The 57,671-nt window shown below is 58.3% G+C and carries 50 protein-coding genes and 2 pseudogenes (2 of these 52 cut by a window edge); 35 read left to right on the top strand and 17 right to left on the bottom strand.

Going from position 1 to position 57,671, the window contains the following annotated elements; genetic code table 11:
- The 11 genes from ACA051_RS12255 to ACA051_RS12205 all read left to right on the top strand — a co-directional run.
- Positions 1-4,424, top strand: partial view of an RHS repeat-associated core domain-containing protein gene (locus ACA051_RS12255; RefSeq protein WP_497374944.1) — the 3' portion only. Its footprint begins 376 nt before the window's first position; only the last 4,424 of its 4,800 coding nucleotides appear in the window; its start codon lies beyond the left edge, outside the window; it ends in the stop codon at positions 4,422-4,424.
- Positions 4,425-4,439: 15 nt separating this feature from the next.
- Complete coding sequence (locus ACA051_RS12250; RefSeq protein WP_497374942.1) at positions 4,440-4,862, top strand: HEAT repeat domain-containing protein; 423 nt, start codon at positions 4,440-4,442, stop codon at positions 4,860-4,862.
- A 201-nt stretch (positions 4,863-5,063) separates the two neighbouring features.
- Positions 5,064-5,411: an Imm50 family immunity protein gene (locus ACA051_RS12245; protein WP_497374940.1), complete on the top strand. Its 348-nt coding sequence runs from the start codon at positions 5,064-5,066 to the stop codon at positions 5,409-5,411.
- A 97-nt stretch (positions 5,412-5,508) separates the two neighbouring features.
- Complete coding sequence (locus tag ACA051_RS12240) at positions 5,509-5,895, top strand: hypothetical protein (protein ID WP_497374938.1); 387 nt, start codon at positions 5,509-5,511, stop codon at positions 5,893-5,895.
- A complete protein-coding gene (locus ACA051_RS12235; RefSeq protein ID WP_497310031.1) occupies positions 5,865-7,022 on the top strand; it encodes a DUF6708 domain-containing protein in 1,158 nt (385 codons plus the stop codon). The genes ACA051_RS12240 and ACA051_RS12235 overlap by 31 nt, the downstream gene beginning before the upstream one ends.
- Before the next feature lie 81 nt (positions 7,023-7,103).
- Entirely contained in the window at positions 7,104-7,952 is an 849-nt protein-coding gene (locus ACA051_RS12230) for a hypothetical protein (RefSeq protein ID WP_497310030.1), read from the top strand.
- The gene (locus ACA051_RS12225) at positions 7,949-8,278 is read left to right on the top strand and encodes a hypothetical protein (protein ID WP_403101520.1); all 330 of its coding nucleotides are present in this window, start codon (positions 7,949-7,951) and stop codon (positions 8,276-8,278) included. The genes ACA051_RS12230 and ACA051_RS12225 overlap by 4 nt, the downstream gene beginning before the upstream one ends.
- 666 nt (positions 8,279-8,944) lie before the next feature.
- Positions 8,945-9,415, top strand: coding sequence for a hypothetical protein (locus ACA051_RS12220; protein WP_497374935.1), 471 nt, complete (start codon positions 8,945-8,947; stop codon positions 9,413-9,415).
- Between the two features lie 7 nt (positions 9,416-9,422).
- Entirely contained in the window at positions 9,423-9,686 is a 264-nt protein-coding gene (locus tag ACA051_RS12215; protein WP_497310026.1) for a hypothetical protein, read from the top strand.
- Between the two features lie 70 nt (positions 9,687-9,756).
- Positions 9,757-10,032 carry a hypothetical protein gene (locus ACA051_RS12210; RefSeq protein ID WP_497310025.1) on the top strand — a complete coding sequence of 92 codons (276 nt, stop codon included), beginning with the start codon at positions 9,757-9,759 and terminating at the stop codon, positions 10,030-10,032.
- A 95-nt stretch (positions 10,033-10,127) separates the two neighbouring features.
- Positions 10,128-10,625, top strand: coding sequence for a hypothetical protein (locus ACA051_RS12205; protein WP_497310024.1), 498 nt, complete (start codon positions 10,128-10,130; stop codon positions 10,623-10,625).
- A gap of 103 nt (positions 10,626-10,728) precedes the next feature.
- Here the strand turns inward: ACA051_RS12205 and ACA051_RS12200 are convergent, their stop codons facing one another.
- From ACA051_RS12200 to ACA051_RS12160, 9 genes are all read right to left on the bottom strand, one after another.
- On the bottom strand, positions 10,729-11,550 hold the full coding sequence (locus tag ACA051_RS12200) for a VanW family protein (RefSeq protein ID WP_497375540.1): 822 nt from the start codon (positions 11,548-11,550) through the stop codon (positions 10,729-10,731).
- A 342-nt stretch (positions 11,551-11,892) separates the two neighbouring features.
- Complete coding sequence (locus ACA051_RS12195) at positions 11,893-12,471, bottom strand: hypothetical protein (protein ID WP_497310023.1); 579 nt, start codon at positions 12,469-12,471, stop codon at positions 11,893-11,895.
- Positions 12,472-12,557: 86 nt separating this feature from the next.
- A complete protein-coding gene (locus ACA051_RS12190) occupies positions 12,558-12,731 on the bottom strand; it encodes a hypothetical protein (RefSeq protein ID WP_497310022.1) in 174 nt (57 codons plus the stop codon).
- Positions 12,732-12,743: 12 nt separating this feature from the next.
- Positions 12,744-12,986, bottom strand: a complete 243-nt coding sequence (locus ACA051_RS12185) for a hypothetical protein (RefSeq protein ID WP_497374933.1) — start codon at positions 12,984-12,986, stop codon at positions 12,744-12,746.
- Positions 12,987-13,112: 126 nt separating this feature from the next.
- Entirely contained in the window at positions 13,113-14,168 is a 1,056-nt protein-coding gene (locus ACA051_RS12180) for a lipocalin-like domain-containing protein (protein ID WP_497374931.1), read from the bottom strand.
- Complete coding sequence (locus ACA051_RS12175) at positions 14,158-16,629, bottom strand: ABC transporter permease (RefSeq protein WP_497374929.1); 2,472 nt, start codon at positions 16,627-16,629, stop codon at positions 14,158-14,160. Before ACA051_RS12175 ends, ACA051_RS12180 begins: the two co-directional genes overlap by 11 nt.
- A gap of 1 nt (position 16,630) precedes the next feature.
- Entirely contained in the window at positions 16,631-17,299 is a 669-nt protein-coding gene (locus ACA051_RS12170) for an ABC transporter ATP-binding protein (protein WP_497310019.1), read from the bottom strand.
- Between the two features lie 87 nt (positions 17,300-17,386).
- Positions 17,387-18,088 (bottom strand): hypothetical protein, encoded by a 702-nt coding sequence (locus tag ACA051_RS12165; protein ID WP_497374927.1) that lies wholly within the window; start codon positions 18,086-18,088, stop codon positions 17,387-17,389.
- Positions 18,089-18,299: 211 nt separating this feature from the next.
- Positions 18,300-19,997 (bottom strand): sulfatase-like hydrolase/transferase, encoded by a 1,698-nt coding sequence (locus ACA051_RS12160; RefSeq protein WP_497374925.1) that lies wholly within the window; start codon positions 19,995-19,997, stop codon positions 18,300-18,302.
- Positions 19,998-20,385: 388 nt separating this feature from the next.
- On the opposite strand from ACA051_RS12160, the gene ACA051_RS12155 reads away from it, so the two are divergent.
- From ACA051_RS12155 to ACA051_RS12065, 19 genes and pseudogenes are all read left to right on the top strand, one after another.
- Positions 20,386-21,738: a UDP-glucose dehydrogenase family protein gene (locus ACA051_RS12155; protein WP_497310016.1), complete on the top strand. Its 1,353-nt coding sequence runs from the start codon at positions 20,386-20,388 to the stop codon at positions 21,736-21,738.
- Positions 21,735-22,793, top strand: a complete 1,059-nt coding sequence (locus ACA051_RS12150) for an NAD-dependent epimerase (RefSeq protein ID WP_497310015.1) — start codon at positions 21,735-21,737, stop codon at positions 22,791-22,793. The genes ACA051_RS12155 and ACA051_RS12150 overlap by 4 nt, the downstream gene beginning before the upstream one ends.
- Entirely contained in the window at positions 22,790-23,536 is a 747-nt protein-coding gene (locus ACA051_RS12145) for a sugar transferase (RefSeq protein WP_497374923.1), read from the top strand. The genes ACA051_RS12150 and ACA051_RS12145 overlap by 4 nt, the downstream gene beginning before the upstream one ends.
- Complete coding sequence (locus tag ACA051_RS12140) at positions 23,537-24,184, top strand: CpsD/CapB family tyrosine-protein kinase (RefSeq protein ID WP_497310013.1); 648 nt, start codon at positions 23,537-23,539, stop codon at positions 24,182-24,184.
- Between the two features lie 22 nt (positions 24,185-24,206).
- Positions 24,207-25,232, top strand: a complete 1,026-nt coding sequence (locus tag ACA051_RS12135; RefSeq protein WP_497310012.1) for a polysaccharide biosynthesis/export family protein — start codon at positions 24,207-24,209, stop codon at positions 25,230-25,232.
- Between the two features lie 17 nt (positions 25,233-25,249).
- Positions 25,250-26,842 carry a GumC family protein gene (locus ACA051_RS12130; protein WP_497374921.1) on the top strand — a complete coding sequence of 531 codons (1,593 nt, stop codon included), beginning with the start codon at positions 25,250-25,252 and terminating at the stop codon, positions 26,840-26,842.
- Positions 26,839-27,927, top strand: coding sequence for a glycosyltransferase family 4 protein (locus tag ACA051_RS12125; protein ID WP_497310010.1), 1,089 nt, complete (start codon positions 26,839-26,841; stop codon positions 27,925-27,927). Before ACA051_RS12130 ends, ACA051_RS12125 begins: the two co-directional genes overlap by 4 nt.
- Complete coding sequence (locus tag ACA051_RS12120) at positions 27,924-29,291, top strand: O-antigen ligase family protein (protein WP_497310009.1); 1,368 nt, start codon at positions 27,924-27,926, stop codon at positions 29,289-29,291. The genes ACA051_RS12125 and ACA051_RS12120 overlap by 4 nt, the downstream gene beginning before the upstream one ends.
- Positions 29,288-30,256 (top strand): glycosyltransferase family 2 protein, encoded by a 969-nt coding sequence (locus ACA051_RS12115; protein ID WP_497374919.1) that lies wholly within the window; start codon positions 29,288-29,290, stop codon positions 30,254-30,256. The genes ACA051_RS12120 and ACA051_RS12115 overlap by 4 nt, the downstream gene beginning before the upstream one ends.
- The gene (locus ACA051_RS12110) at positions 30,249-31,385 is read left to right on the top strand and encodes a glycosyltransferase (RefSeq protein WP_497374917.1); all 1,137 of its coding nucleotides are present in this window, start codon (positions 30,249-30,251) and stop codon (positions 31,383-31,385) included. Before ACA051_RS12115 ends, ACA051_RS12110 begins: the two co-directional genes overlap by 8 nt.
- Positions 31,386-31,397: 12 nt before the next feature.
- Positions 31,398-32,399, top strand: a complete 1,002-nt coding sequence (locus tag ACA051_RS12105) for a polysaccharide deacetylase family protein (protein ID WP_497310006.1) — start codon at positions 31,398-31,400, stop codon at positions 32,397-32,399.
- The gene (locus ACA051_RS12100) at positions 32,396-33,700 is read left to right on the top strand and encodes a lipopolysaccharide biosynthesis protein (RefSeq protein WP_497374915.1); all 1,305 of its coding nucleotides are present in this window, start codon (positions 32,396-32,398) and stop codon (positions 33,698-33,700) included. Before ACA051_RS12105 ends, ACA051_RS12100 begins: the two co-directional genes overlap by 4 nt.
- Positions 33,697-35,616: a hypothetical protein gene (locus ACA051_RS12095; RefSeq protein ID WP_497374913.1), complete on the top strand. Its 1,920-nt coding sequence runs from the start codon at positions 33,697-33,699 to the stop codon at positions 35,614-35,616. The genes ACA051_RS12100 and ACA051_RS12095 overlap by 4 nt, the downstream gene beginning before the upstream one ends.
- Positions 35,617-35,702: 86 nt before the next feature.
- Complete coding sequence (locus ACA051_RS12090) at positions 35,703-36,392, top strand: N-acetyltransferase (RefSeq protein WP_497310003.1); 690 nt, start codon at positions 35,703-35,705, stop codon at positions 36,390-36,392.
- 4 nt (positions 36,393-36,396) lie between these two features.
- Positions 36,397-37,614, top strand: a complete 1,218-nt coding sequence (locus tag ACA051_RS12085; RefSeq protein WP_497310002.1) for a GNAT family N-acetyltransferase — start codon at positions 36,397-36,399, stop codon at positions 37,612-37,614.
- Positions 37,586-38,377, top strand: coding sequence for a ChbG/HpnK family deacetylase (locus tag ACA051_RS12080; RefSeq protein ID WP_497310000.1), 792 nt, complete (start codon positions 37,586-37,588; stop codon positions 38,375-38,377). The genes ACA051_RS12085 and ACA051_RS12080 overlap by 29 nt, the downstream gene beginning before the upstream one ends.
- Positions 38,378-38,492: 115 nt before the next feature.
- Positions 38,493-39,185 carry an N-acetyltransferase gene (locus tag ACA051_RS12075; protein WP_497374911.1) on the top strand — a complete coding sequence of 231 codons (693 nt, stop codon included), beginning with the start codon at positions 38,493-38,495 and terminating at the stop codon, positions 39,183-39,185.
- 626 nt (positions 39,186-39,811) lie between these two features.
- Positions 39,812-40,059 (top strand): annotated as a pseudogene (locus tag ACA051_RS12070) (type II toxin-antitoxin system RelE/ParE family toxin).
- A 47-nt stretch (positions 40,060-40,106) separates the two neighbouring features.
- On the top strand, positions 40,107-40,415 hold the full coding sequence (locus ACA051_RS12065; protein WP_497309997.1) for an addiction module antidote protein: 309 nt from the start codon (positions 40,107-40,109) through the stop codon (positions 40,413-40,415).
- Between the two features lie 13 nt (positions 40,416-40,428).
- Here the strand turns inward: ACA051_RS12065 and ACA051_RS12060 are convergent, their stop codons facing one another.
- Positions 40,429-41,241, bottom strand: coding sequence for a class I SAM-dependent methyltransferase (locus ACA051_RS12060; protein ID WP_497374909.1), 813 nt, complete (start codon positions 41,239-41,241; stop codon positions 40,429-40,431).
- Between the two features lie 179 nt (positions 41,242-41,420).
- Here ACA051_RS12060 and ACA051_RS12055 point away from each other — a divergent pair, with 179 nt between their 5' ends.
- Positions 41,421-41,807: a hypothetical protein gene (locus ACA051_RS12055; protein WP_497309993.1), complete on the top strand. Its 387-nt coding sequence runs from the start codon at positions 41,421-41,423 to the stop codon at positions 41,805-41,807.
- 15 nt (positions 41,808-41,822) lie between these two features.
- Here ACA051_RS12055 and ACA051_RS12050 read toward each other — a convergent pair whose 3' ends face one another.
- The 5 genes and pseudogenes from ACA051_RS12050 to ACA051_RS12030 form a co-directional block, all read right to left on the bottom strand.
- Complete coding sequence (locus ACA051_RS12050) at positions 41,823-43,253, bottom strand: sigma-54-dependent transcriptional regulator (RefSeq protein ID WP_497309991.1); 1,431 nt, start codon at positions 43,251-43,253, stop codon at positions 41,823-41,825.
- On the bottom strand, positions 43,222-44,715 hold the full coding sequence (locus tag ACA051_RS12045) for a sensor histidine kinase (protein ID WP_497309989.1): 1,494 nt from the start codon (positions 44,713-44,715) through the stop codon (positions 43,222-43,224). Before ACA051_RS12045 ends, ACA051_RS12050 begins: the two co-directional genes overlap by 32 nt.
- Before the next feature lie 206 nt (positions 44,716-44,921).
- Positions 44,922-45,317 (bottom strand): annotated as a pseudogene (locus ACA051_RS12040) (SCO family protein); the annotation flags it as partial.
- On the bottom strand, positions 45,314-48,121 hold the full coding sequence (locus tag ACA051_RS12035) for a multicopper oxidase domain-containing protein (protein WP_497374907.1): 2,808 nt from the start codon (positions 48,119-48,121) through the stop codon (positions 45,314-45,316). The pseudogene ACA051_RS12040 and the gene ACA051_RS12035, both read right to left, overlap by 4 nt.
- Before the next feature lie 186 nt (positions 48,122-48,307).
- On the bottom strand, positions 48,308-49,756 hold the full coding sequence (locus ACA051_RS12030) for a sensor histidine kinase (RefSeq protein ID WP_497309985.1): 1,449 nt from the start codon (positions 49,754-49,756) through the stop codon (positions 48,308-48,310).
- A gap of 291 nt (positions 49,757-50,047) precedes the next feature.
- On the opposite strand from ACA051_RS12030, the gene ACA051_RS12025 reads away from it, so the two are divergent.
- From ACA051_RS12025 to ACA051_RS12010, 4 genes are read left to right on the top strand one after another with little or no spacing between them, the layout of a single operon-like run.
- Positions 50,048-51,394, top strand: a complete 1,347-nt coding sequence (locus ACA051_RS12025) for a hypothetical protein (RefSeq protein ID WP_497374905.1) — start codon at positions 50,048-50,050, stop codon at positions 51,392-51,394.
- Positions 51,395-51,429: 35 nt separating this feature from the next.
- Complete coding sequence (locus tag ACA051_RS12020) at positions 51,430-53,676, top strand: Ig-like domain-containing protein (protein WP_497374903.1); 2,247 nt, start codon at positions 51,430-51,432, stop codon at positions 53,674-53,676.
- Between the two features lie 60 nt (positions 53,677-53,736).
- The gene (locus ACA051_RS12015) at positions 53,737-54,198 is read left to right on the top strand and encodes a curlin (RefSeq protein WP_497374901.1); all 462 of its coding nucleotides are present in this window, start codon (positions 53,737-53,739) and stop codon (positions 54,196-54,198) included.
- 27 nt (positions 54,199-54,225) lie between these two features.
- Positions 54,226-55,674, top strand: a complete 1,449-nt coding sequence (locus ACA051_RS12010; RefSeq protein ID WP_497374900.1) for a curlin — start codon at positions 54,226-54,228, stop codon at positions 55,672-55,674.
- 286 nt (positions 55,675-55,960) lie between these two features.
- Here ACA051_RS12010 and ACA051_RS12005 read toward each other — a convergent pair whose 3' ends face one another.
- Both ACA051_RS12005 and ACA051_RS12000 read right to left on the bottom strand, forming a co-directional pair.
- Positions 55,961-56,320, bottom strand: a complete 360-nt coding sequence (locus ACA051_RS12005) for a DUF6124 family protein (RefSeq protein WP_497374899.1) — start codon at positions 56,318-56,320, stop codon at positions 55,961-55,963.
- A 988-nt stretch (positions 56,321-57,308) separates the two neighbouring features.
- On the bottom strand, positions 57,309-57,671 hold the 3' portion of the coding sequence (locus ACA051_RS12000; RefSeq protein WP_497309971.1) for a CsgG/HfaB family protein. Its footprint extends 504 nt past the window's final position; 363 of the gene's 867 nt are visible here — the last part of the coding sequence; its start codon lies off the right edge, out of view; it ends in the stop codon at positions 57,309-57,311.

Genomic DNA, 57,671 nt, shown 5'->3' with positions numbered 1-57,671 from the left:
GTGTTCCGGGCAAGTTCTACAAGATCCGCGTTCACAATGAAGTGACACCGGCACAGATAGATACGCTGTTCAGCTCCTATAGCGGCCTCACCGCCGACCTCGAAGGTTTCCTGCGCAAAGAGTGGGCAGGTTTCAAACCTCAATGGTCCAACGTGTCCGCCTCCGGCACCGCCATGGCCGTCGGCAACGGCATCCTTGAAGGCGGTTGGGAAGCGATAAAAGGCGTCTGGGACGGCATCAGTCTGGTGCTGGATATCCTGCAAGACCCTGGCAAGTTTGCGAAGGACCTCGGTGCTGGCACCCAGAAACTGATCGATCTGGCCAAACAAGCGCCCGACGTCATGAAAAAGGCCATGTTGCTGGCCAGCGACGAGGCCGCACTGTTCCTGATGGTACGCAGCGCCGTTATCTGGCTCGCGGGCCTGCCACCGATGAAGATGGCCGGCGATGTTGCGAAAATGACCACGGCGGCGGTCGTCGGAATCGCCATCGACATCGTCATTTCAATCGTCCTGACCATCGCAGCGGAAGGTACCGGCGTCATTTACCTCGCGGCACGGTTGAAGAAGTACGGTGAAATCATCATCAAGGCGGTCACCGGCTTTGTGGAGTCGGTGTTCAAGATCATCAAAGGCTTCATGGAATACGTCACGAAATACACGGCAGTTGCGGCACGTGGTGTGACGGCGCAAATGAAGAAGGGCTTGGCTCAGTTGCGTTTTGACGGAAAGAAAAACGCCAAACTGGGCAAAGGGAAAACCGGCGACGACGCTTCCAGGCAAGCAAAGACCCCCGCCGACCAAAGTGCCGAGCCCGCCGCCAAAACCTGCACCGACAAGTGCCCCGTTTCGATGGTCACCGGCGAAGAGTTGTTGACGCTAAGCGATGGCCAGCTCGACGGTCTGCTGCCCTTTGAGTGGACGCGCCTGTACCGAACCAGCGCGGTGGAAATCGATTGTGGTCTGGGTTACGGCTGGAGCCACGCGCTGGCACACCGTGTTGAAATCAACGGCGACGAAGTCATCTGGACTGACCACGAAAACCGTGCCACGCCATTTCCGCTGCCAAGCCAACAACGCCCCGCCATTACCAACAGCCTGTCTCGGGCTGCGATCTTCATTGGCGACGATCCATCGGAGCTGGTTCTGGCGCAGGCTGGAAACCGTCCCTCGTTCTACCACTTCCGCTTCAACAGCAAAGGCGCGACCCTGATTGCCATCAGCGACAGCTATGGCAACCGGTTGCACATCACCCGTGACATTCACGGACGGATCAAACGCCTCGATAACGGTGCCGGTCGCGCCCTCCTCCTGCGTTATGACCGCAAGCACATCGTCGCCGTCGACTATCAGCAGTTCCTTCCGGCAGACAATCTGGAAGACGCCTGGAACACCGTCCAGACGCTGGTCACCTACAGCTATGACGCACAGCATCGATTGATCGAAGCGAAGAACGCCGCCGGTGAAGCCGAGCGATATCGCTACGATGATCAACACGTGATTCTTGAGCGGCAGTTGGCGGGTGGCGCGAGTTTCTTTTGGGAGTGGGAGAGCGAAGGCAAGCTGGCTCGTTGCGTCCATCACTGGGCGAGTTTCTCGCAGATGGAAGCGCATTACGCCTGGGATGATAAAGGTAGCGTGACCGTTACCAACGCCGATGGCAGCGAAGAGGTCTACACCCACGACGATAAAGCGCGATTGATCAGCAAGGTCGATCCCGACGGAGCTGAACACCTCAAGGCCTATGACGAAAAAGGCCAATTGATCGCGGAAAAAGATCCACTGGGCGCCGTGACCGAATACCGGTATGACGAAGACGGCTTGATGACCGCCGTCATTCCTCCGGAAGACGAACCCGTTTCGTATGAATACAGCAATGGCTTCGTGAGCGATGTTCATCGCGGCAAAGCCACCTGGAAGTATCAACGCAACAACCAGGGCGACATCACTCAACAGATCGACCCGGACGGCAACGCTACTCTCTACAGCTACGATCGCCAGGGCCGTCTGCTGGAAATCCGCCACCCCGATGGCAGCCGCCATCAACTGGGCTGGAACAACCTCGGTCAACTGCTGGAAGAAAGCCTGCCTGACGGCGGCCAGCGTAAATACCGTTATGACGCCTTGGGCCGGCAGATCACCCGTCAGGAAGAAACCGGCGCGATCACCCAGTACCAATGGGACGCCGCCAATCGCCTCGCGCAAATCACTCTACCCGGTGGCGCAACCCGGGCGTTCACCTACAACGCCTACGGTAAAGTCACCGCCGAGCGCGACGAACTCGGCCGCATCACCCGATACGAATATGCCGATGGCCTGCACCTGGTCAGCCGCCGCATCAACCCGGACGGCAGCCAGTTGCGCTATCGCTACGACAACGCGCGTCTGCTGCTTAGCGAGATCGAAAACGAACGTGGCGAGCACTACCACCTCGATTACTACCCGAACGGCCTGATCCAGCAGGAAACCGGCTTTGATGGTCGCCGTACTGCCTACGAGTACGACCTCAACGGCCAATTGCTCAAGAAAACCGAATTCGGTGACGACGGCAGCGAACTGATTACCGAGTACCAACGCGATGCCGCCGGCCGCTTGCTGGTAAAAAGCCTGGCCGATGGCGAGGAAATTCACTACAGCTACGACGCCTTCGGGCGCCTCGTAAACGTCGATGACGGCCACTGGCCGCTCGCCTACGAATACGACCTGCAAGATCGCCTGATCACCGAGCACCAAGGTTGGGGCACGCTGCGCTACGAGTACGACCAGCTCGGTCAACTCAGCCACTGCCGCCTGCCCGACGGCAGCAAACTCGATTACCGCCACCAATCGGGCGGTCGATTGAACAGCATCGACCTCAACGGCTCGCGCCTGACCACGCACCAATTCAGCGCCGGTCGCGAACTGCAGCGCCAACAAGGCCTGTTGCTGAGCCAATACCAATACGACGAACAAGGCCGGTTGCAGGCGCACACCGTCAGCCAGCAGGAACGCAACCTGTTCCGCCGTCGCTACGCCTATGACGCCAATGGCAACCTCGCCGGCATCGACGACAGCCACAAGGGCAATCGCAGCTACCACTACGACCCGCTCGACCGCCTGATCAACGTCCGTGGCACCACCCCGGAAAGCTTCGCCCACGACCCTGCCGGCAACTTGCTGGGCCAAGGCGACCAAGTCAGTGCAAACCTGGCCAACGTCAAAGGCAACCGCCTGCTGATGCAGGGCGACCGCCACTACGACTACGACGCCTACGGCAACCTGACCCGCGAACGTCGCGGCACCGGGCAGAAACTCGTCACCGAATATCATTACGACTGCCAGCACCGCTTGATCGGCGCGAGCCTGCCGGGTGGCAGCATTGCAACCTACAAGTACGACGCCTTCGGTCGTCGTATCGAAAAAACCGTCGATGGCAGCACCACAGAATTCCTGTGGCAAGGCGAACGCCTGATCGCCGAAAGTGCCGATGACCGTTATCGCACTTACATTTATGAACCGGGCAGCTTCCGGCCGCTGGCGATGCTCGACGGTGAAGGGCCGCTGAGAGCCACGCCGTTTTACTATCAACTCGACCACCTAGGTACGCCGCAGGAACTGACCGATTACAGCGGCGAGATCATGTGGTCGGCCAAGTACCGTGCCTACGGGAACCTCGCCGCCCTCGACGTGGCTGAAATCGACAACCCGCTGCGCTTTCAGGGGCAGTATTTCGATGCCGAGACGGGCTTACATTACAACCGGCATCGCTACTACAATCCGGGGACCGGGCGGTTTCTGACACCGGATCCGATCAAGCTTGCGGGAGGGTTGAACAACTACCAGTACGTGCCTAACCCTACGGGGTGGGTGGATCCGTTGGGGTTGAGCGGAGAATGTCCTGGTGCGAAGAATGAACCTACGGATACAAAGCCGGATAATGCGTCTAGTGCCAAAGTGGATGAAGGCCAGCCTCCACCACCGTCTCCATACGGTCCATATACTGGGCCTCTGCCAAAACAGATGCAGAACAAAATTCTCTTTGGTACACGTAGCCCTGGCACTAACAAACCAATCGGTGGGCATTCGTCGGAAGTGTTGACATCTCCGGATCATCAGATGACCGTGCTTCAAACAAATCCAGATGGGACAATAAAAGTTGAAGACTTTAAAATGATTCTCGAACGGAAAGACGGAACTATCGGTATGTCAGCCAAAAAAGGTGGGAAGCACACCTTGGCGCCGAAAAGCTGGAGCAATGATAAAATATTGGCAGTCACCGACGAGGTGGCGGCGACACCAGGAACTGTTATGCGAGATGTAAACGGTGTTACTACTACCTTACATACAAAAACAGTTGACGGCGTTCAGTGGCAAGTCCTGAAAGACAACGGCACCGTAACATCCTCATTCCCTGCGGGTGACGCCCCAATGTCACCCCCGATTTAATTTCGAGCAAGCATTATGAATAGTAAAGAATTTGAAGAATTAAATTACTGGATAGGTCCTGATGAAGACTCTAACTGGAATGAATATATCGCAGAGCAGGTAGCGAAAGGTGTGCTTGAAAAATTCAGCACTGAGGATTGGAAAGAACTCAATAGTTCCATCCTCTCAAAAGCTGAGTATTGGCAGGAGCGCAGTGCAGCCGCGTTAGGCGAGCAACGCTCACCCACTGCTATTGAAGTTCTTAAAACGCTTCTCGACTCACAATACACAGAAGTACTGATAGCTGCCGCGTCAGAACTAGACTGGACAGAAACCCCAATAGAGCAAGCATATGCCGAGAATATAAAACGAATTATAAGCAGCATTTCTGCAGAGGAACTTGAATCCCACCCCGAATTAACGAGTTTATTATTAAAATCAGAAAACTCAAAAATATGACAAAAAAAATAACAAAAAATGGGCGGATTAATTTTTATAGAGATCATATATCCGCACCCTTTTTTGCATGAAAAATGTCACTCTAATTAATCAACAGTGTAGTAAAAAGGGGATAGATTTATTTTCACCAAAGAAAATAAATCTATCCCCTTTCGCAGGGAAAGTTTCAGGCACAAAAGATCAATACTTTAAGGATTGATAATGAAAATCTGGAACGACCTCGACGGAAGCACATTTTTTAACCAGGTTTTTACAACCCCCATAGCCATTAATATGATCGAGCTTTTCACAATAAGTATCGACAATAGTAGACCTACTATAATAATTGAGTTCGATATTCTCGAACTTCCTGATGCGCCTCTTACAAATTGGAAAAAATCCGAATTTAATACATGCCGGATCGGCTTGAATTGCGGTGGCATCAGCGACTTAAAAATAAACAATATGCCCACGAAAGAAAAATTAAATATAACAATAACAAAAAAACAAAAAGGGGACAGATTTATTTCACTAGAGAGAATAAATCTGTCCCCTTTTTCATTGGGGTAAGCAGAGCGCCAACCGCAGTCTGATTGAGGAGCGCCTACTGCTTGCCGACATAACGGCAGCACCGCAGGTAGCGTTGCAGACGATAAACAACAAGCCTATGGCGGTACTGCGCATACCGGGAATTACGGCTCGTGAACTAAATGATGTAGAGTTTGGCGTGAGCGCTTACTGGCTGACAAACCACCAACGTAATGATTGGGAGGCATGGAGCGAGCCGCTGCTTTATCAATTCAACTTGCTCAGTGCTCCGGATGAACCGCTTAGATTAGGCATGGACATTTTCCAACACGAAGCCAATGCCCAACATGGTTTGGCTATCGCCCTACGCTATCACCCCGTTGCTGGCGATAAATCCTTCCGAGAGAAACGCTTCGAAACTACGACGTTGAACGCGCAAAATGGCAAACTATTTTCGGCTGTCTCTGTTTTGAAGTCGCGCACAACCGATGCCCCATGGCTATTGGTCAACAGCGACTTCCTGTAGCTGCCCGACTCACCACTTTCCGGTTGAATAACATGCCATCCAAATCAATGAATAACGATGAATTTAATCTCAAGCACCAGCGCCCCGTCGCTGGTGAATCTCGACGTTTTATTACTGGCGAAGCAGTGTTTTTCTCGCCACTCCCCGTCCCTACCGGCCAAATGCCAATGGATTTGGGGGGAAGCTTCCTTGATGTCAACGACACTTACCTGGACGTAGGTAGCAGTAACGTCAATAAGGCATTCCAAACCAGGGTTATGATCGCAAGCAGCATGCTCATACTGATTGTGGGTTTAATAATCGGCCCCTTCATCGCCGGGCTAATGAGTTTCGGTGATCCCTATGGCAGATCATTTACACATATTTTCATAGAATTTTTTCCTACCGGCGCTGCAATCGGCGCTTGGGGAGCAGCAGGAGCCACAGTTCTGGGGCTCTACGTTGTCATCAGCACTACCCTAGCCAAAGTCCATACCCGTCCGATACGCTTCAATAGACAACGCCGCGAAGTCTGTTTTTTTGCTAATGGTTCTGACGAGCCGGTCATCCAACCTTGGGAAGAAATGGTGTCCTGGCTTTCTGTCAGTACTGGTGTGACTGGGGTCGGCGTCATGAGTACTTATACTTTTGGCATGGCATTTGACGACCCTAAAACAGATACCGTCCATTTTGTGAACCAGGGAGTAATGACTCCAGTTCATGGTTTGGGTAAATGGGAGGCGATACGTGTTTACATGGAAAGAGGGCCACAACACTGTCCCGGTAAAGCACCGTACGAAGGCCGGCATACGTTTGATAAAGAGCGCGGAGATATGATTGAGGAGTACCAACATAATGAGCGCTCCGCGTTAGGTGTTGGCTGGTGGTATTTCACTCATGTAATCACCTTATGGCGCTTTCCGTATTGGGTTGCTGAATGGGATCATCGTTTCAGTATGAAATCTCTGCCGGACTCCATTGCTGAGTGGTCAAAGTCTATACCGACTGAGCAATGGGCCAAGCCGAGCCATGCATTGAAAGAGCAAAGTGCCATGATCGAAAAGGCTTTTGCTCAGGGACAAGATTTCATGACGTACTTCAAAGCGAACCTAAATGAAATCAAGACAGAAGAATCGATAAATAATTGAATGGTATCGATGAGTCGCGTCCTTGATGCTTAAATATAATCGACTACCTCATGCCGGACATGCATTTTATGGTTATCCGGCATGACACCTACTTCTCCACAGTACGACAAGTTCGATATTCGACAGCAGCGCCCCATCGCTGGTGAATCTCGACGCTTTACTAATGGCGATGCGGTGTTTTTCTCGCCACTACCCGTTCCGACCGGACAAATCCCAATGGATCTCGGCGGAAGTTTTGTTGAAGTCAACGACACCTATCTGGACTTGGGTAGCAGCAATCTCACCAAGTCTTTCCAAGCACGATTGGCGGTGTCACTCCCTACAGTCGTAGTTATTGTTTGTCTATTTGTTCTCCCAACTTTGATGGGCTTCGCTGCATTCATAAATCCCTTCGGCAGAAGCTTTTGGTTTTACTTCAATGATTTTTTTGAGTTCGGAATATCACTAGCGCTCTGGTGTGGAGGGGGAGCAGCGCTGATCGGCCTGTACGCGATTATCAGCACCACAAGAAACAAAGCCCGCGCCCGCCCCATCCGATTTAACCGTCAACGCCGAGAAGTCTGTTTCTTCCCGAATGGCTCCGACGACCCCGTGATCCAGCCTTGGGAAGACACCGTTGCATGGATCTCTGTCAGCACCGGATTCACTGGAGCAGGCGTAATCAATAGCTACACCTTTGGAATGGCCATAGATGATCCCAAGGCCGATACGGTGCACTTTCTCACACAGGAGGTCATGACTCCTGTTCATGGAATAGGCAAATGGGAAGCCATACGTGCTTACACGCCTAGAAGCCCACTTGCAGGTAATGAAAAATTTGAAGGCCCAGGAAATCATCTACCGGGAGGGGCGCCAGAGATGGTGATCGATTCTATCCCTACTACCGATGCGCCTGGTGTGTCTACCATGACAGAGATTTTACTGAAATGATTACAATCCATGCTTATGTCACAAAATCCGACAGCGATTTTGTTAGAGTTAAGATTCTAGACGCAAAAACCAAAGAAAAACTTATCGATATTGGCTTCACAAACGATATCGATCTTAACGAATATAAAATCAACACACCAACCGATGAAAAAAAATCCGACGTATTTAACAAACTTAGAGAACTTGATTTTTATTTTTCTGATGGTAGAGAGTGGTGTCCTGCAGAAGTATTTGAGTATTTAAGAGACAAGGGACTTTTAAAAGGAACTTTTAAAATGATTAGCTGGACTAGCCCTGACAAATACATTATCACAGTCGACAAATGAACCGCAAAAATGCAAACAAAAACAAACAGACGGGAAGCCCAAGATAAAAGCAAAAAAATTTATTTTCGTGAAAGAAAATAAATTCTTCCACTTTTGAGAGGATGACTGGGGAAAAACCCAATGAAAACCATGTTCGAGACTGCCCTAGATCAACATGAAATCTCCGAATTCTTCAAAGGAAATGGTATCTATTTTGCTAGAGGATCCGACTGGGGTGATCATCTACATGTAAGCAACTGGGCAGAAATATGCAATGTACTTAAACCCAGAAAGCTACACGAAACTTACTGACGACTATATTTGAAGAGCACGCAAGATACCTCAATGAAAATTACGAAGATGCTGAAGGTCTACTTTCGAATATAACAGCCTATTACATAATAAAAACAAGGCATCCATTTCTATCCGACGACAACTACGACCTGATCAAAAGCATCGACAACAAAAGCAAAGAACAAATAGGCCGCCTATTTAGACTCCTAAGAAAAGAGCACGATATAAAAACCAAAGAGTTACAAATGCTTTCATTCGAACAACGGCTTCAAAAACTAAAAATAAACGGCTGCCCCATTGATCTTGAAAGTCTTTGAATGGCAGAAATCCGCCATTTTTTTAGATTAGCCCACTTTTAAGTTGGAACCAATCTTATGACTGGAAACATCCTCAGTGATCAGCAATTTTGAAAAAGCATTAGACAGAGATGAATTCCCAGACTACTTCAGAGGATCCGGCATCTATTTCACAAGAGATCCTGACTGGGGTAATCAACTACACATCATCAACTGGCAGGGGCTTTGCGGCTTTCTCAAGACACAAAAAAATCCCGTCTCTATTCTAAAAACCGCGTTTGAAAAATACGTAACTACCGTAACAAACAGTCTAGAGGACGCAAACGACCTTCTCGAAAATATAGGGTGCTATTACTATATGCGAAAAAAGGCCCCAGTCTTATCTGAAAATGGTTTTGACCTAATTCTGAATATGCCTAGCAATGAAAAACAAATAATATCTAAACCCATGAAATTCCTGCATCAAGAAGTAAGTAAAACGACGGACATACAGGACATCGAACTCTACAACAGTCGACTATCAAAGCTTATTCATGATGGCGGCCCTTGCGATATAGAAAGTCTTTAGAGATAAAATGAAACTCTATGACACGCTAACAAACATTTCCGAACGTTTCTCTATCGGTATAGAACTGGAAACTGAAAGGCTCTATGTCTCGATACCCGTCAGTAATCGCCTGGTGGATTACGAAGAGTATTATCAGATAGATAGAGTTGCTTATGATCTCTATATGTCTAATCCAACTGCAGCTTTAGATTTTGTTAAGCTCTGCAGGAACCGGGAAGTCGATAACCTGCTCATCTTTGCGCCTGGCACAGATCGTGGAGAGACTACATAAGTTCTGAATAACTCAAAAAAGCCCCATAACCCACGTCTAAAATGGTTTCACACATGACAGGAGCCTTCCGATGCCTTTTGCGGATCTGCAAAATGCGGTTAAGTTTGCCGGGTTCACCGTAATCGGGTTCTCGGACCAGCGCGCATTTTTCGGCTGCTGGTCGTTGACTGTCGAAGGCCATGGAACAACCTACCTGATCGTCAATGAAGGACGCGATGGTTGGATGATTTGTTATCGCGCTAGTGCGGTGGGAACACTTACAGAGCTGGACAAGAAAGAATCGGCTTGGATGGACGATACCGATAAGGCAGCCCAATGTCTGACTTGGCTCTCTGGCCTTCCGTAACCCACAAAACGCCAAGATCCCGAAAAATCAGAAAAAGTTAGACAGTCGCCACTCGCAGAACATCTACCCTATAAATCAAACAAGCAGGATCTCTCGTGAATAAACACCAGATCAGTCTTTCAAACGGTTGGATTGCCGAATTCGAGAATCAGGGTGAATTTCGAATGTCAGCTGAAGGCTGGAATTTGGTTCTGCAGGGACCGGATCAGCGAAGCATCCAGTACTTCAGAGACAAGATCATTGTCGTGAATGATGACGATGGTACTCAGGCAAAATCATGTATTCGCCTCTCTGACGATGGCGTTTACGGTTATTTGAGCACTGGGCTGGATCAAGGTTGGGTGATTGATTTTGCACGAGGCATGATCGCTCCGCACAGGGTAAGCATCTCCCACAGCCATGACGGATATGATGAAAGCATCTCAATGTTCGAACAACCTGCCTTCAAACGTGCACGCGAGTATATAAGTGTGACCGGCAAGTATATTTATCTGACCTTCCCCCTCACTAAAGATGAAGATTTCCCTAAGGTATGGGAGGAATATCTGCGGATTCGGCGACGTCAACTGGACGAGCTTTACTTCAGGAATTGATCCGAAAGTACTGACTCAACCCTTATAGACCCGTGCTTTGGAAATCCCCCGAAAACTCTATCGACTTTCGAAAAAAATCGCGATCTTATGGTCTCCCGTATTTTTATCCATTCACGGTCAGCAAACTTTCCTCAACCTCATACTTAACAATCACCCGATTCTTATAAAGCCGCTCATTCTCCAACACCTCACTCCCCTGCCCCTTACTCCTGACCTCCCGCCAAATCTCGCTCTCCCGAAACACCCGCCCACCCTCGCGCAAAAATCGATGCCCAACCTGATAAACGTGATACCGAAACTCCCGCACCCGATCACACAACAACTCCCCTTCCAACTGCTGCTCGCCAACCTTCAACTTCAACTGAAAATGCCGATCCGTCGGGTTATGCAGCACCAGATCAACGTAGTTATAAAAAATCGCCGCCCCTGAACCGAACGGCAACACCCGCCCTTCATCAGGAAACGGATCGAAGCTGTGGTTCGAGCGTTCAACCACCACCAGCGGCGAGTGAATGGCCATCCAGTGGATCAGGTTGCTCAGTTGGCAGATGCCGCCGCCGATGCCGCTGCGTGCTTCACCAAATGACAGTTCCATGCCTTCGACGTAACCGCGTTTACGGGTCGGTCGGCCCACTAGGCGGCAGAAGGAAAAGTATTCACCCGGCGCGATGACTATGCCGTTTATCGATGACACGGCCAGTTTGAGGTTGATGACTTTGTTGTGTTGCAGCGCAATATCGGAGTTGCCGAGTTTACGAATCAGCTTGGAGGTGTGTTTGAGGTAGCGAAACGGCAAGCGGGATTCGGCGTTGATCGATACGGCGTATTGCCGGCTGGAGAAGCGCCAGGCTATTTGCCGAAAAAGTCTTTTTTGCCACACGCGCAGCCAGTAGAGGGCTGGGTGATAGAGGGAGAGTGGTTTCATCCGTGTCAGAACGGCGGCAGCCGTTTTCATCCTTGATCTGAAAAATGCCGCGCATCTTAACGTATCGCACTCCAATAAGGTGTTCGCCCAGTGTAATGGCCTCGGCAATCCATGCACTGGTAAAGAGCCCTGCCACTGGGCGAACGGGAAGTATTTTAATAGAAGTCGGGGAAGTTGTCCGCATACATAATCATGAAATTTATCGATACAACATTAATTAAATGTCATCTTAAATATTATTTGTACGACAACCAAAACTCACCAGTTCGACCATCAAAACTGATTGTTCTTATACAAAAAAAATGTACAAGAACAATCAATATATAGAGCTAATACTCAACTTCAGTGTTTGCTGGTCACTGTGAGGATGTCGGTGTAGGTCACGACGACACTCTGTCCAACTTTCAGGTCTTTCAATTTTGCTTGAACTTCGGGCCGTACAACGTCGATGGTCTTGGACTGGCCAGCAGGATTTTCGAAGGTCAGTTGGTTTTTCTTCACATCGATTTTGGTGATTTTCAGCTGAACCTGCACCTGACGATAGGCTTCGCCGCCCGGGTTGTCGCTGCCGGGGGCGGCGCGGACTTCGCCGGTGCGCTCGACACTGCCTGGCAGGCCTTTATCGATGTCAGTGTCGAGGTAGGCGGCGACGGCGCTGGTGACTTTCACGTCGACTTGATCGCCGACTTTCAGGTTATCGAGGTTTTTGGCCTTCTCGGTCAGTTGCACATGGACCTGACGACCTTCAGGCCCTTCCAGGACGACCTGGCGTTTAGCCGCATCGACCGAGACGACTTTGGTGGTGACCTCGTCCGCTTCCACAACGGCAGACAGCGGAATGTCCGCAGCCATAGCGCCAAGGCTGGTGGCAGACAGCAAGGTAGCGAGGGTGATGGCTTTAGTCAGTGCGTGGAGTTTCATAAGCATACTTTCCCTTTGATTGGGTGGCAGCAGACGGCTCTGGCCCGAAGGTCAGCGCCGACTGTGCAACTCAGCATAGACGCAGTTCAGGGAGTTTTTGCAGTTTCTTGCGCGGTGGATTCGCCGCTGTCGGTGCCCTTGCCGCTTTCCTTGCGCCGGGTCGGGTCGGTGGGGCGCAGGGCGTCGTTGTCGCGCTCGACTTCGCCTGGTGGTCGTGGTTCGTCGGGGTGTTTTTCGGTGTCGGGTGATGGGGGGTTCATGATGGTTTCTCCTCAGGCTTCGGGATCATCGACTTCTTGTGCGACGTTCACCGCAGGCGAGTCGTTGTGGGATTGCTCGGCCTTGGCCTTTAAGGCCTGCCACTGCTCCAGATCAATGGCGCCCTGACCCAGCAAATCGTCGGCCACCCGCAGCAGTTCGCTGTAATGGGCGTCGGGGGATTGCTGCCAGTAGGCCTTGTCTTCGAACAGGCGCTGCCAGGCATCGAGGTCGGGTGGTTTGAGGTCTTCGCTCATGGGTGAGTTCCTGCGAGGCGTTCAAACGGTAGAGGCTTGCGCAACGGTTGGAGTTCCGGGGGATTTGGTGGGGAGCTAGATCAAGAGATCGCAGCCTCGTTTCACTCGACAGCTGCTACAGGGGGGTCAGTAGCCGGTCATTTCGAGATATCCGGTGCCGCCGTTGAATTGCACGGGGCCTTCCCAATAGGGAATGCGCAAATCCATCCAGGCATTGGGGTTGAGCGCCGAGATGGAGATGTCGAGATGTTTGGAGGGGATTTTAATCGCCCAGCGCACCGGCATTTGACGCCCGGCGACTTTTGCGGTGTCTTGCGGTGTGAGGCTGATGTCGGAGGCGTGCAATGACTGAGTCTGGCCTTGAGCGTCGATCCAGGTGCCTGTGAGATAAGGCGCGCCGTCCTTTTGCCGCATGCGATAAAGCATGACCTGTTCGCCGCTGTCCAGGTGCAGCGAAAACCAATCCCAACCCGTTTGATTGGCCGTCAACGGCTGGCTGCTCCATTCCCGATCAAGCCAGGCTGGACCGCTGACCTGATAAGTCTTGCCATCGATTTCCAGCGTGCCACTGGCCTGGAAAAACGGCTGGCTGTAGTAATACGACGCCTGCCCTTGTTCGGATTTCTGACTGAAACCCTTGTCGCCCTGAAGCACCAGCGGACGAGTAGATGTCAGCCGCAATTGGTAGCTGAAGCCCTTGTCCCGCGCGCTGAGTTGCAAGTCCGCCAAGGCGTCGGCACCTTGGCTGCTGAAGCGCCAATCGTCGATCCAGGCATTGAACGGCGCCAGACTCACCCCCGCCTGACCTACCCCGCCACGGGCATAGCGTTCGGCAGCGTGATGGGCCGTTGCCGACGTCACGGCCGCGTGCCCCAGCCAGATGGTCTGATTGCCCCAACCCGACTGCTCCGGCACAGCTTTCAACGCGCTGCGAAACAACGTCCATTGCACGCCAAACTCGCGCCCTTGATCGTCCTTGAGGTTGGCGGTGACGTACCACCATTCGATGCGGAAACCATCGTGGGGACCGTGGTCTGCCGGAAAGCTGAACACCCGCCCGGGCACCACCGGTGTGAATACGGAAGCCTCACCACCAAGACCTGCGAAGCCCTTCTCCTCAGGCACCGAGTTATCGCAGCCGCTCAGCAACGCCAATAACAAAAGGCCGACCTTAATCCTCATGAGCAAACGTCCTCAGCAAGTCCGCCGGCTGCGTGCGATAAAGCGAATACAGCGGCCACGCCGACGCCAGTAACGTTGCGAGCAACGCCAGCCCCATCAACTGCACCAGTTGCAATGGAAACACCCGCAACGGCAATCGCCAGCCAAATGCCTGCACGTTGATCACCGTGTCCAGGCACCACGCCAACGCGATCCCCAACGGCAACGCCAGCACCAGCGTCAGCACCGCCAGCAACCAGGTTTGCCCGAGGTTGAGCAGCATCAATTGCCGCCGCGTCACGCCCAGCGCCCACAGCGGCGCGAGTTGGCCGAGGCGGCTCTGGCTCTGGGTCAGCAGGCTGATGAATAGCGCCACACCGGCGACGGCCAGGGTCAGGCTGTTGAGCGCGGCGGTGGCGGCGAAGGTGCGTTCGAACACTTGCGTGGACCAGCCCTTGAGCCGTGCCTGATCGACGATCCGGCTGTCGTCCAGGGCGAAACGTGTTTGCAGCGTTTTGAGGAATGGCGCAATCAACGCTGGCTCGATGCGCAGGTTGAAGCGATTGGGCGTGAGTTGCGGCCACCCGCGTAACAGATGGTTGCCGTTCACCAGGATGTGGCCCTTGGGATTGCCGTAGTCGGCGTAAATCCCGATGATCCGTGGCGACCACGGACCGCCCGGCGTGGGGATGGTCAGGTGATCACCGAGCCGCACCTTCAAGCGCCGGGCCAGTTGTTCGCTGAGCATCAGCGCATCGTCCTTGGCCAGGTGGTCCCAGGGGTTGTCGCCCAAAGCTTCCAGCAGCGGCCAATGCTGGCGGTAGGTCGGGTGATCGATCACGCCGAAGATATCCGCCGGCCAGCCTTGTAGCTGGATCGACACCTGCCAGTTGGGCAGCACGGCGGTCAGTGAAGGTTGCTGTTTGAGCCAGCTGTGCAGCTCTCGGGACTGGGCCGGGTTTTGCGGATTGACGTAGAGTTCGGCGATCAGGCGTTGTTCGAGCCAGTCGTTGAAGGTCTGGCGGAAACCGGCGGTCATGCTGCCGGCGCCGATGTTCGCCGCCAGCGCCAACAGCAGCGCCATCAGGGCCAGGCTCAGCGCCGGCAGTTGCTGACGGCAGTCGGCGAGAAACCATTGGCCGAGCACCGAATGACTGCGGCTCAACGCCAGGTTCAAGACCAGATTCAGCAGCACCGGCAAGGCCAGTGCGGCGCCGATCAACAGCGCCGCCATCAGCACAAAACCACTGGCCAGGCTGTCACCCCGGAACCAGGCGATGAGCGCGATGACAGCAGCCAGTGCCGCGACCCAACCCTGACGCCGTAACCAGCGCGCGTGCGCCTGATGCCAGGCTTGCGGATCGGCCAGGGCCAGCAACGGCAGGCGCGCCGCCCGCAACAGACTGTTGGCCCCGGCCAGCAACGCGCCGAGCAGGCTCAGGCCCACCCCGCTGAACCACCACCACGGACTGAGGCTCAACTGCCCCGCCACTTCGGCACCGTACAAACCGCGCAGACTGGCGGCGACGTCCGGCAGCAGTACGCTGGCCAGCAAATAGCCGCTGGCGACGCCGGCAATGCCGCCAATCAGCGCCAGTGCTCCGAGTTCAACCGCCAGACACGTGATCAGCATTCGGGCGCTGACCCCGCAGGCGCGCAGGGTTCTGAGCAAACCTCGACGTTGCTCCAGCGCCAGCCCGATCGCGGCGTGAACGATGAACAGGCCGACCACGAAGGACAGAAACCCCAGGGCATCGAGGTTCAAGTGAAAGCTTTCAGTCAGCCGCGATAGGTTGTTTTCTTCACCGCCGGTTTTGAGCTGTAACTGGCCTTTGTATTGATCGGGCAGTGCGGCGCTGAAATCCTTGGGCAACAACAGGCGCGACAGCTGCTCCGGCAGGCCGAGAATCTGCTGGGCGAAGCCGATGTCCACCAGCAACATGCCGGGGGCCATATCGGTTTGAACATGCAGCGGTGGCAGAATCTCGCCATTTGCGCTCACTGGACGTTCACCTCCGTGCAGACCCAACATCTGCAAAGTCTGCGGCGAAATCCAGGTGCGACCCGGAGGGGTGAAAAACTCGACAATCTGCTCGATCGCCAACGACCGCCCCGCCACCGCCGATCCGGCCGGCAGCGACACCGGTTCGATGCCCATCAGCTGCAGACGTTGGTCCTCATGGCCCTTGAGCGTCAACCGCCCTTGCAGCACGGGCGATACCGGCCAGCCCGCGCGGCGCAGGTCGACAAACACTTGCTGGGAGAAGGTCGCACCACTGGGCGCAATGAGGCTGGCTTGCGGTTCGCCGCCGATCAACTGACTGGCTAGAGCATAGCTGTCACGCGCCTGGCTGTTCAACGCCTCTACGCCGGTCAGCAGGCTGGTGGCGAGCCAGAGCCCGGTCAGCACACTGAAAAATTGCACCGGGTGTTGCCACCAATGGCTGAGCAGCGCCCGCAGCGTTTCGCGAAAGACGCGCACCTCAGTGCTCGTCCGCGCCAGCCAGACGGCCGCGGTGCAGCACCACTTTTTCCGCCAGCCGTGCGGCAACCCGATGACTATGCGTAACCATCAACAAGGTGGTCGGACTGTCGTCGAGCAATTCCAGTAGCAACTTCAATACTTCATCGCTGGTGGCTTCATCGAGGCTGCCGGTGGGCTCGTCGGCCAGCAACAATTTCGGCTTCGACGCCAGGGCGCGGCCCAAGGCGACTCGCTGCTGTTGCCCACCGGAGAGCTGCTCCGGATAACGCCGCAGCAAATCACTCAAGCCCAGTCGCTGGACCAGGTGCGCCTGCCAGCGCGGATCATGCCGCCCGGCCAGGCGCGCCTGAAACGCCAGATTGTCCTCGACGCGCAGGCTGCCGATCAGGTTGAACTGCTGGAACACCAGGCCGATTTCGGTCCGCCGCCAATTCGCCAGTTGCCCTTCGTTCATCTGGTCCAGCCGATGTCCGCCGCTTTGAATACTGCCGCGATCGACCTTGTCCAGGCCGGCGATCAAATGCAGCAAGGTGCTCTTGCCACTGCCCGACTCACCCATCAGTGCCAGGCTACTGCCGGGTTTCAATTTCAGGTCGACACCTTGCAGCACCGGCAGCGGACCTTGCGCAGTGGCGTAGCTTTTGAAGACGCCCTGGACCTGAAGCATGAGCAAACCTGTTTGATGAACGTGGAGGCAAGGATAGCGGCCTTGCATGATTTTTGTCCGGTGCGTATCGCAGGGCTGACCGCGTCCTCAGTCTCGCAAGAGACCCGGCCAGTTTCCGTCATTCACCGGAATGGGCCCCTCCAGTAATTTGTGTGTGGTAAGTCTGTATCGGAGATACTCGTTATTAGTCAGAAAAATATAGTAATAACTATCGAGAATTGTCCGGTCATTTTGCACCGCTGTAATCAGTCGATTCTTGTAAGGCGCAAGCCCAGGCCAGGTCGCTTCGGAAATCGGTTCGTAAACCACCCTTTTTTTATTAAGGTCAAACTCAAGGCAATAACCGTTGTTTAACAGAAAATCAAATTTTCGAGGAAACAAGGCCGTCGGATTCAAAGTCCCGGCGACAATCCGAGAGAAGTAGGGAAGTAGCGGGTGCCAGATCGAGTCGTACACAGGCTCTATACTGATCACCCGGTCAGCGTCCTGATCGTATTTGCAAAACGTTGGAACATTACCCTCATAGTAGAACAACCATAATATGTCTAAATCAAAGCCGAAGACCCCGGAGGAAGCCACACCAGCGGTGGAAAACCCGAAAATCAGCTTCTTGGCATGAAGATGGAAGTCATGCCAGTTGTCACTGGTAATGTCACGTGGGTACCCGTCAAGGACCTTGTTCTCGCTAATTACAAATCGTGAGTAAGTGTTCGTATCCTTGAAGAAAAAATAAATCTGATCTTTCCCGGCGCGCCAATCGACGGCAACAAAATTTTTGAGTAATGGCATATAAGCGTGTCTTTAATTAGTGGGTGTTAGATGCGACCAACACTAACGCAGAGCAGTACTTTTTTTATAATGCTTTTATCATCCAGATTGTTTCAATAAAGAACAAAACAGTGAGCAGCGCTTTCAGAACCGGGTCTAATGGTCTGACGCCTTATCGAGCAGTCTCCGGGCGGCGATCCGACGAAGAGACTCGTCCTCCCAACCAAAATCCTCACTGCCCCACCGCCACACTCGTAGCCGCCTGCCCCGGCGTCACAATGCTGTTCAGATCAATATGCTTCCACTCCGGCTTCGCCCCCAGCCGCGCGTTGAACCGATAGTTGAACGTAAAGTCGTCCGCAGTTGGCACGCTCAGTGGCTTGCCATAAACCGCCTCAATCCCCGCCAGGTCATACCCCATCAACTGCAGCAGCGTCGGAAAGATGTTGTAGTGACTCGACCGATCCTTGTTCGCGGCCAGCGCCTTCTGCCAATCCAGTGTGCGCAACTGATCGCCTTGAATCACCACCAGCGGCACCAGGCCCTCCTCCGCCACCGGATCACCGCCGCAGTGCAAATTCAACCCGGGATTGCCCCGTTCATGCAGGTCCTGCCCATGGTCCGAGGTGTAGATCAGCAGCGCATTGCTCATGTCTGCCTGGGCAAACACCCGTGAGAAAAACTCCCCGACGTTCCACAGCAAGGTGTTCTTGTAGGCATTGCGATAGAGCACCCAATCGTCCGGCTGACCGTTGAAACCATCGCGCTTGCCGGTGTCCGCGATCTCGACAAATTGACCACGAGGCAAGGTCGGACGATAGGCCATGAACGCATCCGGGTATTTGTCGTGCACCGGGAAATGCGCGCCCACCTTGTTGACCACCACCAGCTCGGGCTTGCCGTCATTGAGCAAATCGATCAGTTTCGCCGCGGCCGCCATGTCGCGATCACGCACGCTGGTCTGGTCGAATTGCACAAACTCGTCGATGTCCTTTTTTTCGTTCTCGTTCATCAGGTTCTGCAAGTTGCCACCGGTGCGCTGGGCATCGATGTACACGGTGCGCAGACCAGCCTTCTTCGCGTACTGCCAGATCGACGGCATCGTGCTGTTGATGCGCATGTAGTCGGCGCGAGTGCCGCCGTAGCGCAGGGTGATGTTGGTGTCGGCGCTGCAATTGGCGATGGACGCGGCGTAACCGTAATTGAAGATCGCGACGCCTGGGCGCGGTTCCTTGAGGTTGCTGTGCACACCGAACGGGGCGTTGATGTCCAGGTAGTTGCCGGAAATGCTTTCGTCGATGACCAGCACGATGTCGTGGCCCAGCGGTGCGTCGTTGCGTGCCAGGCTCACAGGCTCGCGCGGGCCGACGGTGTTGTGCAGGGCTTCATAGGTGAACAGGTTCAAATAGGCCAGCGGCGTGTACATGATCGGCAGGCCACGGGCGCCTTCGCCCGCTCGCACGAACAACACCGCACTGAGCAGCAGCACCCCGAGCACCGGCGCCGCCACCAGCAACGCACCGGGCAGCGGCATTCGCCGACGCGGCTTGAGCCCGATACCAAACAGCAGCAGCAAGCCGCCGACCACCCCGCTGATGATCGCGTCGCGGTACTGGTACGCCGCCTCCTGAATGAATCCGCCGGAATACACCAGCGACACGAAGCTGCTGTAGGTCAGGTAGTCGGCCGTAACGCGGGTATAGACATCAAAAAATACCGCCGACATAAACATCGCCAAGGCAAATAGATGACGGATCAGTGTCTGGCGAATGTACGCGGTCATGAACAGTGCCACGGTCAGCACGATAAACATCCCGCCAAACAGCAGCACCGGGAAACCCATTCCCATTGCGCTCAGGCGTTCCAGGTAATAGTCGTAGTTCTTAACTAAATAGAGAACTAAGAGCAGTTCTTTGAGGTATCGAATCATAGTATTTCCGATGCTCGAGGCCGTCCGTTGGCCAATAGATTGTCGGCCATTTTTTGACACTAGCACCGGGCCATCAAAGCGCAAGAAATGTCGGGTTTTTTCACAAAGCGTCAAAAAAACGTTGACTCAAATCTGACACACTCGAACGGCTACAACCCTTGTGTTTCATGCCCTACGACCGTTTATCGTTTTCTTCAGAATGTGAAAAACCCGTCAAAACCGCGGCAAATCCAGCAGCGGCAAGCACTTGATGGCAAAACGCCCCAAAAATGGGGCTGTTATAGCAGTGCAACATGTCATTTTGCTGACACGTTTTCCCAGTGCTGGGCTATACCCCTTTTGACAGTCTTATTTAAGTTCTTTCAACCGTCTTACGAGGCACGCCAATATGGACGTGAGCGTATTTGGTACGGGCTACGTCGGCCTGATACAAGCAGCGGCACTGGCCGATGTCGGACATCGTGTCTTATGTGTCGACATCGATCCGAACAAGATCAAGCAATTGCAACAGGCCGTGCCGCCGATCAGCGAACCGGGGTTGTCCGGCACGCTGGAAGAGAACATCAAGGCCGGCCGTTTGCTGTTCACGACCCAGGCCAGCGATGCGGTCGAACACGCCGAGCTGATTTTCATCGCCGTCGGCACGCCCGCCGATGAAGACGGGTCGGCCGACCTCAGTCACGTACTGAATGTGGCCCGCCAGATCGCCAGTTACATGGAAGCCGATCGCACCCTGATCATCAAGTCCACCGTGCCGGTCGGCACCGCGGACCAGGTGGCCGCCAGCGCCAACGAAGAACTGCTGCGCCGTGGCAAGAGCGCCCTGAACGTGCGGGTGGTGTCCAACCCCGAGTTTCTCAAGGAAGGCAGTGCCCTCGCCGATTGCATGCGCCCGGACCGGATCATCGTCGGCACCGACGACGAGGAAGCCCGCGGCCAGCTCAGCGAGCTCTACGCGCCGTTCTGCCGCAACCATGAAAAGATCATGTTCATGGACAACCGCAGTGCCGAGCTGACCAAGTACGCGGCCAACGCGATGCTCGCCACGCGCATCAGTTTCATGAACGAACTGGCTAACCTCACCGAGTTGCTGGGTGCTGACATCGAAGCGGTGCGCAAAGGCATCGGTTCGGACCCGCGCATCGGCTACCACTTTATCTACCCGGGTTGCGGCTTTGGTGGTTCGTGCTTCCCCAAGGATCTGCGCGCCCTGCTCCATACCGCTGAACACAACGGCATGCCCTTGCGTCTGTTGCGCAGTGTCACCGACGTCAACGACACTCAGCGCCACATCCTCTTCAGCAAACTGAAGGCGCAATTCCCCAACGGGCTGGCCGGCAAATCCATCGCGATCTGGGGCCTGGCGTTCAAGCCTAACACCGATGACATGCGCGAAGCCCCCAGCCGTTACCTGATGGAAGCACTGTGGGCCGAAGGCGCGAGCGTACAAGCCTATGACCCGGAAGCCATGTCCGAATGCCGACGCATTTACGGCTACCGCAATAACTTGCACCTGTGCGCCACCCGCGACGACACGCTGGAAGACGCCGACGCCTTGGTGATCTGCACCGAGTGGAAGAACTTCCGCGTGGTCGACTTTGACCTGCTGGCAAGCAAACTGCGCTCACGGGTCATCGTCGACGGTCGCAACCTCTACAACCCGGAACAGGTGGCGGCGGCCGGGTTGCACTACAGCGGCATCGGCCTGCGGCACATCGTTCCCGAGGCGCCGCGGCCATGAAGATTCTCGTCACCGGAGCGGCCGGTTTCATTGGTGCCCATTGCGTGTTGCGGCTGATCCGTGACGGGCACCAGGTGTTCGGCCTCGACAATTTCAATGATTACTACGACCCGCAACTCAAACACGACCGCGTGGATTGGGTGCAGGAGCAGGTTGGCGCTTTCCAGCTCGCGACGGTTGACCTGGCCGACGGTCCGGCCATCGAGGCCCTGTTTGTCCGTGAAAAACCCGAAGTGGTGATTCACCTCGCGGCTCAGGCCGGGGTGCGTTACTCGCTGGAGAACCCGCGGGCTTACCTCGACAGCAATTTGAGCGGGTTTCTCAACATCCTCGAAAGCTGTCGCAACCACCCGGTCAAGCACTTGATCTATGCCTCGTCCAGTTCGGTGTATGGCGCCAACCAGCACACGCCTTATTCGGTGAAGGACGGCGTCAACCATCCGCTGTCGCTGTACGCCGCGACCAAGAAAGCCAACGAGCTGATGGCCCACAGCTACAGCCACCTGTTCGGCATTCCCTGCACCGGCCTGCGTTTTTTCACCGTATACGGGCCTTGGGGCCGGCCGGACATGTCGCCGATCCAGTTCGCCCGGGCGATTGCCGAAGGGCAGCCACTGAAGTTGTTCAACTACGGCGAACACCAGCGCGACTTCACCTACATCGACGACATCATCGAGAGCATCGCGCGGCTGATCGACCGTCCACCGCAAGCCAACGCCGAATGGGACCGTGAACAACCGGACCCGGCCAGCAGCATGGCGCCGTGGCGGATCTTCAACATCGGCGGGCAACACCCGGTGGAGCTCAAGGATTACCTGGCGCTGCTGGAAAAACACCTTGGACAAAAAGCCCTCGTCGAGTTGCTGCCGCTGCAGCCGGGCGACGTGCTCAACACCTGCGCCGATGCCAGTGACCTGGCTCGGGCAACCGGATTTCAGCCTTGTATCGAGCTGGATGAGGGACTCGGGCGCTTCATCGCCTGGTTCCGCGATTACTACCCACTGCCTATCGCCCACGCGCCGCTTGCGGCTGAACTTCAGCGGAGGATTCTATGACTGGACATGAAAAAACGGTGCCCCTGCAACAGATGCGCCGAGACAAACGTCTGGACCCGGAGCACCGAATGCGCCTCGATACCGCGATCCATATGCAGGGTCGTGGCTGGATGACCGGTCGTGACGGCGGTCGGCCGTGGACGCTGTCACGTACCAACCGCGTTGTCGCCTGCTTCGGTGCGCTGGTGATTCTGGTGCTGATCTCGCCCCTCCTGCTGGGCTTGGCACTGGCGATCAAATTCAGCAGTCAGGGACCGGTGATGTTCGTGCAAAAACGCACGGGCTACCGCGGTCGCAAATTCGGCATGTACAAGTTCCGCACCATGGTGGCCAACGCCGAGGAGCTCAAGGAGTCCCTGCGTCATCTGAACAAGCACGGGGCCGACGCAATCGATTTCAAGATCGACAAGGACCCGCGCATCACCGGCATCGGTGGTTTCCTGCGGCGCAGCAGCCTGGATGAGCTGCCGAACCTGATCAATGTGGTGACGGGCGACATGCGCCTGGTGGGCCCGCGCCCAACCTCGTTCAACACCTACCGCTACAAGGACAATCACCTTGCACGCCTGAGCATCTACCCCGGCATGACCGGCCTGTGGCAGATCTCCGGGCGCAGCAATATCGACTTCGACCAGCGCGTTGAGTTGGACCTCAGCTATATCGCCGAGCAGAGCCTGTTGCTTGATCTGAAGATCCTGTTGAAAACCCCCTTCAAAGTATTCAGCGGCCACGGAGCGAGTTAAATGGACGGTTCATCAGCCAAAAGCCTAAGCATTGCCAACCCGAGCGAGTCCAACCTGACGTCGACCGTGCTCGATCAAGATCTGCGGATCCTATTCCTCACCGCCGCCAACCCCGGCGCAGGCACCACCACCAGTGCCCTGGCGCTGGCCAGCCAACTGGCGCAAATGAGCAGCGGCGAGGTGCTGCTGGTCGATGCCAGCCAGTCATCGACCAACCTCACGCAGCAGATGGGGCTGAGCAAGGAGCGCGGGTTTCGCGACTTGCTGTTCAACACCCAGAGCCCGCCACTGCTGCAGGACTGCGTGGTGAACGTCTCCAGCCTGCCCTTCCACATCCTGCCCAACGGCCGGTTTGTGCGCGGCACCGAACACCTGACACCTGAACGCCTGGGCCCGTTGCTCGATCAGCTCGGCAGTCAGTATCGCTTTGTGGTGATCGACGGCGACGCGGTGTATTCCGCCGCCGACACCATGATCATCAGCACCCAGGTGGACGGCGTGATCATGGTCGTGCGCTCCGAAGACACGCGCTGGGAAGTGGCCCAGGCGGCGGTTCAGCGCCTGACCCAGGCCGGGGCAAAACTGGTGGGCAGCGTCTTTAACCGGCGCAAGTACTACATGCCCAAATGGCTCTACAAAAACCTGTGAGCAATCAGAAAAGGATGACGACATGAACGCCAAAATGCTTGTCCTGCTGTTGCTGCCGCTTGCAGGTTGCTCCAGCACTTCCGAAACCCAGAACATGCCGGTGAATATCCTCACGGCCTCACCGGCCAACGCCCAGGCCACCGACATGCCCAAGGTCGAACAGACCTTGCGGCCACAGGATGTGCTGGACGTGATCTTCCACATCAGCACCAGCGGCTCGGACGCCTACCGCATCCAGTCCGGTGACCAGATCGGCCTGAACTTCACCGCCGCCAGCCAGCTCAACGGCAATCAACTGGTGCTGCCCGATGGCAGCATTGAACTGCCGGGCGCCAATACTTCGGTGAAAATCGCCGGGCTGACGTCCGAACAAGCACGTGAGGAAATCCAGCGTGCCTACCAGCGCAAACAGCTGTTCCAGCCTAACCGCAACCAGCTGTCCGTGCAGATCATCAGCCCGCTGAGCAACGAGTCGAACCTCAAAAGTGCCCTGAACCACCCCGCTACCGGCATGAGCCGGGAGATCACCGTGGGCACCGACGGCTACGCCAGCTTCCCGGAAATCGGCGCCGTGCCGCTGCAAGGCATGACCGTCAATCAACTGGAAACCTTTCTTAATAAACGCTACGCACAGCTGCCGGGGCGGATGACCGTCGATGTGCTGCTGAAGTCCACGGCGGGTAACGAAATCTACGTGCTGGGCGAAGTCGGTCAGCCAGGTTCCTACCCGATCCGCCGGCCGGTCTCGGTGCTTGAAGCGCTGACCCTGGCCCGTGGCAGCAACACCAAGGCGCGGCTCGATTCGGTGATGATCATGCGCCGCAACGGTAACCAGGTGCAGGCCGTGCGCTATGACGTCGAAAAAGCGCTGGCCGGCGATGCGTCACAGATCGCCTACCTGCAACCGGACGACATGCTCTATGTGCCGAAGACCAAACTGGCCAGCGCCGGTGAACTCGCAAGGCAACTGGCAGACGTGGTGTTGTTCCAGGGCGTGGGCTTCAGCTTCGGCTACCGCGTCGACAACAAAGACAGTGACAGCAACTAACTCTCAGGTGACCGACCATGAATCCAAAGGAAAACTACCTGCACGAGTTCTTCAGGATCTTCTTCGCCAACAAGCAGTTGGTGAAACGAGTCTTCCTGCTCTTTGCAGTGATCGCCCTGGTCTTGCCGCTGATGCTCAAACAGAGCTTCGATATCACCGCCCAGGTGATCGTGCAGTCCAAAAAACTCTCACAGGGAGACGCCACGACGTCCCTCAACCAGGAGAACGCCTCATTCATTCCACCGTCCCTGGCGGACATGGAAACCGAGAGCAATATCCTGCGCTCGCCGGCGTTGATTCGGCAGACCATCAGCGAGTTGCGCGACAAGGGTGAGTACACGCTCACCCCTGGCGTCTTCAACAAACTGGTGACCCAGCCGTTCAAACAGTACGTGACCACGCCGCTGCGCGAATACGTGATCAACCCGATGAAAACCACCCTGGGCCTGGAAACCGATCCGGTGCGCGACACGGCGCTGGATGCTCTGACCCAACAGGCGATCGACAGTCTGAAAATCGAGACGCTGCCAGGCTCCAACGTGATCTCCATCATCTACAGTTTCGACAATCCGGCCCAGGGCACCAAGTTCGTCGCAGCCTTGCTGCAGAACTACCTGACGAGCCGTCAGGCACTGCAATCGATCGACTTGCCGCAGTCGTTCTACGAAACCAAGAAGAAGCAATACCAGGTGCGTCTCGATGGCCTGGAAGGCACTCGGTTGGGCTTACTTGAAGCGGTTGGTTCGTCCGATCCGAAGGAAGAAATCACCTTCCGCCTCAACGCCATCAACACCGAGGAGCAAGCGCTCAACCTGTACCGCGATCGCCTGCTGCAAAGCCAACGCTGGCTCGACTACCTGAAAACCAGCCTGGCCGCGGCGAGCAATTCGAAACTCAACGACTACACCTTCCCCTACACCTTCACCACCACCGTGGACAACGTGGCGTTTGAAGACCGCGAGATCAAACAGATGGGTGAGGCCCTGACCACACAGGTCAGCCGCTACATGAACGACCTGGCGATCTTCCAGCCAAGCAGCGAACCGATGTTGCTGACCCGCGAGCAAATCGCCCGCACCCGTCAGCAGTTTCTGAAAGTGGTCAGCAACCGGATTCAGGAGCGCAACACTGACCTGGCGATTGTCAGCTCGGTGATCGACCAGAAAACCAAGCGCATTGCCGAGTTCAAGGACCGCATCCACCAGTTGCAGGAAACCCAGAGCAAACTGCGGCAGATGGACACCGAGATCAACGCGTTGCACGCGGCGTTCTCGACCTATGCCCAGCGCTTCGCCGAAAGCAGCAGCGCACGCTCGCTGGACAACGACCTGTCCAACGCACGGGTGCTCAGCCCGCCGTATGAGCCCACCGAAGCAGCGTTCCCGAAACCGATGCTGATCATTCCGTTCGGGTTGTTCACCGGTCTGTTGCTGGCGATTGCCCTGGTCTACGTGCGTGAGTTCTTCGATCACCGTTTCAAACACCCAGCGCAAATCACCCACGAACTGGGCTTGCCGGTGCTGTTGGTGATCAACGATCAAAACGTGGAACCAACCAATCCACACAGCAACTGGTCCGTGCCTGGCCTCGTGCATTGGGTGCGCAATTGAACGCGCCGCTCATCCCTTCCCTGCCGATCATTCATTTGCTCAGCAGCGGTGGCTTCTACGGGGCTGAGCGGATGCTGCTGGACCATTGCCTGGCGACGCCGGGGCAGCACCAGGTGCTGTTTCTCGATGCGCCGCCAGACTTGATCGCGCGGTTTCGCCAGGCGGGGGTCGACTGCCGGGGTTGCGCGGGGTTGGGGGAATTACTGGCGCATTTGCGCCAGCGCCGGGCGGAACGGCCGTTGATCAATACGCACAACTTCAAGGGCCTGTTGTTTGGCTGGGTGGGCGCCACGTTGTTGCGCCTGCCGCTGGTGATTACCCAGCACGGTTTCACACCGCGCAGCCGCAAACAAAAGTTCTACACCTGGCTGAGCCTGCAACTGTGCCGCACCGCGTCGGTTACTCGCGTGGTCTGCGTTGCCGAAAGCATCGCCGTGCTGTGCCGTCAGGCCAGCGTCCGGGCGGAAAAGCTGCAGGTGATTCCCAATGGTTTACCGGCGGCTACCGGACTGTTGCCGCACAACGTGGGCCGCCAGCGTTGGCTGGCCGGTTACGTCGGGCGGCTGAGCAGTGAAAAGGGCCCGGACTTTTTTCTCGATGCGCTGATTCCACTCTGCCGGCAACACCCGCAACTGGACGCCGTGATGCTCGGCGACGGCCCGGAACGGGAGACGCTGCTGGCGCGTATCAACGAAGCGGGTTTACAGGACCGCATCACCCTGCCCGGTTACCAGACCGACATGAGTGTGTGGTGGCGACAACTCGATGCGCTGGTGATCAGCTCGCGCACCGAAGGCACGCCGATGATTCTGCTCGAAGCGATGCAAGCCGGCGTGCCGGTGGTGGCGTTTGGCGTCGGCGGGATTCCCGATGTGCTGCAAGACCGGCACAACGGCCTGCTGGCGACACCCGCTGACAGCGCCGCCCTCGCCCGCCAGATCGGCTCGTTGCTGACTGAACCGGCCATGGCCCGCGACCTGATCGACAACGCAAAACGAACGCAATTGGACCGTTACGACCTCAAGGCCCTGGCCGAACGCTGGTCGCAACTTTATCTCCGTACTGCACGGGAGGCACGCGCGTGATCTTTCCGCTCTCGATCGTCAGTTTGTTTGGCCTGGTCTGCCTCGGTTTGTTGGCCAGCCCTTATCCGTATCTGGCGCCGGGGGCGGTGCTGGGCCTGGTCGGTGTCGCGCTGCTTTACCGAAAACCCTCTTGGGGTTTGCTCGGGATCGCGGCGCTGGTGCCGTTCGAAGGTTTCTTCAAGGACAGTTCGCTGTCGGGCACCAAGTTCCTCGGCGCGTCATTGGCCGTGATCCTGATGCTGCAACTGGCCATCCACCAGATTCCCTCCGAACGCCTGCGCAGCAACATCTGGCGCTACCTGATCTGGTTCATGGTCTTGTACCTGCTGAGCGTGCTCAACACCGATAACATGGGCATGTCGTTGGGGCATCTGCGAGAACTGAGCGTCGGTCTGGTGCTGTTTGTGATCACCTTGCTGATCGGCCGCGAGCTGAACATGGACCTGTTCGCCAAAATGGTCACCCTCAGTGTCACGGCGACCTGCGTGCTGGCGATGTTCTCCAGCAAATACCAGGACCAGGGGCGCGCCGCCGGCCTGCTGGAAGACCCGAACGCCTTTGCCATGCTGATCGCCTTCGCCGTGCCACTCGCCTTGCTGCTGGTGGTTCGCAGCCCGCACTTCCTGCATCGGTTGTTCTGGGTCGGTTGCTGCATTTTGCTGCTGGGCGGCATGACCAAGACTGAATCCCGTTCGGGCCTGGTGGTGCTGTTCCTCAGCCTGATGATCGGCGTCTGGCACTACCGCCTCGAGCTCAAACGCATCCGTCCACGGCATCTGGGGTTCGCCATGCTGGGCCTGGTGATCGTGATTCCACTGGCCCTTTATGCGATGCCGAAGGGCTACATCGAGCGCATTCAGTCCTTGAGCATTTTGAGCGCCGGCGCCAAGAGCCAGGACCAGTCCCTGGGCCGTCGCGCCTCATACATTGTGGTCGGCAGCGAGATGATCCGCGAGAACCCGTTGCTGGGCACCGGGCCCGGAACGTTCCCGCTGCACTACGCCACCACCGGTTATGCCAAGGCGTTTTCGGCCAACCGCAAAATCGGCGACCTCTACCGTCGCGCCCACAACACCTACCTGGAAATCTTCAGTGAGCTGGGGATTCCCGCCGGCCTGTTGTTCGTCGGCATGCTCGGCCTCGGTTTGTACAACCTGGTCCGCGCCCGTCGTGCGTGGATGCAGCGACGCAACCGCGAACAGGCGGATTTGCTGACGCACCTGAGCATGAGTTTTCTGTCGCTGGCGCTGTTTTTGATGTTCCTCAGCGCCCCCAACCAGAAGTACGTGTGGATCATGCTCGCCCTGACCAGCGTGCTGCGTTTGAAAGCCGAAGAAAGCCCGCACCTGGAGGCCAAGGCATGAGCCGCATCAGCATTGTCATCCCGATGTACAACGAAGCCCGCCACATCGCCCGGACCCTGCTGGCTGCGCAACGCGCCGCCATCGCCGCCGGGCTGGAGTGCGAGCTGATCGTGGCCGACAACGGCTCGGAGGATCAGGGCCCGCACATTGCCCGTCAACTGGGCGCGCAGGTGCTGGTGCTGCCGGGCTTGATGATCGGCGCCTTGCGCAATCGCGGCGCCGCTGTCGCTACCGGAGAATGGCTGGCCTTCATCGATGCCGATGTCGAGTTGCCCGAGGACTGGCTCACGCTATTGTTGAAAATCGAGCCCGCTGTTCAGGTCGACGTCCTCGGGCTGGATTTGCACACACCGGCCGAAGCCCCGTGGTACGCCAACGCCTGGCAACGTCGCACCTTGCGCCCGAACAACGAGACGGTGCAGACGGTGCGCTGGCTGCCCAGTTCCAACCTGTTGATGCGCCGCCCCTGGTTCGACAAGGTTGGCGGCTTCGATGAAACCCTGCGTACCGGCGAAGACAAGGATTTCACCATGCGCCTTTCCCATGCGGGCGCCCGTCTGCTCTCGGTCAATCAGGCCGTCGCCTTGCATTGGGGTTATGAGGGCAGTTGGCGAGAATGGATGGGCAAGGAATTCTGGCGTCAGGGCAGCCATCTGCAGCTCCTGCGCAGCCACGGGATGAGCATTCGATTGCTGCGCTTCCCGTTGATGTCACTCGCCGCCTGGTTCCTGGATTTCCTGGCAATCTCCGCACTGCTCGATGGCTTCCCTCATCATGCGGCGCTGATGTTGTTGCTGACCAGCATTCCGGCGCTCGCCTTGAGCATGCGTCAGACCCTCAAACACCGCGATCCGCTGTTGACCCTGCAACTCTGGGGCCTGCACTGGGTGCGCCTGCACCTGGCCGGCGCCGCGTTCATCCTCAGTCTTTGCCACTGGAAAGCAAGGAGGCCTGCCCGTGCCTGAGTTCATTTTCTGGTTGTGCCTGTTGTTGCCGGTCTACGCCTACCTGGGTTATCCGCTGCTGCTGACTTTGCTGGCGCCGTTGTTTGCGGCGCGACCTCCTGCAATCGCTGAACCGCTGAACATCAGCATCGTGATTGCCGCGCACAACGAGGCGCGGCACATCGAACACAAGTTGCGCACGTTGCTTGCTCAGGATTATGAGCCGGCCTCGCTGCAGATCATTCTGGCCAGCGACGGTTCGACCGATGACACCGTGGCCTGTGCGCACAAGGTCGTCGACCCGCGCATCACCATTCTCGACCTGCCTCGCCAGGGCAAGGCCGCGACCCTGAATGCCGGCGTGGCGTTGAGCACCGGAGACATTCTGGTGTTCACCGATGCCGACAACCAATGGTCCCGCGACACCCTCGGCCATCTGCTGGCGCCGTTGTGCGATCCGCAGGTTGGCGCTTGCGCCGGGCACATGGTGATCCCGGTTACCGGCGGCGGCCTAAGCATCGGCGACAGTCTCTATCGGCATTACGAAGGCTGGCTACGCAGGGTGGAAAACCGCACCGGCTGCATGGTCTCCGCCGACGGCGCCCTGCTCGCCCTGCGCCGCGAGTTGTTCCAGGAAGTGCCCGCCGAGGTCAACGATGACTTCTTCATCAGCACCTGCGCGCCGGTGGCGTTCAAGCGCATTGTCTATGTGCCCGAGGCGCAGGTGATCGACCATGGCGTCGATGAAGCGGATAAACAATTCCGCCGTCGTCAGCGGGTCACTGTCGGGGGGCTGCAAAGCCTGGCCCAGCGCAGCGAGCTGCTCAATCCGCTGAAGCATGGCCTGTATTCGATTGCCTTGATCAGCCACAAGTTGATCCGCCGTCTGGCGCCGATCCTGTTGCTGCCGCTGTTGCTGAGCAATTTCTGGCTGTGGGAAGAACACGGTTTCTATCGCCTGAGCCTGGTCGCGCAACTGCTCGGTTACGCGGTGGCCATCGCCGGCCTGCTGGATTCGCAACACCGGCTGCCCAAACCTTTCCGCCTCGCCGCGTTCCTGCTAGTGACCCTGGCCGGGATGAGTATCGGTTTGTGGCAGTTCCTGCGGGGGCAGCGGTACGCCCAGTGGAACCCTGAGCAAAACCGTTGAGAGGATTGAGCCATGGCGATCAAACAATTATTAAAACGCACCAGTGGCTGGCTGTATCTCAACTCGCCGGTAGGCCGCAATCAACTGCAAGGCGCCGGGGTGATCCTGATGCTGCACCGGGTGCTGGCCAGCGACCACGCCGCCGACCTGCCCCACCGTAATGAGCTGTGCGTCGGGCCGAAGGCCTTCGAACACTTGCTGGTGTGGCTGAAAAAACACTTCGATTGCGTGTCGTTGATGGACATCTTGCAACCCGGCACGGTGAGATCGGATCGCCCGAAAATCACCCTGACCTTCGACGACGGTTGGCGCGACAACGCCCTTAACGCGTTCCCGTTGCTGCAAAAATACCAGGTGCCAGCGAGTATTTTTCTCTCCACCGATTTCATCGGCAGCCGCCAGCGGTTCTGGTGGGAGAGCATCGGTGAAACCCTCTGGGGCAGCCACGGTGAACGGGCGCGGATGCAATTGATCGACTGCCTGCGACAGGTCGGTCGCCCCTTGCCGGTGGCCTTCGATGAACTGGATGTGGAGCGTCGCAGCCTGGCCTTGCTGCACTTTCTGCACAGCCTGAAATCCCTCAGCCCTGCTGATTTGAATCGCCTGACCGACGAGTGCCCGGACGAGTCATTGCCCCAGGCGCTGGACTGGCATCAGGTGCGCATGCTGGAAGCCTCGGGGCTGGTGCGGTTCGGCCCGCACGGTGCAAGCCATTCGATACTCACCGGTCTCGACGATCAGCGTCTGCATGAAGAACTGAGCCGCAGCCGCGACGCCTTGCACAATGGCTGTAACCGGCCGCTGCCGGTCTACTGCTACCCCAACGGCGACAACGATGCGCGGGTGCGCGAACACGTTGCCGATCATGATTACCCGTTCGCCCTGGGCACAGGCACCGGGATTTATCGGGGCACCGACGACCCCTTCAACCTGCCCCGCTTCGGCGTCAGCCAACGGGTGGCGCGTAATCCGCAGCTGTTGTCCTGGCGCCTGTACCGCGGGGCCCGCGCATGAACCGCAGCCATTACCTCAAGCATCTGGCCCTGAGCATGGGCACCAAACTGGCGATGATCAGTTTGCGACTGATGCGCAACGTGTTGCTCGCACGGATCCTCGGGCCGAGCGAACGGGGTTTGTTTGCCCTGCTCAGCACCCTGCCCGACCTGATCAGCGCCGCCACCAGTGGCGGGCTGAATTCGGCGGTGGGCTTTCAAGCGGCCAAGCAGCGGCCCATGGGTTTGCTACTGAGTCAGGTGCTGGTATTTGGTTGCTTGTTGGCGGGTCTTTTGACCTTGCTGGTGGTTGCCCTGGTGCGTGAGTTCGGCACTGAACTCGACATCACCACGCAACTGGGCCTGCTCGCCTGGCTGTTGCTGCTGGCGGTGCCGCTGACCGTACTGAAAAGTGGCCTGCTGACGTTGCACAACGCTTCCGGTGGCGTGGTGGCATTCAATGCGTTGCGCCTGGTGGAATCCCTGGCGCCGCTGCTGCTGTTTCTCGCCTTGTTCTGGATGTGGAAAGACTCCGCGCTGGAAGCGGCGCTGATCAGTTGGCTGGCAGGCATCAGCCTGGTGGTGCTGGCGGGCTGGTTCTGGCTCAAACGTGCTCAGCCCCTGAAACTGCAATGGGACCGCGCCAGTCAAAATGAACTGCTGCGCTACAGTGCCCGCAGCCATCCGGACCTGTTGTTCCAGCAAGTGATCCTGCGCTCCGATTACCTGTTCATCGGCGCCCTGCTCGGCAGCACCGCGCTCGGGCATTACGCCATGGCCAGCGCCGCCGCCGAGTTGCTGCTGATCGTCCCGGAAGCCGTGACCACGCCGTTGATGAAACGCCTGCTGCAACAAGAAGAAGGCATCGATAAAGTCACGCCGCTGGCCCTGCGCCTGACCGCCACGGTGATGCTCGGCGCCTGCGTGACCATGGCCATGATCGGTGAATGGCTGATCGTGACGTTGTTCGGCGTTGCCTATCAACCTGCCTACCCCGCCTTGTTGGCGCTGCTGCCGGGCCTGTTGGGTCTGTGCTACGCGAGCATCCTGCGCCTGGACTTGCTGGGCAAAAACCGTCCCGGCTCGATTTCGCTGTTGATGGGCCTGGGCGCCTTGCTGAACCTGGCGCTGAACCTGGTGTTGATTCCGGCCTACGAGATCGTCGGCGCGGCGGCGGCATCGTCCATCGCCTACGTCGCGGTGACCCTCGCGCTGTTGGTGATGTACTGCCGGTTGAGCGGCGTGCCGGTCTGGCAAACCCTGATCATCCTGCCCAGCGATGTAGCGCCGATGCTGCACATGCTGCAACGGAAGTCGGCATGAAACGCCTGGTCCTGCTGTTGAGCCTGGGCCTCTCGCTGAGCGCCCAGGCAGCGCCCATGCGTTGGGCCGACATTCGCGATGGCAGCCTGTACCTGCAACCGGATCGCCCCGACACCCTGACCATTCGCTGGGCGCCAGCGTGGCAGGCGGACGCCAACGAAGAACGCCTCTACCTGCTCGATGGCCAAGGCAAACTCCAGGGCGAGCGCCTGATCGCCGCCAGTGAATCGCGCGGCAGCCAGAGCTGGTCGTTGGCCCCGAGTGCCTCAAGCTATCAACTGGAAATTCCGGGCTACAGCTTCCGTCGCTATCGGGTTGAACACGACGAACGCACGGTGGCGCTGTTCGCCCCGGCCAAGGTGCATTTCAGCGCCGAAACCCACAATGGCGATGAGCTGTATTTCAAGGTGGCGCCGGGTGAACACGCGGTGCTGGCCGGCAAGTTCCACGGCGGTGTCAGCGGCCTGCAAGCGCAGCGCGTGGGCGACGGCAAACAAGTGGCGCTGACGCTGAAACCGTATCGAGGCTATTGGCAGTTCGACAAGGTCGAGTTGCCCGTCGCCACCGAACCACAGGTCTGGCGCCTGCGCCTGCAAGGCAGCGGCAAAGCGGCGTTCTGGCTCGACGGCACCGCCAACCTCTTCGCCCAAAATCCGCAGCAGCTCAAGCCTCTACGCGAGGACGATGGCCAGGTTCGATTGACGCTGCACAATCAAGTACTGGGGCCGACCCCGAACCTGGGCATCGCCCTGCCCTACGTCAAGGTGCCGGAATCGAGTTATGCAGTGCTCGATGCACTCAAGCCACAGGCGGGGACTTATTACAGCTTCGTCGACATCACGGCGAAGAATCCGCACTACGAAGATGATTTCCGTCGGCTGTATCAGGACCGTTTCGGCATCACCCAGGACATCACCTTGTTGGCCGGGAGCCAGCGCCAGGCTGACCTGCGCGCCGACACCCAGAGCAACGCCGGGCTCGACGCCTGGCTCGCAGCGACCCGCGCCCTGGGTGGCAAAGGCACGCACTACATAGGTTTTGCCGACGAGCCGAACCTCAATTACCCGGACTACGCCAACTACCAAAGCATCTTCAACAGCATGGCCCGACAAGTGCGCAGCAATCCCGCCAATGCCAAGGCTGGCGTGCGCATCGCCATGCCCGCCAGTTCGCGGCTGGTAAACGGCCCGTTTGCCGACAACGCCGCCGACAAGCGCGGCATCGATTGGGCTAAACGCTTGCTGGCCGAATCCGGCGACAACATCGACGCCCTGGCCTGGCACGAATGGATGATTCGCGACCTGCTGGCAACACGGGTCTACCGTGACAGCGTGCGCCGCGCCGCCGAGCTGGTCGGCCTCGACGCCCAGGGCCGGCCGCGCAAAGCCTTGCTGCTGGACCAGACCAACATGTCCAGCGGTTCCAGCCTCAGTCCTTACGATCAGGAAACCCACTTCGCGTCGTTGTGGTGGGCGTCGGTCGTCATCAATTCGTCCCAGGACGGTTTGCTGGAAATGCTGAGTTGGTTCCAGGCGGCTGACGAACCGAACTACCCCAAAGGCATGTTGCGTGTCCTCGGCGACGATCGCTTCGAGCTCAAGCCCGTGGGCCTGGCTCAGCAGTTCATCCGTGAAAATTGGCTGCACAGCGTGATGCTCCTCAGTAACGACGCCTTCGAGGTCGACGTGCTGGCCATGGCCGAGGACCAGAAGCGCAGCCTTCTGGGCGTCAACAAAGCCACACGCTTGCAACGTGTGGCCCTGACTGGGGCCCAGTGTCCGCTGGCCAACGGTTCATTACGCTATTTCGGTGCCGACAACCGCGCGCGCGACGCACCCTTCAATTGCCAGGACGGTCGCGTCAGCTTCGAGCTGCCAGAACGGACCCTGTTCAATCTCAGCTGGAGCGACTCATGAATTGCCAACTATTGCATTGCGACCCCGGCCATTGGCCGCGCCTCGCATCACTCCATTCACGGCCGAGACCGTCAGGAGTCAATAACATGAGCGTTTTGCAGAAACTCAGCCAACACATCAGACAAAAAGGTTGGCGCGCCACCCTCAATAAAATCTGGAAGCACTACGTGTTTTCCCACCAGGAACTGTTGTGGATGGAGCGCGACCTTGTCAGTCCGGTGCCGCCGCACAAACTCAGGCCCTACCCAACGCTGCAGGTCGTCAGCATCACCCCGGAGAACGCCGTGGCGTTCACCCGTTACTTCGGTGACCGCGTGGACACCATGGCCGAGCTGGCCCGCGAAGGTTATACCGGACAGATGCATCTGGACGATCAAGGCGACGCCGTGGCCTTCATCTGGGGCGCGGCACGCAATTATTACGACAAGCACTATTACGGCTGCTGGTTCCCGGTGAAAGAAGGCGAGTTCTTCGAATTCGGCGGCGAGCTGACCCGTGCCTACTGGGGAACGGCGCTATCGATGGACCTGCAGACCGAACTGTGGAAAACCATGCACGCCCAAGGCTGCAACAAGGTGGTGGACGTGTGTGAATGGCACAACGTGCCAGCCCAGAAATTGCACATACGCACGGGGTACAACGAGCAAGGGCGGATCATGAACGTCTACGAGCTGTTTGGTCGCTGGCGCTTCTACCGCGAAACCCATTACAGCGGCTCACGCCTGGATGCATTGCGCAAACCGGCACGTGAATCCGCCACAGCAGCGGTGACCTGACCCTATGGCAGCACGATTCGAATGGCGCACTTCACTGTGCGCCGCTGACTTCCCGGAAACGGCTTATGAAGCGTTGCGCCTGCGAGTATCGGACCACACGCCGTTCAACGCCCTCGCCTGGATGCGTGCGTCCGAACAGGCCCTGACCACCGGGCAACGCTTGCATGTGTTGCTCGGCTGGCAGGGTCATGAGCTGGTCTTGTGTTTGCCGTTGGTGGCCTCTGTCGAGCGTTTCGCCCGGCTGCCGTTTCGCGTGCTGCATCACCTTGGCTACCCCCTCGCCGACCGCCTCGCGCTCCTCGCAAAAACGGACTCGGAGAATATCCGCAAGGCACTGATCGAGATCCGCCGACAGCTTCCCCATGCCCTACTGCAACTCAACGAGTTGCCAGAACCGGTCGGCGAAGAAAGCGCACTGACCGAGTGGATGACCCACAGTTCGACCGGTGAACGACGCCTCAGCTGTCGGGTGCCGGTGCACGTAATCAGCGACGCGGACCACCAGGAAGTCTCGGGGGACCCGCGTTATAAACTGCGCCGCGCACGCAAACGCATCGCGGCGTGTGGCGCCCAGGTTCGGCGGATCACGCCCGACGCGTCGACCATGGGCCCGTTGTTGCAGGCCATCAGTGAAGTCGAAGCGGTCAGCTGGAAAGGCGATGAAGGCGTCGGGATTTTTTCCGATGAACGCCACCGACAATGGATGGACCGGGCCTTCACTGCCCTCGCCGAACAGGGACTGGTGCGGGTCGTGGTGCTCGAGCTGGACGGGCGCTGCATCAGCTACCGCCTCGGGTTGCTGGAGCAAGGTCGGTTGTACGATTACAACCTGGCGTTCTTGCCGCAATACGCCGATCTGGGCAGCGGTCGGGTGCTGCTCGACGAGTGGATTCGCTGGGGGCTGGACGAGCACTGGCGCTGGATCGACGCTTCGCGGGTGAGCCTGGAAAACTCCAGCCATCAACTGCACGAACGCATGACCGGGCAACTGGAACACTGGCGCTGGAGTTTCTATTCCTGGCGCCCCAGCGGCCTGGCGTTGGGCCTGGGCCTGAGACTTTGGCAGCGGCTCAAACCCTTGTTGCAGAAATGGCGAGCCAAACGTGCCGCAGAGACCATTGCCGCTGCACCGGCGCCCCTTGCCGCGGTGGTCAAAGCAGCGAAGCCAACCGACACAAACAGGGAGAGCGACCATGCCTCGCCAAGTCATAGTCAACGCTGACGATTTCGGTCTCAGCCCGTGCGAAAACGCGGTGATCCTCGGTGCCTTCCAGGCCGGGGTGATCAGTTCCGCCACGGCTATGGCCAATATGCCGGCCTTCGAAGCGGCATGCGTCATGGCCCAGCATCCGTTGCTCAAGGACCGGATCGGCCTGCATTTCAACCTCACGTATGGGCGTCCGTTGAGTCAGTCGATTCTGGGTCGAAGGAACTTCTGTGACAGCAACGGGGTTTTCGATCTCAACCTGTCCCGCCATCGCCTCTGGCTTAGCCGGGGGGACCGCGACGCGGTGCTGGAGGAGCTCAAAGCGCAATGGCAACGCTGCGTGGACAACGGTGTACGGCCCAGCCACATCGATTCCCATCAACACGTTCACAACATCTGGCCCATCGGTGAAATCGTCGCCCGCTTCGCCGCGAGCCAAGGGGTGGCCGTGCGCCTTGCACGCAATCTGGGGCAAAACCTGAGTGTGCCCAAGCGCGTGTTCAAATCCTTGCTCAACAGTCGTTTGCAGAGTCTGGCCGGTGTGACCGCGGATTATGTGTGCACGCCAGTGGACCTGCGCAATGACGCCATGCCGACCGACGGCGTGCTGGAAATCGTGGCTCATCCGACTCAGCTTGGCGCTGATTTCGGTGATGCCTATTTGCAGCCAGCAGAGTCACTGACCCTTGTTATAGAGCGGCGCCTTCAAGGTGTGCCGCGGGTTTCCTATGGCGCTGTAAACAGCCATTTGGTGACCGGTGAAGCAGCGCTCGAATGAGTTACATACGTTGCAACATATTCAAAGCTGGCGCTTTGATATGAACTTTCAAGCTTGATCTATACCCATCAAAAGCGTTTCCACCCACACCCTGGCCTTGGCTAAGGAGAGCGTCATGAGCATCATCGAAAAGCTTCGCGAACGCATAAAACAAAAGGGCTTGAGCCGCACGTTCAACACGCTGTGGAAACGCTACGTGTTCTTCCACTGGGAGCTTTTATGGATGGAACGCGACCTGATCAGCCCGGTACCGCCGCACAAATTGCGTCCCTATTCGGGTCTGCGCCTGGTGACCATCACCAAGGAAAACGCCACGGCCTTTGGCAAGCATTTTGGTGACCGCGTCGAGACCATGGCCGAACTCGCCACCGAGGGTCACACCGGGCACATGTATCTGGACGAAGAAGACCACGCTGTTGCGTTCATCTGGGGCAGCATCCGCGACTACCACGACCGTCACTATTACGGCTGCTGGTTCCCGGTCAAACCTGGTGAGTTCTTCGAGTTCGGCGGCGAAATGACCCGCCCCTACTTCGGCACCAGCCTGTCGGTGGATGCTCAGGTAAACCTCTGGGCGGCAATGGCGGCCAAAGGCTGCAACAAGGTGGTGGACGTCTGCGAAACCCACAACATCCCGGCCCTGAAGCTGCACATCCGCATGGGCTACCACGAACAGGGTCGCGTCACCCACGTCTACGGCCTGTTCGGCCGCTGGCGCTTCTACCGCGAAACCCGCTACACCGGCTCACGCCTGGATCCGCTGCGCAAACCGGGACGGCCGGTGGTGACGGGAGCGGCGAACGCCTGATTACCGGACCAGAGACCGAGTCGCGGCCTTCGCGGGCAAGCCTCGCTCCTACAGGAGATCTCCAGAACACACAGATTTTGTGCTCGACGGGATTCAAATGTGGGGAGTGAGCCTGCTCGCGATAGCGGTGGCACATACAGCATTGAGGTGACTGACAGATAGCTTTCGCGAGCAGGCTCGCTCCTACAGTGGATCTTCAGCGCATGCGAATTTTGTGTTCGCCGACGATCCAATGTGGAAGTGAGCCTGCTCGCGATAGCGGTGGCACATACAGGATTGAGGTGACTGACAGATAGCTTTCGCGAGCAGGCTCGCTCCTACAGTAGATCTTCAGCGCATGCGAATTTTGTGTTCGACGACGATCCAATGTGGGAGTGAGCCTGCTCGCGATAGCGGTGGCACATGCAGCATTGAGGTGACTGACAGATAGCTATCGCGAGCAAGCCCGCTCCCACAGTGGATCTCCAGCGCACACCGATTTTGATTTCCACGACGATCAACTACAGGAGGACCGGGTGATTTCGCTCGCGAGAGCGTGATACGTCCCACACATCTCTGGGAAAAGCCATCCGTAGTGAAGGAAGCGCCTGACTGCTCATTCGTATCCAAGTGGATACATTTGAGCAATGAATTATATTGTTCAACAAACTAGATCTTCGTGGCATCGCATACCTCAGTTCTTGACTTGCGGGCGAAGGTTGCTATCGCTCGTCGCATTGATCGTGCCTCTGCAGGTAACCTGGATGATATCAAGCCGGTGGGAGATGGCGTTTCCGAAATGCGCGTGGACGTCGGTGCCGGCTATCGGGTCTACTTCACTTTGCGAAACAGTGTCGTCATTGTGCTTTTGGCTGGTGGTGATAAATCTTCGTAAACCGCCGATATCAGGCGGGCGAAAGAATTGGCAAAGGAGGTTTTAACATGAGCCAGACTTTGACTGCTTTTGACATGGCGGCGCTGCTGGACAGTGACGAAGCCATTAGCGAGTATCTTTCACAAGTACTCGCAGATGGCGATAACGAGGAATTTCTTCGTGCTATCGGCTACGTGGTGAAAGCGCGCGGAATGACACAGATAGCCAGAGATTCAGGTATGGGCCGCGAAAGCCTGTACAAGGCTTTCGCGCCAGGTGCAAAACCACGCTTTGATACAGTTTTGAAGGTCATCCATGCCCTCGGCATTGATCTCTGTGCGCAGCCAGGTCATTCGATAAATCACTCGGTACTTTGAGAGATTGTTCTGGCTAGGCTGCTCGCTTCACCCCCACCCACGTAAAACACAACGGCATCTGCGCCGGCTGCCGCTCATACCGGTCATAGAGGTCCTCGCGGTTGGAATGCGGGTACTCCTTGAAGTGGCTGATCTGCAGCCCCGCCTCGATGGCACCGGTGAAGATGGCGCCCAGAGTGTGGACGAACCAGTAGGACGACGCGGCTTGCTGGTCGACTTTGCCTTCGTAGACGATCGGCTGGTCCTGCACGAACGGCTCGCTGCGAAAGTATGAGCTGTCCAGACGATAGGGATCCGCGGCCTCGGGATCGACCATTTCCAGGAAGGGGTGGGTTTCGTACACCACCAACGCACCGCCGGGCTTGAGGGTCTGCGCGACATGGTGGAAGAATTCGCCGATGTCGGGCATCCAGTTCAAGACGCCGATGGTGATCAGCGCCACGTCGAAGCGGTCATGCAGTTCAGCCGGCAGGTGATGAATGTCGGCCTCGATGAATTCGGGCTCATGCGGCGAGCGGGACGCCAGTTCCCGCGCCTGTTCGAGAAACGCCTCGGACTGGTCGACGCCCACCACGCTGCGAGCCCCCAGCGCAAACAGCGAAATACTCTCCCGCCCGTTGTTGCAGCCCAGTTGCACCACGTCCTTGCCATCGACGCCGACCTGCTCCAGCACACCGCGAAGTGTGTCATCGATGCAGCAAAAATCGCGATGACTGACCGCCTTCACCAGGGCCTGCCAATCGGGGGCATCCTTGTGGTGTCGGGCGGAGTCGTTCCAGGCATCGCGGTTGCTGGCGATGGCATTTTCTTTGGTCGGCATTTCCATTGCACACTCCAGAATCCGGGTCTTTGTCGACCGGCACGAGTCTAGATCAGGGTGCTGAAAAACCCCATTGGGTGTTTGTTGGAATGTTGTAATCCGGGCATCGCGAACGCGTGCCCGTAGGGCAGCTATAGTTAATGGCCTTGGGGAAGTGCGGGAAAACCGATTTCGCAGGTGTTGCCATGAAAAAAACTGATCTGACGCTGTTGTTCGCCCTCAGTCTGACCGCCATCACCGGCGCCCAGGCGGACGATACCCTGACACCCACCACTGACTACAGCAGTGAGTTCAATTATTACGGCGCCGACCAGCCCTTCGCCCACCCGGTGCCACCCTCCCTGAGCTCCGTGCCACCTCGGTCGTACATCCCGACAGCGCCTCGGGACTTCATCCCGATTGCCAGCCAGCATGACTTCTCCGACTCACGATTGCCGACCGTCGCGGATGCGTCCGTTCGAGTCTTCATCCGTTCCTACGATGCGGAACGCGGTGTCTACGTCAACGAAGAAATCCTAGACCCCACGTGCGTGCTCGAATGCCTCATCCGTCAGGGGGCTACGTTGCAGTGAAGGCTGCAACAAGACTCACCACTGACGTTTGTCCGGGCGCGCGAGACCGAGTTTCTCGATCCGGTAACGCAGCATGTCGCGGCTCAGGCCCAGCAAGCGTGCGGACTTGGTGACGTTCCAGTCGGTCTTGTCGAGCATCTTGCGCACCATGTCGCGCTCGACTTCCGGCAGGTTCATCGACTCGGTGCCGTTGTAGACCGGACGCGGCTCATGGTGCTGCGGCTCCTGCTGAAACATTTGAGGATCATCCACCAGGCTCAGGCAGACATTGAGCTGATGGGAAGCAATCGTATCGCTCTGCGCCAACAGCACGGTTTGTTCGAGCATGTTGCGTAATTCGCGCACGTTGCCCGGCCAACTGTAGCTGAGCAGCAACTCTTCAGCCTGATCGCTGAAATGCAGGTTCGGCTTGCCATAGCGTTTGCCGTGGATCGCCAGGAAGTGCCGGGCCAGCAACAAGATGTCTTCGCCACGGGCATACAGACGCGGCACCTTGATCGAAATAATGCGCAAACGGAAGAACAGGTCACGACGAAACTTGCCCTGTTGCACCATTTGTTCAAGGTTGCAGTTGGTCGCGCTGATCACCCGCAAATCGACCTTGCGCTCCTTGACCGAGCCCACGCGGCGGATGGTCCGGTCTTCCAGCAGCTTCAGCAGCTTGGCTTGCAGCAGCAGGTCCATTTCCCCGACTTCATCGAGAAACAACGTGCCGCCATCGGCTGCTTCGACCAGACCGGTACGACGGTCCTTGGCGTCGGTGAAGGCGCCCTTCTCGTGGCCGAACAGTTCCGATTCCACCAGGTTGGACGGGATAGACGCGCAGTTGAATTCGATGAATGGGCCCTTTGCGCGCGGGCCGTCAAAGTGCAGCGCCCGGGCCACCAGTTCCTTGCCGGTACCGGTTTCGCCTTCCACCAGAACAGGCGGCAGGTCGGCGTTGGCCATGCGCCGCTCGGCGTCGAGCAACTGGGCGATGGTGTTTTTCAAGTAGTGCATCGGAGCCGACTCGCCGATCAATGCCTGTACGCCTGACTTCTGCGCCTCGCGCTCTTGATAAAACGACAGCGTGCGCTCCATTCGATCAGTGGCCAGGGCCTTGTCCAGCAGCAGCTTGAGCTCCGGCAAGGCCACCGGTTTGGTGACGTAATGAAAAGCGCCCTCTTTCATCGCCACCACGGCATCTTCGACGTTGCCGTAGCCGGTCATCATGATCACTTTCAGATCCGGCGCGCTGATGCGCAGCTTCTGGATCAGGTCGTGACCGCTCATGCCCGGCAGCGAGTTGTCGGTCAACACCACATCCGGGGTGAACGTACCCAGTTTATCTAACGCCTCTTCAGCCGAGTGGCAGACCGTCACCTCGAAGTCTTTGCGCTCCAGGTAGGTCTGAATATTCTCGGCCAGGAGTTCATCATCCTCGACCAGCAGTATGCTGTGCTCCATATTCCCCTCCGGTTGCCACTTTAAAATTGAGACAAACGCGGGTTCCTTCCTGCTCCTGGCTGGTCAGTTCGACCGAGCCTTCGAAACGCTCCATTATTCGTTTGACGAGGGCCAGGCCAACGCCCAACCCTCCCTGTTTGGTGGTGAAAAACGGCTTGAAGACCATCTGTTGCTGCTGCTTGGTCATGCCTTTGCCGGTATCACCCAAGGTCATCCGCACCTGTCCCGACCGGGGCTGTTCAATATCGACGCTGAGCATGCCGCCCTTGGGCATGGCCTCCAGGGCGTTGGCAAACAGGCTATTGAGAATCTGGGTCAGCAGCACCTGTTGACTGACGACCGGGGGGCAGGTCTGCGGTGTAAAGCGCACCTCCACGTTCGAGCGTCGGATCAGCGCATCGAAAGCGCTCAGGGTGTCATCGATGGCCAGCACCAGGTCCACCGGTTCGAAATCGTCGTTCATGGGCCGCAACGACACCAGCAGCTCCCGGACCCAGCGTGACATGCGATCGACCTGGTTGATGATGTCGCCGATGTTCTTCTGCGCACTCTGGCTGGCGATTTCCTGGGCCAGTTCGGCGCTGGAGCGTATGTTCGCCAGCGGATTGCGCAAGCTGTGGGCGACGGCCGAGGACATTTCCCCCAAGGCGACAAAGGTCTCGTTAGTGATCAATTGCTTTTGCTGGCTCTGCAGCAACATCGACGCACGCCGCACGATCCAGAACAGCCCAAGGTAGATGACCAGGCCGCCGAGCAGGGTCGCCAGCCAGATCGCCTTGAAGCCACGCTGGATGCGCGCCACAAGGTCCGCCGGTTCCTTGTAGATCTCGACCATGGCGATGACTTTGCTCTTGTCGGCATTGAACATCGGGATGTAGTTCTCGATGAACAGGTACTTGGGCTCGCGCAACAGCATCTGTTCGGGACGCTCCTCGTCGATCTGGTGATAGCTAGTGGAGACCGGTTCTTTCATTTCAAAGGATTCGTCCAGTTCTTCATCGCCTTCGACGCGCATGCCGATCATCTGTGGATTGGTCGACCAGACCACCGTGCGATCCAAGGCGTACACCACCGCCAGCAGCGAGTCCGGCAAGTGTTCGACGTGATCGAGAAACTCAATGCGGGCAGCGGCACGGGCACCCGGGTCGACGTCGGGATAGGCGTTGTCATCGCGCGGATCGAGCATCTCGCCCATGGTTCTAGTGGGCGTGATGCCGGCATGACGAATTTCCCCGTCACCGATGGCCTGGATGAATTGCGCAGTGAGCAAGGAGTCCCGCTCGACGCTCTCTTCGACAACAAAACGCGTGGACACATAACCCAACCCCAGCGCCACGGCGGCGATGATGAAAAAACTGCCCAGGGAAAACCAGCGCAGCAGATTGAACTGTCCACTTCGACCCTGGCCTTCTGCTGCCGATGAGTCCGGCGCAGGTACTTTTTGTTGTTTCAGTATCTGCATGGGTATTGTCCAGAATGCTTGCATCAAGCCTTTTCAGTTGAGTCTCGGATCAGTGTAGGTCGCATTGATCGTGGTTGACGGCTGCACTGATAGTATTTCGCCGCTATTGCACTTGCGCCGCCTGCAGCGGCTGCTGGCGCTCAGTTTCTTCCTGCAAAAACCCCATAATTGATTGCGCAGCGTTCTCATCCAGGCGCAAGTTGGGCATCGGGCGTGTCGCTGAGCGGATCAATGCTGATGGAGTAGAAGAAGACGTCCTTCCCGACCCTGTCCCCCAGCAACTTCTGCACCTGACGCAGGCGCGCGGTTTCCAGCGGGCAGGAGTCGCTGCACGAAGTAAATATGAAATTGATCACCACCACCTTGTCCTTGATCAGGTCATCGAAGAAACGCACCTGCCGACCGTCCTGATCGGTCAGCAGGGTGTTGGGGAAGTAATCGCCGCCCCAGGGTGTCGCCGATTCCGTCGGCGACAGCACCCCTTCGTGAGCGAGCAGCACCTGACTGGCCAACAAACAGGTCACCAGGACCAGAATCAGGTGCATGCCCAAGGCGCGGGAGCGCGGCGTATGCGCTGGTGTGTCGGCTCCCCTCCTCTTCATGGCTTGACCACCACTTTAGGGCCGAAACCATCGCCATTGCGGAAGGTTGGCAGCGCGGCAGAGTTGACGTAGCGCACCCCATCCCAGCTCGGCAGCGGTGTCGGCATCAACTGGAATTGCCCGGGCTTCTCAATGTCCCAGCGCAGCAGCATCGAGTTGTCTTCATGCTGAGTGTTGTGACAGTGCTCCATGTACGTCCCGGCAAATTCGCGGAAGTTGATCGCCACCTCGACGCTGTCCAGGCCATCCTTTTCCGAGCCGATGCGGTACACGTCCTTGCGTGCCCATTTTTCCCATTCCGGTGGTGCCTTGCCGCCGCGGCTGAGGATGATGCCCTCCTCGAAGTGCACATGCACCGGATGGCTCCAGCCGATACCGCCGGCCTTGATGTTCCACACTTCCAGGGTGCCGAAACCGCTGACACCGGCATCGGTCGGGCCGCTGGCCAGTTTGGTCGCGGTGTTCAAGCGTCGCGGGTCCATGTGGAAGCCGAAACCGCCATCGGTCTTGACCGTCCACGGCGCTTCATCGGTGCCGTCGGAACGGCCGAAGGTGAAGGTGCGGTGGCGCGCCTGGGCCAGCAGAACCTTGTCGGCCGCATTGTCGCGATGGATTTTCAGCGGGATCATCACCAGTCCCTCGGCTTTACCCGGCTTGGCCGGTTCGTAGGCCGCCGGGTCCATGGCCAGGTCCTGACCGGTGTAAGCCTTGACGTTCAGTTGCAAGACCTTGCCCACGCCCGGATCACCCTTGTCCCACTGCGGTCCCTTGCTCGATGGCTTGATCACCGCCAGGTATTTCTGCGACAGCACATCGACCAATGGCACAGGTTCTTTCGGGCCTTTGCCGTCGTCATGCACCAGCAGGTTGACCACGAACACCTTGTCACCAGGCTTGATGCCGTTTTTCGCGAAGTTGACGAGGATGTCGAAGCGCTCGGCGATGCCCTGGGTCGGAAGGATCGCGTTGTGATTCTGTTTATCGCCGTCGGCATCCAGGTCCATGGTGCCGTCGAACGGCACGCTGTGTTCCATGATGTTGCCGTCGTTGGCAATCATGTGGAACGGCACGCGGGCATAGGACACACCGGAGTTTTTCGGGCCGGGAAACTCGCCGCTGCTGCCCTTTACCTCACGGACAATGGCGAACTTGAAGTACCGCGACACCGAGCCGTTGAGGATGCGGAACCGATAGCTGCGGGCGCGAACGTCCAGCGTCGGTTTCCACTGCCAGTTGACCAGCACCTGGTCACCGAGGAAGCCGTCGGTGTTGAAGGGGTTGAACCACAGCTGCCCGGCCTGATCCCAGGCCTTGTCGGCGAACACCAGGTTGACGTCGTAGTCGCGGTTGCCCCACGGCAGCGCGCTGCCGCTGGGGAGACGCAGGTTGACGCCGTCGTTCACCGATTCGTTGCCACGGTCCAGGGCGCTGTAGTAATTCATCATCGCCGCGTTGCCCTTGTAGACGTTCTGCGCGGTGAAATCGAGCATGTGGTCGTGGAACCAGTGGGTGCTCATGGTTTCGCGCCAGTCGCCGCGAATCTTGATGGTGCCGTGGTCGCAGGTCTTGCGACTGGGGCTGACGTCGTTGGTCCACAGGGTTTCCCCCGGCGAGCAAGGGAACGCCGCGCGCGGATCATGGGCGTCGGTGTTGATGCTGTCGTAACCGGCCAACTGGATCGGCCAGCGATAGTCGTAATACTGCCCCGGGAAGAAAAAAGCGTTGGCATAGCCGTCGCTTTCCGCCGGTGCGTGACCGTTGTGTTCATGGGTGCTGATGGTGTGCAGGCCGAAGCCCATGTTGGCCGACGGGTCGATCGGCAGACCGTTGTAATGGCGCATCAGCACCGGCTGACCGTAACGCACCATCAGCAGTTTTGGCGGCAAGGTGCCGTCGAAGGTCCAGACTGAGTTGTGGTTCTGCACCGGCATACTCGGGTGAAAACGCGGGTCGACGCCTTTGGCCGTGCCATCCGTGGCCGGCACACCGGCGACGTTGTGGTAGAGGCCACCGGGGCCGAACTCACCCAGCGCATAGCCGTGCATTTGATGGCTGTCACGCCAGCCGCTGTTGAGCCTCGCCCCGGTTTGCACGGTTTTGTAGGCCGTTTGCGGGTAGAACTCGTTCCAGCGCTGATGCGACCAGCCTTTTCCTGGCGGACGACCTTCAGCAGAAGAACCGATATGGCGGTTGAGAAAATACTCGATCTGCGCCTGCCAGGGGTTGCGGTCCACCACGTTCGAGAACTGGCTGGGGAACGGCGTCAGCCCCGGTTGACGCATAAAGGCGTCGAGCGCCGCGCTCGGTGGCGCACTGCGCGCTGCGTTGGTGGGGTCCTGCTGTGGCAACGGGCCAACGGCCGCCGGTGGAAAGCCCAACGGCGCCGCCGGTGTGGTGGGGTCGAGTTTTTCCGGGCCGAACTCTTCGAACAGCAACAATTGCTGAGTGAACGGCTGAGCGCCGAACAGCGGGCTCGGCTTGCCATTGGTGGGGTAATTGAAACTGGTCTGCACCGTCGGCGGCAGGACGTTTTCCTGACGCGTCGTGTCGCGGCTGCCTTTGACGCCATCGGGCAAATCGAAGGAATCCTTGTTGGCCTCGGGCATGGTCAAGATGGCGCTCAACGCCGCCGCTTCGTCAGCCGGTTCGTCGTAATACCTCGAAGGATCGTTCGGCTCGGGCTCTCGTTCGTCATCGATGGGGCTGGCACGCAGAGTCGCTGTGCCCAGTGTCATTGTCAGAAGGACGCTTAGAGGCGTTATCAGGCCGAACCATTTGAAGGAGAACCGCGCTTTTCTGTCCATCACCAGCCGCCTCGAAGTCGTGAAGGGGGTAGTGGTGGAGTTGCAAGGACCTCGCCAAATTTGTAACAGTTTTATACAAAAGTATTAACGACAAATAAAACAATGGCTTATCAGCATCAATATGCCATGACCTGGCAAAACGACTGGGGCTTGACACCCGGTAACGGGGAAAGTTCACACCCGGTTTCAGGGAATCCGCTTGAACGACAGGCGGACACTCGTGCCCTCGCCTTCCCGACTACCGAGTGTCACCGCGCCGCCAAAACGCTCCATGATCCGTTTCACCAGCACCAGCCCGACACCCAGTCCGCCTTGCTTGGTGGTGAAGAAAGGCCGGAACGCCATGCTGCGCTGTTCTTCGTTCATGCCCTTGCCGGTGTCGCTCACGACAACGCAAATCCCCCGCGTATCGGTCGGCTCCAGGGTGATGGTCAGCGTACCGCCCCGGTCCATCGCTTCCAGGGCATTGGCCAGCAAACTGTTGAGGATCTGTGTGAGCTGCACCTGCTGGCTCAACACCATTGGCGTCTCTTTCGGCTCGAACACCACCTGCACCCCGGCCTTGGCAATCTGATACTCGAAGGCCATGAGGCTGTCATGCAACGCCGCCACCAGGTTCACCGGCTCGGCCTCGTCGTTGAGCGGGCGTAGCGACTGCAGCAATTCCCTGACCCACTTAGACATGCGATCCACCTGACCGATGATGTCGTTGATGTTTTTATGGGCCGGGCCACTGTCGAATTCCAGGGCCAGTTCGGCGCTGGAACGGATGGTCGCCAACGGGTTGCGCAGGCTATGGGCAACCGCTGAGGACATCTCCCCGAGCGCGACGAAGGTTTCGTTGGTGATCAATTGTTTTTGCTGCTCCGCCAGCAGGATCGCCGCCCTCCTCACGATCCAGTACAGCCCCAGATAAATCAGTCCGCCGCCCAGGGCCGTGGCCAGCCAGATCAGCACCAGCCCGCGCTCCATGCGGTCGATCAGGTCCTTGGGTTCCTTGTAGATCTCGACCATCGCCGTGACCGTATCGCCATCGGCATCGAACAGTGGAATGTAGTTCTCAATGAAGATGTAGTTCGGTGACGTGACGAACTTCTGCTCCATGCGGCTTTTGTCGATGCTGTGATAGCTGGCTGAAACCGGAGTCTTCGAGGAAAAGGCCTGGTCCAGATCGTCGTCGGCATGGATCGTGGTGCCCATCAGCGCCGGGTTGGTGGACCAGATCACCATGCGGTCAGGGGCATAAATGTTGGCCAGGATCACGTCCGGCAAGTGCTCGATATGGTCGAGGAATTCGCCACGGGCACTGGCTCGGGCCAGTGGGTCAACGTCAGGGAAGTCCCGGTCTTTGCGCGGATCCAGCAATTCGCCCATGGTCCGCACGTTGGGGATCGAGACATGGCGCACCTCGGCCGAGGCAATCGCCTGGATGAACTGAGACGTGAGCAACGCATCGCGCTGCACGCTTTCGGTAACCACGAAACGCGTGGACACCGCCCCCAGTGCCACGGCCACCGTGCCGATCACCGCCATGCTGATAAGCGAGAACCAGCGCAGCAGATTGAACGACTGATTGCGCGAGCTCAGGCGGATATCGCCCTCTTCTTTCTGGAGGGTTGTGGTCTGACTGGTCATGGACGTTGTTCCCGGAAACTCCCTATAGGGTTATAGCCCACTGCTCGATGTTTGCCCGGAATCGGGTGTTGTCCCCCCCACCGATTCCCCGCATACCCCACTGCCCCCATCTACCCCCAATGCTGGGGACAGTCGCCCGCTTCCACCCTCAGCCCCGTGAAACCGTTTGCGCGCTCCACGCCTTCACTGCGGGCCTCTGCCGGGCGTTTTGAAAGATTGGTATGGAAGTTGCCAAAACCCACACAACTGACCCATCCCTACGGGGCAGGTACTCTGATAGAGGGAATACTCATGCACCCTTTACTGTCCAAAACGGCGGCCGCCCTGGTCGTCAGCGCTCTCGCCCAAAGTGTTGCCCTGGCAGCGCTGTTTGCCGTCGACCCCGGCCCCTATGTACCCGCCAACGGCTCGTTCGCCGCCTGGTATCAGGACTCCCATGGTCGAACCCTTGATATATGCCTGTCCAAGGCGCTCAGTTCGCGAGTCCCGAGTGCTCCCGGCGCTCCCTCGTACATGTGCCTGCTGGGGGCGACCCCCGGCGTTTTCGACGACACGCAGCCGATCGTTTTCCCGAGCAACTTTCCCGATGAGGCGTTCTGGTTTACCGGCGACGGAGCAATCGTCGATGCCGCACGGGGCATCGACCTGACCTATGTCAGCGCCGTGGAAGCCGCCTTCGCCGCTGAAGAACCGGTAGAAGGCGACCAGGTCAGTTTTGGCCGCATCCGCATTCGGGTGGACGTGCCCACGGCCGGTGTCTACACCATCACGCACCCCTACGGCGTCGACATCTTTGACGTTCCCGCCGGTGGAACTCGCGCCATCAACATGACCCGCGACATCGGCATCGGCACGCCGAAAACCTACGACGGCGCCCTCAAGAGTGACATCGGCCCATTCCTGCGCAGCGTCAACGGCCCCTACACCGAAACCAACCCGGTCACCGGGGCGGCCGAGCGATTCGTTGGCGATCCGAATCTGGAAGAAGCCTTCACCGGCAGTCCTTTCAATACCAACTACATCCGCATCGAAGGGCCTAACGGTCTGGACTTGCGCACAACGGTCATGGCCATTTCCGGCAAGTTGTCGACCGTGGTCCGGCCAACTCCAATGATCACCGAGCGCAGCACTTACTCGCGCAAGGCCGGTGAAAGCGCACCCGTGGCGCAGCAGGACGTGTTCGTCATGGCCCCGCCGCCTCCGGCCACCGTGACCCTGGACAGCAACAGCCCGGCGCTGCACCTGACCGAGGCTGATACCTCCGGCCACTGGTACGCCCAGTCCTCAACCAACCCGACATTACCCAGCAACCTGGTGGTGACAGCCGACAACCACCTGGCCATTCCCAGCAGCACCCCGACCACGCTGTCAATGCCACTGACGGACCTGGTGGTAATCCAGACCGCCCAGTACAGCTTGAGCACCGCGCAAATCACGGTAGTGGCTTCGACCAGCGATGAAACCTCGCCACCGGTACTCACCGCCACCACCGGCACCGGTGTCGCCATCGGCGCCCTGAGTGGCGATGGCGCAGTGAAATCCCTGGCGACCGGCATCTCGCCGATTCCACCAGCCAAGGTTCGAGTGACGTCATCCAATGGCGGCAGCGACATCGAAGAAGTGGTCATCGTGCAATGAACGCACACATGCCCGGATCCTCATCAGGAGGCATCATGAACAAATTGCCACGCCTGGCGCTCAACGCCTTGGGACTGACTTTATCGCTGTCCGGCAGCGCTTTCGCGCAGCTCAATGCCGTCGACCCCGGCCCTTACACCTTCGCCACCGGGAAATTCCCGATGTGGTATCAGGACAACAATCTGCTGTCGCTGGAACTGTGCCAGTCGCGGGCAACCAGCTCACGGTCGCCTGGGGCACCGGGCGCGCCTTCCTACATGTGCATCCTCAATCCGGAACCCGGGGTTTTCGACGACACCCTGCCGATGGTGTTTCCGGATAACTGGCCACCGGAAGCGTTCTGGTACCTCGCCGAAACCACCATCGCCGATGTCGGAGGCTATGGCGTGGATGCCTACGTGGCCGGCATCGAAGCGGCCTTCGCTGCGGAAAACCCTGTCGACGGCGATCAGGCAAGCTTCGCGCGGATTCGTCTGCGGGTGAACGTGCCTGTCGCCGGGACCTACACCATCACCCACCCGTATGGCGTGGAAACGGTCAACGTCACCACACCGGGCCGTCGGGCGATCAACATCACCCGCGACATCGGCATCGGCGTACCGGGCAACTTCTCGGGTGCCCTCAACGGGGAGGTCGGGCCATTCCTGCGCAGCGTCAACGGCCCCTACACTGAAGTGAATCCGGACACAGGATCCATCGAGACTTTCGTCGGCGATCCGAACCTCACCGAAGCGGTCACCGGCAGCCCGTTCAATAACAACTTCCTGCGTGTGCAGGGGCCTGCCGGGACCATCCAGACCACCCTCTTTACCGTGTCCGGCAAAGTCCTCGACAACCGGGCGCAAACCCCGGTGGAAATCGGCCGCGCCACTTACCGCCGCACCTCGTCAGGCCCGGGCAACAGCAGTACCCGGGTAGAAGTGTTTGGCAAATCGACCAACGGTTCGAGCCTGTGCTTCCGCGAAACCGTGGCTCTGGTGGTCGGACCACCGCAGAGCCCTTGCCTGACCAACATGCTCGGCGACAACAATGGCCAGTTCTTCGGCCAACGCCTGACGGGTACCACCGTGCCTCCGGTGGTGGTGGTCACCGCCACCAACCCGGCCGGCACCACCCGGCCGACGGCGGTGTCGAGCAAGCTCACTGACCTGGTGAAAATCCAGACTGCTCGCTACAACTGGAGCAATCACAGCCTGCTGATCGAGGCCACCTCCACCGATGAAGTGGCAGTGCCAGACATGGTCGCGCAGGGATACGGACGCCTGTCGAAGTCCGGCACCCTGCAACGACTGACCATTGCAGATCTGACTCAGCCACCGGCTACCGTCACGGTCAAATCGGCCGCAGGCGGCAGTGATACCGAGCTGGTCGTAGTGGTCGGGACTGCGCCGGATACCGGTGAGAACCAGGCGCCGCTCTCGGTCGCCGACACCGGCAACACCAGCTTCGGCGTGCCGATCACCCTCAACCTGCTGGCCAACGACAGTGATCCCGACGGCAACACGCCGCTGAGCATCACCGCGCTGACCCAACCGGCTGCCGGGCAAGGCACCGTGGCATTGAGCGGCAGCACGGCGGTGGTCTATACCCCACCGGCTGTGGTCAATGCGCCGCTGACCACGACCTTCACCTACAAGGCTCAAGACGTCAAAGGCCTGGCCTCGACCGCTCCGGCGACCGTGACCATCACCGTGGCGCCGAACCAGCCTCCAGTGGCCGTCGCCGACAGCATCGCGACCCTGGGCGTGGCGATACCGATCAACGTGCTGGCCAACGACACCGATCCGGAAGGCAACGTGCCGCTCGCCGTCGCCAGCCTGACCCAACCGGCAACCAATCGCGGCTCCGTCAGTTCCAACGGCACCGTCATCACCTACACCCCACCGGCCACGGTCACCACGGCCTTCACCACGACCTTCACCTACGTCGCCCGGGACAGCTTCGGCGCCCTGTCGACACCGGCGACGGTCACGGTGCAAGTCTCGCCACGGCCTGCTGCGGAAACTTTCACAGTGACCGGCGCCACGGTATCGGCCCGCTCCAATAACCGCTTCACCTGGGACTTTGCGGGCACCTCATCGGTGATCACCGGCAACACCATCACCGTGCAGGTCACCACCCCGACCGGGCTGGTCACCCTGGGCACCACCACGGTGCCGGTGACCGGTCGCTGGCGGTTGACGGTGAACAACAGCACCACGGTGATCCCGTCGGCTAATCCAACGGCGACCATCCGCTCGTCCCAAGGCACCGTGCGTACCGTGACGGTCATCGCCAACTGAGCCCTCGCCCCACCCGCCGATTCGGTGGGTGGGGCCGGCCTCTTCCCACAGGACAACGCCATGAAAACGCCGACCGCCGCCCTGCTCTGCCTGCTTCTGCTTTGCAGCAGTGTCGGCGTGCGCGCCGACGATTTGATGGAGAACGACGACCTGGCACCCTCCGCCGACCTCGGCGAATTGCCTCCACCGGTTGGCCAGCACGCGCTGATCGACCAGAACGGCCAGGCCAACGTGGCGCTGGTGCAACAGAACGGCCAGTCGTTGCTCGGCACCATCGTCCAGTCGGGCAGTAACCAGGAAGCCTGGATCCTGCAACAAGGCAGCGACCTCATGGCAATGATCACCCAGCAAGGTTCCGGCAACGCCGCCTCAATCACGCAAAACGGCAGCCACAACCGCGCGCAGATTTCCCAGAACGGCAATAACAACGACGCCAGCATCGACCAGGCCGGTACGGGGCTTTCAAGCGCCGTGACCCAGTCGGGAAATGGCATGAGCGTTTCGGTCAAACAATATCGCTAAAGCACTGCACCACTTGGAGGTTTCATCATGTTCAAACTGACGCCCCTCACCGCCGCCATACTGGTCATTGTCAGTGCCCAGGCGATGGCCGACGACAGCGTTTCCACCCAGGATCAGGTCGGCACCGCAAACATTGCCGAAGTGAAACAGACCGCGGCCCCGTTCAGTACCGCAGCCCAACAGCAACTCGGCCAGGGTAACGATGCCATGGCGGTGCAAGACACCGCCACCGGCACCATCACCCAGGATCAGGTCGGCGACTTCAACGCCAGTTACGGTGAGCAACTGTTCGAGAACGGCAGCACCATCGTCCAGCAACAGGTCGGCAGCCTCAACACCAGCCATGCCAGCCAGTCGATCGGCATGGGCGAAAACCAGGCGCTGCAACAACAGGCGGGCAGTGGCAACTTCTCTTTCCTCTATCAGGACAGCCAGGAAGCCACCAAAGGCCAGACCTTCCAGTTCGGTGACGCCAACGAGGCCAATATCGAGCAGATTCAACTGGGCATCGCCAACAACGCGACGATCATCCAGTACGGCACCGCCAACTACGGCACCGCCGAACAGATCGCGCACATGGGCGGCGAGATCGGCATCAACCAGGCCGGCGAAGGCAACTATGCGTATGGCGACCAGCGCGACGGCAATGGCGGCGTCGTGACCATCAACCAGTTCGGCGACTTCAACGCCACGGAAGTCTGGCAAGGCGGGCAAACCGCCAGCGAAGCCACCGTCAACCAGTACGGACAAACCAACGAAACCGTGGTCGACCAGAGCTTCGGCCAAAACAACAACGCCCAGGTCCTGCAAGTCGGCGACGTCAACGCCATCTACGCCGACCAGTTCGACTCCGTCGGCTCGGTGCTCGCGCTGTACCAGCAAGGCACCGGCAACGTGCACTTCACCTACCAGAGCGGCGACAGCCATGTGCTGAACGCCACCTCCGTGGGTACCGAAAACAAGGTCTACGCCAGCAACTGGAAAGGCCCGCAACTGGGCGGCCAATTCGGCAGCAACCAGCGCGCGACCGTCACCCAGGCGGGCAACGGCAACATCGCCAGCTTCAACCAGGATGGCGTCGGCCACATCATGACCACCAACCAGACCGGCACAGGCAACAAAACCACCATCAGCCAGGCCGATTCCTACAACGAGCTGTACTTCGACCAGAACGGCAGCGACAACATCCTGATCGCCGACCAGCGCGGCACCACCAACCTGGCCCAGGGCACCACCAACGGCACGGGCAACACCACCGAGTTCGACCAGTCCGGCACGGGCAACCAGGCGTTCACCACGCAACTGTATGGCAGCGACAACATGATTACCGTCAAACAGGCTGACACCATGAACGTGGCGTATGTGACTCAAGGGGGTACCGGGAACACGGCCAGTGTTGATCAGAGTGGCGTGACCCAGATGGCGACTGTCCAGCAGTTGGGCAGTGACAACCGGGCGACTGTGTTGCAGCAGTAATCGCGAGGCATAAAAACCGCGGCCCTTGGGGGAGGGTCGCGTTTTTTTTTCGGTACGTCTGTGGCGAATTGGATGCCTGACAAGCCGCTTTCGAACGATTACGCGGCCCATCTGATGAACTCAAACTGTGGCGAGGGAGCTTGCTCCCGCTGGGCTGCGCAGCAGACCCAAACCCAGCAACCACATGTCCACTGACACACCGCATTCACCGGTTTTACGACGGCTTCGCCGCCGAGCGGGAGCAAGCTCCCTCGCCACAGAAACCCTCTCACCACAGACTTAGCGTTTACGCCTGCGGATCAATGTTATCCAGCGCTCGGTTCACCGCCAGCTCGCCCAGCATGATGATTTGCTGAAGGGCGAGCATTGTGTTCCGTTGCGGGCCTTGCAACTGGCTTGCGAAATCACTCGCCATCACACTGGCCGAGGCCAGAGATTCGCAAGCGTTGACCAACAGGGTTTCGGAGTCGATATCCGGGGCGATGAGGTAAATGGTGCTGGGCTTGCGTGGTGGGATCGCGTTTTTCAGCGGATTGAGATAGTGATCCAGCGCACGGTCGGCAGCTTCGTTGAGCTTTTTGGGATCGAGGGGATCGTAGGGGGAAACGTCGTCGGATTGCGGGGGATTGGGTGTGGCTTTGAACATGGTGAATCTCCTTTGGTAACTAGCGCCACCAAAACCCGTCGCTAAACAAGTAAGGGTGGCGACTGTATGCAGGTTAGCGAACCGGTCAAAGGCACCCGGTAGACCCGAAGGTCTCCCGCACACAGTCACCATGACGAAATTGCAGATGTAAAAGCCTGCTAAAAAGTCTGGAGCACTGATGCACTTTGAATGATCCGAGTCGCTAAACCCGACCGCTGATTGGCAGCGATACGGAAACGATAAAGACCAGGGCCAAAGCGCACAAGCCGGCGGATTCTGGCGCAGTCGTAGGCAACGGCGCAAGGATCTGTAGCTTTCAGGAAGTAACTCTAAACACTATTAAACACACCCCTCAAATCCACACACATATCCCCCTGTGGGAGTGAGCCTGCTAGCGAAGGCGGTGTGTCATTCAGCATTGATGTTGGCTGATACGCCGCCATCGCGAGCAGGCTCACTCCCACAATAAAATTGGGTACATCAGCAAAATATGGGTCGGCTGTCAGGCCGCCATCGCGGGCAAGCCCGCTCCCACAAAGTTCTGTGTACACCCGCAAGAAAATGGTCGGCTGTCAGGCCGCCTTCGCGGGCAAGCCTCGCTCCTACAGGGATCAGCGTGCACCATCCGCTTCTCACCACTCATTAGGCCGAGCGTTAGCTCGCCTGCTCTTGATCTACCCGCCCCTTCGGGAGGCCGAGTGGAGGCGTTCATCTGGGGGGGGGGCGCGTAGCGCCGTGCGGCGAAGCCGCACACATCGAGAGGAGGTCGAAGCGAAGCCGACCGGAGGCGATGCCCCCAGATGAATGCCGGAGCGAGGGTACGCCGAGCCTAGGCGAGGGGCCGGACGTTGGGGCGAAGACCTTTGCTTCCTTTGGGGCGTTTGCCAAAGGGAGTCGCCGTAAGGGCGAAACCATAAGCAGCCGTTACCGCAGCAATGGATATGTACTCAGTCAACAAGAACCAGGTCGGCCCGAAGGCCGCCTCGGCTCACTCTTCCTCACCCTCCGGCACAACCTTGTTCTGAGTCAGATAACGATCCAGCGTCGCATTGTTGTCAGGTGAAGAATTATCCCCCGCCACCTGCCACAAACGCCGTTCGATCCCCTGGGCCAAAAGGTGCCCGACGGCCGCCTCGATCGCCGACAACACACACAACTGCGCCGGCTCGTTGGTGGTGTAACCCACCTCAGCCTCTAGCAACTTCTTGAACTCGATAAACTTGAACACCCCGGCACTGCGGCCCACGGAGTAAATCGTCTTGCTGGTCATGACGTTGGCCAACACCTGACCACTGCGCACATCCACTGCCCGCAAGTTGACCGTGACCTGATCGACCCGATACTCCCGGGA

The sequence above is a fragment of the Pseudomonas sp. LBUM1669 genome, assembly GCF_059695705.1.
The sequence above is the reverse complement of the archived record's forward strand: the minus strand, read 5'-3'. Positions and strand labels throughout refer to the sequence as shown.

What these genes read in the sequence shown, in the direction of transcription:
- ACA051_RS12115 (WP_497374919.1), top strand. Translation starts at nt 29,288, where the DNA reads ATGAGCCGCATCAGCATTGTCATCCCGATGTACAACGAAGCCCGCCAC.
- ACA051_RS12005 (WP_497374899.1), bottom strand. Translation starts at nt 56,320, where the DNA reads ATGTTCAAAGCCACACCCAATCCCCCGCAATCCGACGACGTTTCCCCC.
- ACA051_RS12010 (WP_497374900.1), top strand. Translation starts at nt 54,226, where the DNA reads ATGTTCAAACTGACGCCCCTCACCGCCGCCATACTGGTCATTGTCAGT.
- ACA051_RS12160 (WP_497374925.1), bottom strand. Translation starts at nt 19,997, where the DNA reads ATGATTCGATACCTCAAAGAACTGCTCTTAGTTCTCTATTTAGTTAAG.
- ACA051_RS12025 (WP_497374905.1), top strand. Translation starts at nt 50,048, where the DNA reads ATGCACCCTTTACTGTCCAAAACGGCGGCCGCCCTGGTCGTCAGCGCT.
- ACA051_RS12135 (WP_497310012.1), top strand. Translation starts at nt 24,207, where the DNA reads ATGAACGCCAAAATGCTTGTCCTGCTGTTGCTGCCGCTTGCAGGTTGC.
- ACA051_RS12195 (WP_497310023.1), bottom strand. Translation starts at nt 12,471, where the DNA reads ATGAAACTCCACGCACTGACTAAAGCCATCACCCTCGCTACCTTGCTG.
- ACA051_RS12155 (WP_497310016.1), top strand. Translation starts at nt 20,386, where the DNA reads ATGGACGTGAGCGTATTTGGTACGGGCTACGTCGGCCTGATACAAGCA.
- ACA051_RS12050 (WP_497309991.1), bottom strand. Translation starts at nt 43,253, where the DNA reads ATGGAGCACAGCATACTGCTGGTCGAGGATGATGAACTCCTGGCCGAG.
- ACA051_RS12225 (WP_403101520.1), top strand. Translation starts at nt 7,949, where the DNA reads ATGATTACAATCCATGCTTATGTCACAAAATCCGACAGCGATTTTGTT.
- ACA051_RS12210 (WP_497310025.1), top strand. Translation starts at nt 9,757, where the DNA reads ATGCCTTTTGCGGATCTGCAAAATGCGGTTAAGTTTGCCGGGTTCACC.
- ACA051_RS12180 (WP_497374931.1), bottom strand. Translation starts at nt 14,168, where the DNA reads ATGAGGATTAAGGTCGGCCTTTTGTTATTGGCGTTGCTGAGCGGCTGC.
- ACA051_RS12080 (WP_497310000.1), top strand. Translation starts at nt 37,586, where the DNA reads ATGCCTCGCCAAGTCATAGTCAACGCTGACGATTTCGGTCTCAGCCCG.
- ACA051_RS12100 (WP_497374915.1), top strand. Translation starts at nt 32,396, where the DNA reads ATGAACCGCAGCCATTACCTCAAGCATCTGGCCCTGAGCATGGGCACC.
- ACA051_RS12190 (WP_497310022.1), bottom strand. Translation starts at nt 12,731, where the DNA reads ATGAACCCCCCATCACCCGACACCGAAAAACACCCCGACGAACCACGA.
- ACA051_RS12170 (WP_497310019.1), bottom strand. Translation starts at nt 17,299, where the DNA reads ATGCTTCAGGTCCAGGGCGTCTTCAAAAGCTACGCCACTGCGCAAGGT.
- ACA051_RS12235 (WP_497310031.1), top strand. Translation starts at nt 5,865, where the DNA reads ATGGCTATTGGTCAACAGCGACTTCCTGTAGCTGCCCGACTCACCACT.
- ACA051_RS12030 (WP_497309985.1), bottom strand. Translation starts at nt 49,756, where the DNA reads ATGACCAGTCAGACCACAACCCTCCAGAAAGAAGAGGGCGATATCCGC.
- ACA051_RS12055 (WP_497309993.1), top strand. Translation starts at nt 41,421, where the DNA reads ATGAAAAAAACTGATCTGACGCTGTTGTTCGCCCTCAGTCTGACCGCC.
- ACA051_RS12105 (WP_497310006.1), top strand. Translation starts at nt 31,398, where the DNA reads ATGGCGATCAAACAATTATTAAAACGCACCAGTGGCTGGCTGTATCTC.
- ACA051_RS12145 (WP_497374923.1), top strand. Translation starts at nt 22,790, where the DNA reads ATGACTGGACATGAAAAAACGGTGCCCCTGCAACAGATGCGCCGAGAC.
- ACA051_RS12250 (WP_497374942.1), top strand. Translation starts at nt 4,440, where the DNA reads ATGAATAGTAAAGAATTTGAAGAATTAAATTACTGGATAGGTCCTGAT.
- ACA051_RS12020 (WP_497374903.1), top strand. Translation starts at nt 51,430, where the DNA reads ATGAACAAATTGCCACGCCTGGCGCTCAACGCCTTGGGACTGACTTTA.
- ACA051_RS12090 (WP_497310003.1), top strand. Translation starts at nt 35,703, where the DNA reads ATGAGCGTTTTGCAGAAACTCAGCCAACACATCAGACAAAAAGGTTGG.
- ACA051_RS12060 (WP_497374909.1), bottom strand. Translation starts at nt 41,241, where the DNA reads ATGGAAATGCCGACCAAAGAAAATGCCATCGCCAGCAACCGCGATGCC.
- ACA051_RS12200 (WP_497375540.1), bottom strand. Translation starts at nt 11,550, where the DNA reads ATGAAACCACTCTCCCTCTATCACCCAGCCCTCTACTGGCTGCGCGTG.
- ACA051_RS12045 (WP_497309989.1), bottom strand. Translation starts at nt 44,715, where the DNA reads ATGCAGATACTGAAACAACAAAAAGTACCTGCGCCGGACTCATCGGCA.
- ACA051_RS12075 (WP_497374911.1), top strand. Translation starts at nt 38,493, where the DNA reads ATGAGCATCATCGAAAAGCTTCGCGAACGCATAAAACAAAAGGGCTTG.
- ACA051_RS12230 (WP_497310030.1), top strand. Translation starts at nt 7,104, where the DNA reads ATGACACCTACTTCTCCACAGTACGACAAGTTCGATATTCGACAGCAG.
- ACA051_RS12185 (WP_497374933.1), bottom strand. Translation starts at nt 12,986, where the DNA reads ATGAGCGAAGACCTCAAACCACCCGACCTCGATGCCTGGCAGCGCCTG.
- ACA051_RS12095 (WP_497374913.1), top strand. Translation starts at nt 33,697, where the DNA reads ATGAAACGCCTGGTCCTGCTGTTGAGCCTGGGCCTCTCGCTGAGCGCC.
- ACA051_RS12240 (WP_497374938.1), top strand. Translation starts at nt 5,509, where the DNA reads ATGGCGGTACTGCGCATACCGGGAATTACGGCTCGTGAACTAAATGAT.
- ACA051_RS12035 (WP_497374907.1), bottom strand. Translation starts at nt 48,121, where the DNA reads ATGGACAGAAAAGCGCGGTTCTCCTTCAAATGGTTCGGCCTGATAACG.
- ACA051_RS12150 (WP_497310015.1), top strand. Translation starts at nt 21,735, where the DNA reads ATGAAGATTCTCGTCACCGGAGCGGCCGGTTTCATTGGTGCCCATTGC.
- ACA051_RS12215 (WP_497310026.1), top strand. Translation starts at nt 9,423, where the DNA reads ATGAAACTCTATGACACGCTAACAAACATTTCCGAACGTTTCTCTATC.
- ACA051_RS12065 (WP_497309997.1), top strand. Translation starts at nt 40,107, where the DNA reads ATGAGCCAGACTTTGACTGCTTTTGACATGGCGGCGCTGCTGGACAGT.
- ACA051_RS12085 (WP_497310002.1), top strand. Translation starts at nt 36,397, where the DNA reads ATGGCAGCACGATTCGAATGGCGCACTTCACTGTGCGCCGCTGACTTC.
- ACA051_RS12245 (WP_497374940.1), top strand. Translation starts at nt 5,064, where the DNA reads ATGAAAATCTGGAACGACCTCGACGGAAGCACATTTTTTAACCAGGTT.
- ACA051_RS12165 (WP_497374927.1), bottom strand. Translation starts at nt 18,088, where the DNA reads ATGCCATTACTCAAAAATTTTGTTGCCGTCGATTGGCGCGCCGGGAAA.
- ACA051_RS12015 (WP_497374901.1), top strand. Translation starts at nt 53,737, where the DNA reads ATGAAAACGCCGACCGCCGCCCTGCTCTGCCTGCTTCTGCTTTGCAGC.
- ACA051_RS12130 (WP_497374921.1), top strand. Translation starts at nt 25,250, where the DNA reads ATGAATCCAAAGGAAAACTACCTGCACGAGTTCTTCAGGATCTTCTTC.
- ACA051_RS12140 (WP_497310013.1), top strand. Translation starts at nt 23,537, where the DNA reads ATGGACGGTTCATCAGCCAAAAGCCTAAGCATTGCCAACCCGAGCGAG.